General features: G+C 71.5%; 55 protein-coding genes and 2 pseudogenes (1 of these 57 cut by a window edge). 32 read left to right on the top strand and 25 right to left on the bottom strand.

The window, feature by feature from the left end; all coding sequences use genetic code 11:
- Positions 1-679, bottom strand: partial view of a questin oxidase family protein gene (locus ACLZOT_RS15630; RefSeq protein WP_416969492.1) — the 5' portion only. 332 nt of this gene lie to the left of the window's left edge; 679 of the gene's 1,011 nt are visible here — the first part of the coding sequence; it begins with the start codon at positions 677-679; its stop codon lies beyond the left edge, outside the window.
- A gap of 162 nt (positions 680-841) precedes the next feature.
- Here ACLZOT_RS15630 and rraA point away from each other — a divergent pair, with 162 nt between their 5' ends.
- Positions 842-1,327: a ribonuclease E activity regulator RraA gene (gene rraA, locus ACLZOT_RS15625; RefSeq protein ID WP_416969491.1), complete on the top strand. Its 486-nt coding sequence runs from the start codon at positions 842-844 to the stop codon at positions 1,325-1,327.
- Between the two features lie 8 nt (positions 1,328-1,335).
- Here the strand turns inward: rraA and ACLZOT_RS15620 are convergent, their stop codons facing one another.
- A complete protein-coding gene (locus tag ACLZOT_RS15620) occupies positions 1,336-1,728 on the bottom strand; it encodes a hypothetical protein (protein ID WP_416969490.1) in 393 nt (130 codons plus the stop codon).
- A 173-nt stretch (positions 1,729-1,901) separates the two neighbouring features.
- On the opposite strand from ACLZOT_RS15620, the gene ACLZOT_RS15615 reads away from it, so the two are divergent.
- The gene (locus ACLZOT_RS15615) at positions 1,902-2,702 is read left to right on the top strand and encodes a transglutaminase domain-containing protein (RefSeq protein WP_416969489.1); all 801 of its coding nucleotides are present in this window, start codon (positions 1,902-1,904) and stop codon (positions 2,700-2,702) included.
- Positions 2,703-2,744: 42 nt separating this feature from the next.
- Here ACLZOT_RS15615 and ACLZOT_RS15610 read toward each other — a convergent pair whose 3' ends face one another.
- The 3 genes from ACLZOT_RS15610 to ACLZOT_RS15600 form a co-directional block, all read right to left on the bottom strand.
- Positions 2,745-3,938, bottom strand: a complete 1,194-nt coding sequence (locus ACLZOT_RS15610; RefSeq protein WP_416969488.1) for a family 1 glycosylhydrolase — start codon at positions 3,936-3,938, stop codon at positions 2,745-2,747.
- Between the two features lie 118 nt (positions 3,939-4,056).
- The gene (locus ACLZOT_RS15605; protein WP_416969487.1) at positions 4,057-4,731 is read right to left on the bottom strand and encodes a PaaI family thioesterase; all 675 of its coding nucleotides are present in this window, start codon (positions 4,729-4,731) and stop codon (positions 4,057-4,059) included.
- 44 nt (positions 4,732-4,775) lie between these two features.
- Positions 4,776-5,813: a zinc-dependent alcohol dehydrogenase gene (locus tag ACLZOT_RS15600; RefSeq protein ID WP_416969486.1), complete on the bottom strand. Its 1,038-nt coding sequence runs from the start codon at positions 5,811-5,813 to the stop codon at positions 4,776-4,778.
- A 188-nt stretch (positions 5,814-6,001) separates the two neighbouring features.
- On the opposite strand from ACLZOT_RS15600, the gene ACLZOT_RS15595 reads away from it, so the two are divergent.
- Positions 6,002-6,592, top strand: a complete 591-nt coding sequence (locus tag ACLZOT_RS15595) for a TetR/AcrR family transcriptional regulator (protein ID WP_416969485.1) — start codon at positions 6,002-6,004, stop codon at positions 6,590-6,592.
- 267 nt (positions 6,593-6,859) lie between these two features.
- Here ACLZOT_RS15595 and ACLZOT_RS15590 read toward each other — a convergent pair whose 3' ends face one another.
- Positions 6,860-7,486: a TetR/AcrR family transcriptional regulator gene (locus tag ACLZOT_RS15590; protein WP_416969484.1), complete on the bottom strand. Its 627-nt coding sequence runs from the start codon at positions 7,484-7,486 to the stop codon at positions 6,860-6,862.
- 154 nt (positions 7,487-7,640) lie between these two features.
- Between ACLZOT_RS15590 and ACLZOT_RS15585 the strand changes: the two genes are divergently transcribed.
- The 4 genes from ACLZOT_RS15585 to ACLZOT_RS15570 all read left to right on the top strand — a co-directional run bounded on the left by ACLZOT_RS15585 (position 7,641) and on the right by ACLZOT_RS15570 (position 9,853).
- Entirely contained in the window at positions 7,641-8,372 is a 732-nt protein-coding gene (locus tag ACLZOT_RS15585) for an SDR family NAD(P)-dependent oxidoreductase (RefSeq protein ID WP_416969483.1), read from the top strand.
- Positions 8,369-8,524: a hypothetical protein gene (locus ACLZOT_RS15580; protein ID WP_416969482.1), complete on the top strand. Its 156-nt coding sequence runs from the start codon at positions 8,369-8,371 to the stop codon at positions 8,522-8,524. The genes ACLZOT_RS15585 and ACLZOT_RS15580 overlap by 4 nt, the downstream gene beginning before the upstream one ends.
- Positions 8,525-8,529: 5 nt before the next feature.
- Positions 8,530-9,174 carry a DsbA family oxidoreductase gene (locus ACLZOT_RS15575; RefSeq protein ID WP_416969805.1) on the top strand — a complete coding sequence of 215 codons (645 nt, stop codon included), beginning with the start codon at positions 8,530-8,532 and terminating at the stop codon, positions 9,172-9,174.
- A gap of 217 nt (positions 9,175-9,391) precedes the next feature.
- Positions 9,392-9,853 (top strand): hypothetical protein, encoded by a 462-nt coding sequence (locus ACLZOT_RS15570; RefSeq protein WP_416969481.1) that lies wholly within the window; start codon positions 9,392-9,394, stop codon positions 9,851-9,853.
- Between the two features lie 66 nt (positions 9,854-9,919).
- Here ACLZOT_RS15570 and ACLZOT_RS15565 read toward each other — a convergent pair whose 3' ends face one another.
- Genes ACLZOT_RS15565 through ACLZOT_RS15550 form a run of 4 tightly spaced genes read right to left on the bottom strand, consistent with a single transcriptional unit; the run spans position 9,920 to position 15,187 of the window.
- Positions 9,920-11,554, bottom strand: a complete 1,635-nt coding sequence (locus ACLZOT_RS15565; protein WP_416969480.1) for an ABC transporter substrate-binding protein — start codon at positions 11,552-11,554, stop codon at positions 9,920-9,922.
- A gap of 59 nt (positions 11,555-11,613) precedes the next feature.
- Positions 11,614-13,359, bottom strand: a complete 1,746-nt coding sequence (locus ACLZOT_RS15560; protein WP_416969479.1) for a dipeptide ABC transporter ATP-binding protein — start codon at positions 13,357-13,359, stop codon at positions 11,614-11,616.
- Entirely contained in the window at positions 13,356-14,225 is an 870-nt protein-coding gene (locus tag ACLZOT_RS15555) for an ABC transporter permease (RefSeq protein ID WP_416969478.1), read from the bottom strand. The genes ACLZOT_RS15560 and ACLZOT_RS15555 overlap by 4 nt, the downstream gene beginning before the upstream one ends.
- Positions 14,225-15,187, bottom strand: a complete 963-nt coding sequence (locus tag ACLZOT_RS15550; protein WP_416969477.1) for an ABC transporter permease — start codon at positions 15,185-15,187, stop codon at positions 14,225-14,227. The genes ACLZOT_RS15555 and ACLZOT_RS15550 overlap by 1 nt, the downstream gene beginning before the upstream one ends.
- A gap of 129 nt (positions 15,188-15,316) precedes the next feature.
- On the opposite strand from ACLZOT_RS15550, the gene ACLZOT_RS15545 reads away from it, so the two are divergent.
- Positions 15,317-15,853, top strand: a complete 537-nt coding sequence (locus ACLZOT_RS15545; protein WP_416969476.1) for a GNAT family N-acetyltransferase — start codon at positions 15,317-15,319, stop codon at positions 15,851-15,853.
- Here ACLZOT_RS15545 and ACLZOT_RS15540 read toward each other — a convergent pair.
- Both ACLZOT_RS15540 and ACLZOT_RS15535 read right to left on the bottom strand, forming a co-directional pair.
- Positions 15,844-16,953, bottom strand: coding sequence for an acyl-CoA dehydrogenase family protein (locus tag ACLZOT_RS15540; protein WP_416969475.1), 1,110 nt, complete (start codon positions 16,951-16,953; stop codon positions 15,844-15,846). The genes ACLZOT_RS15545 and ACLZOT_RS15540 overlap by 10 nt on opposite strands.
- Before the next feature lie 47 nt (positions 16,954-17,000).
- Positions 17,001-17,795, bottom strand: a complete 795-nt coding sequence (locus ACLZOT_RS15535) for an IclR family transcriptional regulator (protein WP_416969474.1) — start codon at positions 17,793-17,795, stop codon at positions 17,001-17,003.
- Positions 17,796-18,008: 213 nt separating this feature from the next.
- Here ACLZOT_RS15535 and ACLZOT_RS15530 point away from each other — a divergent pair, with 213 nt between their 5' ends.
- The 9 genes from ACLZOT_RS15530 to ACLZOT_RS15490 all read left to right on the top strand — a co-directional run bounded on the left by ACLZOT_RS15530 (position 18,009) and on the right by ACLZOT_RS15490 (position 24,923).
- Positions 18,009-18,794, top strand: a complete 786-nt coding sequence (locus ACLZOT_RS15530; RefSeq protein ID WP_416969473.1) for a transporter substrate-binding domain-containing protein — start codon at positions 18,009-18,011, stop codon at positions 18,792-18,794.
- Positions 18,795-18,807: 13 nt separating this feature from the next.
- The gene (locus ACLZOT_RS15525) at positions 18,808-19,506 is read left to right on the top strand and encodes an amino acid ABC transporter permease (RefSeq protein ID WP_416969472.1); all 699 of its coding nucleotides are present in this window, start codon (positions 18,808-18,810) and stop codon (positions 19,504-19,506) included.
- Position 19,507: 1 nt separating this feature from the next.
- Positions 19,508-20,158, top strand: coding sequence for an amino acid ABC transporter permease (locus ACLZOT_RS15520; RefSeq protein WP_416969471.1), 651 nt, complete (start codon positions 19,508-19,510; stop codon positions 20,156-20,158).
- A complete protein-coding gene (locus ACLZOT_RS15515; RefSeq protein ID WP_416969470.1) occupies positions 20,155-20,892 on the top strand; it encodes an amino acid ABC transporter ATP-binding protein in 738 nt (245 codons plus the stop codon). The genes ACLZOT_RS15520 and ACLZOT_RS15515 overlap by 4 nt, the downstream gene beginning before the upstream one ends.
- A gap of 11 nt (positions 20,893-20,903) precedes the next feature.
- Entirely contained in the window at positions 20,904-21,863 is a 960-nt protein-coding gene (locus ACLZOT_RS15510) for a sugar kinase (RefSeq protein ID WP_416969469.1), read from the top strand.
- Positions 21,864-21,873: 10 nt separating this feature from the next.
- On the top strand, positions 21,874-22,281 hold the full coding sequence (locus ACLZOT_RS15505) for a RidA family protein (RefSeq protein ID WP_416969468.1): 408 nt from the start codon (positions 21,874-21,876) through the stop codon (positions 22,279-22,281).
- The gene (locus ACLZOT_RS15500; RefSeq protein ID WP_416969467.1) at positions 22,278-23,456 is read left to right on the top strand and encodes an alanine racemase; all 1,179 of its coding nucleotides are present in this window, start codon (positions 22,278-22,280) and stop codon (positions 23,454-23,456) included. Before ACLZOT_RS15505 ends, ACLZOT_RS15500 begins: the two co-directional genes overlap by 4 nt.
- Positions 23,456-24,094 (top strand): bifunctional 4-hydroxy-2-oxoglutarate aldolase/2-dehydro-3-deoxy-phosphogluconate aldolase, encoded by a 639-nt coding sequence (locus ACLZOT_RS15495; RefSeq protein WP_416969466.1) that lies wholly within the window; start codon positions 23,456-23,458, stop codon positions 24,092-24,094. The genes ACLZOT_RS15500 and ACLZOT_RS15495 overlap by 1 nt, the downstream gene beginning before the upstream one ends.
- A gap of 112 nt (positions 24,095-24,206) precedes the next feature.
- Positions 24,207-24,923 (top strand): polysaccharide deacetylase family protein, encoded by a 717-nt coding sequence (locus tag ACLZOT_RS15490; protein WP_416969465.1) that lies wholly within the window; start codon positions 24,207-24,209, stop codon positions 24,921-24,923.
- On the opposite strand, the gene ACLZOT_RS15485 is transcribed toward ACLZOT_RS15490, so the two are convergent.
- The gene (locus ACLZOT_RS15485; RefSeq protein WP_416969464.1) at positions 24,924-25,934 is read right to left on the bottom strand and encodes an ArsR/SmtB family transcription factor; all 1,011 of its coding nucleotides are present in this window, start codon (positions 25,932-25,934) and stop codon (positions 24,924-24,926) included.
- A gap of 185 nt (positions 25,935-26,119) precedes the next feature.
- On the opposite strand from ACLZOT_RS15485, the gene ACLZOT_RS15480 reads away from it, so the two are divergent.
- Together ACLZOT_RS15480 and ACLZOT_RS15475 are read left to right on the top strand one after the other, a co-directional pair.
- Positions 26,120-27,067, top strand: a complete 948-nt coding sequence (locus ACLZOT_RS15480) for a helix-turn-helix domain-containing protein (protein WP_416969463.1) — start codon at positions 26,120-26,122, stop codon at positions 27,065-27,067.
- A gap of 43 nt (positions 27,068-27,110) precedes the next feature.
- Positions 27,111-27,680, top strand: coding sequence for a hypothetical protein (locus ACLZOT_RS15475; protein WP_416969462.1), 570 nt, complete (start codon positions 27,111-27,113; stop codon positions 27,678-27,680).
- A 6-nt stretch (positions 27,681-27,686) separates the two neighbouring features.
- Here the strand turns inward: ACLZOT_RS15475 and ACLZOT_RS15470 are convergent, their stop codons facing one another.
- Positions 27,687-28,178 (bottom strand): MarR family winged helix-turn-helix transcriptional regulator, encoded by a 492-nt coding sequence (locus tag ACLZOT_RS15470; protein ID WP_416969461.1) that lies wholly within the window; start codon positions 28,176-28,178, stop codon positions 27,687-27,689.
- A gap of 83 nt (positions 28,179-28,261) precedes the next feature.
- Between ACLZOT_RS15470 and ACLZOT_RS15465 the strand changes: the two genes are divergently transcribed.
- The 3 genes from ACLZOT_RS15465 (at position 28,262) to ACLZOT_RS15455 (ending at position 30,935) form a co-directional block, all read left to right on the top strand.
- Positions 28,262-29,128, top strand: a complete 867-nt coding sequence (locus ACLZOT_RS15465) for a pirin family protein (RefSeq protein ID WP_416969460.1) — start codon at positions 28,262-28,264, stop codon at positions 29,126-29,128.
- A gap of 59 nt (positions 29,129-29,187) precedes the next feature.
- The gene (locus ACLZOT_RS15460) at positions 29,188-30,153 is read left to right on the top strand and encodes a D-2-hydroxyacid dehydrogenase family protein (protein ID WP_416969459.1); all 966 of its coding nucleotides are present in this window, start codon (positions 29,188-29,190) and stop codon (positions 30,151-30,153) included.
- A gap of 80 nt (positions 30,154-30,233) precedes the next feature.
- Positions 30,234-30,935 (top strand): L,D-transpeptidase, encoded by a 702-nt coding sequence (locus ACLZOT_RS15455; protein WP_416969458.1) that lies wholly within the window; start codon positions 30,234-30,236, stop codon positions 30,933-30,935.
- A gap of 50 nt (positions 30,936-30,985) precedes the next feature.
- Here ACLZOT_RS15455 and ACLZOT_RS15450 read toward each other — a convergent pair whose 3' ends face one another.
- The 5 genes from ACLZOT_RS15450 to ACLZOT_RS15430 form a co-directional block, all read right to left on the bottom strand.
- Positions 30,986-31,615 (bottom strand): class I SAM-dependent methyltransferase, encoded by a 630-nt coding sequence (locus ACLZOT_RS15450; protein ID WP_416969457.1) that lies wholly within the window; start codon positions 31,613-31,615, stop codon positions 30,986-30,988.
- A 155-nt stretch (positions 31,616-31,770) separates the two neighbouring features.
- Entirely contained in the window at positions 31,771-33,618 is a 1,848-nt protein-coding gene (locus tag ACLZOT_RS15445; RefSeq protein WP_416969456.1) for a phospholipase C, read from the bottom strand.
- A gap of 165 nt (positions 33,619-33,783) precedes the next feature.
- The gene (efeB, locus tag ACLZOT_RS15440; protein ID WP_416969455.1) at positions 33,784-34,974 is read right to left on the bottom strand and encodes an iron uptake transporter deferrochelatase/peroxidase subunit; all 1,191 of its coding nucleotides are present in this window, start codon (positions 34,972-34,974) and stop codon (positions 33,784-33,786) included.
- Positions 34,971-36,083: an imelysin family protein gene (locus ACLZOT_RS15435; protein ID WP_416969454.1), complete on the bottom strand. Its 1,113-nt coding sequence runs from the start codon at positions 36,081-36,083 to the stop codon at positions 34,971-34,973. Before ACLZOT_RS15435 ends, efeB begins: the two co-directional genes overlap by 4 nt.
- Positions 36,084-36,648: 565 nt before the next feature.
- Positions 36,649-37,380, bottom strand: coding sequence for a hypothetical protein (locus ACLZOT_RS15430; protein ID WP_416969453.1), 732 nt, complete (start codon positions 37,378-37,380; stop codon positions 36,649-36,651).
- 102 nt (positions 37,381-37,482) lie between these two features.
- Here ACLZOT_RS15430 and ACLZOT_RS15425 point away from each other — a divergent pair, with 102 nt between their 5' ends.
- On the top strand, positions 37,483-38,031 hold the full coding sequence (locus ACLZOT_RS15425) for a CAP family protein (protein WP_416969452.1): 549 nt from the start codon (positions 37,483-37,485) through the stop codon (positions 38,029-38,031).
- Positions 38,032-38,092: 61 nt separating this feature from the next.
- Positions 38,093-38,569 carry an HIT family protein gene (locus tag ACLZOT_RS15420; RefSeq protein WP_416969451.1) on the top strand — a complete coding sequence of 159 codons (477 nt, stop codon included), beginning with the start codon at positions 38,093-38,095 and terminating at the stop codon, positions 38,567-38,569.
- On the opposite strand, the gene ACLZOT_RS15415 is transcribed toward ACLZOT_RS15420, so the two are convergent.
- Positions 38,511-39,245, bottom strand: a complete 735-nt coding sequence (locus tag ACLZOT_RS15415; protein WP_416969450.1) for a TetR/AcrR family transcriptional regulator — start codon at positions 39,243-39,245, stop codon at positions 38,511-38,513. The genes ACLZOT_RS15420 and ACLZOT_RS15415 overlap by 59 nt on opposite strands.
- A gap of 309 nt (positions 39,246-39,554) precedes the next feature.
- Between ACLZOT_RS15415 and ACLZOT_RS15410 the strand changes: the two genes are divergently transcribed.
- Positions 39,555-40,211, top strand: a complete 657-nt coding sequence (locus tag ACLZOT_RS15410; RefSeq protein ID WP_416969449.1) for a Tat pathway signal sequence domain protein — start codon at positions 39,555-39,557, stop codon at positions 40,209-40,211.
- Between the two features lie 20 nt (positions 40,212-40,231).
- The gene (locus ACLZOT_RS15405) at positions 40,232-41,095 is read left to right on the top strand and encodes an alpha/beta hydrolase (RefSeq protein WP_416969448.1); all 864 of its coding nucleotides are present in this window, start codon (positions 40,232-40,234) and stop codon (positions 41,093-41,095) included.
- Positions 41,096-41,401: 306 nt separating this feature from the next.
- Here the strand turns inward: ACLZOT_RS15405 and ACLZOT_RS15400 are convergent.
- Positions 41,402-42,205 (bottom strand): annotated as a pseudogene (locus ACLZOT_RS15400) (FAD-dependent oxidoreductase); the annotation flags it as partial.
- Positions 42,206-42,319: 114 nt separating this feature from the next.
- Here ACLZOT_RS15400 and ACLZOT_RS15395 point away from each other — a divergent pair.
- Positions 42,320-42,991, top strand: a complete 672-nt coding sequence (locus ACLZOT_RS15395) for a TetR/AcrR family transcriptional regulator (protein ID WP_416969447.1) — start codon at positions 42,320-42,322, stop codon at positions 42,989-42,991.
- Between the two features lie 67 nt (positions 42,992-43,058).
- Here the strand turns inward: ACLZOT_RS15395 and ACLZOT_RS15390 are convergent.
- Positions 43,059-43,976 (bottom strand): annotated as a pseudogene (locus tag ACLZOT_RS15390) (non-reducing end alpha-L-arabinofuranosidase family hydrolase); the annotation flags it as partial.
- Positions 43,977-44,471: 495 nt separating this feature from the next.
- Between ACLZOT_RS15390 and ACLZOT_RS15385 the strand changes: the two are divergent.
- From ACLZOT_RS15385 to ACLZOT_RS15375, 3 genes are all read left to right on the top strand, one after another.
- Positions 44,472-45,896, top strand: a complete 1,425-nt coding sequence (locus ACLZOT_RS15385; protein WP_416969446.1) for an endo-1,4-beta-xylanase — start codon at positions 44,472-44,474, stop codon at positions 45,894-45,896.
- A gap of 14 nt (positions 45,897-45,910) precedes the next feature.
- On the top strand, positions 45,911-47,269 hold the full coding sequence (locus tag ACLZOT_RS15380; protein WP_416969445.1) for an RICIN domain-containing protein: 1,359 nt from the start codon (positions 45,911-45,913) through the stop codon (positions 47,267-47,269).
- Between the two features lie 158 nt (positions 47,270-47,427).
- Positions 47,428-49,023 (top strand): M4 family metallopeptidase, encoded by a 1,596-nt coding sequence (locus tag ACLZOT_RS15375; RefSeq protein WP_416969444.1) that lies wholly within the window; start codon positions 47,428-47,430, stop codon positions 49,021-49,023.
- A gap of 25 nt (positions 49,024-49,048) precedes the next feature.
- Here the strand turns inward: ACLZOT_RS15375 and ACLZOT_RS15370 are convergent, their stop codons facing one another.
- From ACLZOT_RS15370 to ACLZOT_RS15360, 3 genes are all read right to left on the bottom strand, one after another.
- On the bottom strand, positions 49,049-49,882 hold the full coding sequence (locus tag ACLZOT_RS15370; RefSeq protein ID WP_416969443.1) for a PIG-L family deacetylase: 834 nt from the start codon (positions 49,880-49,882) through the stop codon (positions 49,049-49,051).
- 106 nt (positions 49,883-49,988) lie between these two features.
- A complete protein-coding gene (locus ACLZOT_RS15365; protein ID WP_416969442.1) occupies positions 49,989-50,876 on the bottom strand; it encodes an SCO6745 family protein in 888 nt (295 codons plus the stop codon).
- Between the two features lie 155 nt (positions 50,877-51,031).
- Positions 51,032-52,378, bottom strand: a complete 1,347-nt coding sequence (locus ACLZOT_RS15360) for an endonuclease domain-containing protein (RefSeq protein WP_416969441.1) — start codon at positions 52,376-52,378, stop codon at positions 51,032-51,034.
- 179 nt (positions 52,379-52,557) lie between these two features.
- On the opposite strand from ACLZOT_RS15360, the gene ACLZOT_RS15355 reads away from it, so the two are divergent.
- Together ACLZOT_RS15355 and ACLZOT_RS15350 are read left to right on the top strand one after the other, a co-directional pair.
- Positions 52,558-52,983, top strand: coding sequence for a peptidase inhibitor family I36 protein (locus ACLZOT_RS15355; RefSeq protein ID WP_416969440.1), 426 nt, complete (start codon positions 52,558-52,560; stop codon positions 52,981-52,983).
- A 276-nt stretch (positions 52,984-53,259) separates the two neighbouring features.
- Positions 53,260-54,420: an ABC transporter substrate-binding protein gene (locus ACLZOT_RS15350; protein WP_416969439.1), complete on the top strand. Its 1,161-nt coding sequence runs from the start codon at positions 53,260-53,262 to the stop codon at positions 54,418-54,420.
- The last annotated feature ends 181 nt before the right edge of the window (positions 54,421-54,601 follow it).

Raw genomic sequence — 54,601 nt, 5'->3', positions numbered from 1 at the left:
TGGCGTACCGGTGGGTGGCCGCACGCACCAGCTCCCCGAGCCGGTGCCGCGCCTCGTCGGGGTCGGTGACGCCCGAGGCCCACACGGGCAGCGCCTCCACCCGGGCCAGCAGCACCGGGAAGCCACCGTCCTGGTCCACGATCGGGCGTACGGCGTCCAGGGCCGCCGCCGCGCTCCCGGCCCCGGTGAGGGGCGTGAGCGAGGGCAGGGTGTGATGCCGGGCCGCCCAGTAGCCGAGCCCGTGCGCCAGCTCCGTCAGCCGGGGCGCCGTCTCCGCGCCGCCCAGCAGGGTGCGTACGGCGTGCCCGACCCGGATCACGGGGTGCGTGGAACCCCCGTACAGACCCGGCAGCAGCCGCGGCCACCACTGCGCGAGGACGTCGCGCCAGGGCCGTAGCGCCAGCTCGCGGTCGAAGTGGCCGATCCAGTCGGCGGCCCGGCGCGGATCGCCCAGCGCCGCACGCCAGTTCTCCGCCGTCACCGGCTCGACGGCGGACGGGAACTCCTCCAGGCGGGGCGCGTACAGGTCGAGCCAGCGGTGCACGTCCTTCGCCCGCCCGCGCGCGGCGAGCGCCTCCACCGCCATCGGCGCGTGGTTGGTGAGCCGCCCCCGCCGCTCCGGCCCCGAGACGTGCAGCCGCTCCAGAGCCTCGTCGAGAATGCCGGTCGTGTCGTCCATGACGACGACGCTAGGCGCACGGCGGGCACGGCGTAACGGACGGAAGGCGTAGGACCGCCCCGGCCGGCCTCGGGCGGGGGACGTAGGCCGGTTGATGTTCTCCCGCGGTCGCGGCATCCTCGTGTCCTGTCCCGCGCGTACCGAAACCCCGAGGTGACCCGCATGCCCCAGCCCCCCGTCCCCACCGCGGACCTGGTGGACGAGTACGGCGCCGAACTGCGCGTCTGCGAGGTCCAGTTCCGCGACTTCGGCGCGGTCGCCTCCTTCACCGGCCCCGTCCGCACGGTCCTGTGCCACGAGGACAACGGGATCCTCCGCGAACTCGTCCGCACCCCCGGCGAGGGTCACGTCCTGGTCGTCGACGGCGGCGCCTCGCTCGGCACGGCCCTCGTGGGCGACCTCCTCGCGGGCGCCGCCCTGGAGAACGGCTGGGCGGGCCTGATCCTCCACGGCGCGATCCGCGACGCCCGCGCCCTGCGCGAACTCCCCCTGGGCATCAAGGCGTTGGGCACGACCCCGCGCAAGAGCAACCGCACGGGCGAAGGCGCCCTGGACACCCCGGTCGCCTTCGGCGGCATCGTCTTCCACCCCGGCGACATCCTCCACGCGGACGAGGACGGCGTCGTCCTGCTGCCGAAGTCCCGCTGAGCGGCCCCTTACGGCCGCTTGTACTCCACGCACTTCAGCGGCGTCGCGCTCCCGCTGTCGAGGCAGACCAGCACCGCCCCCGCGCCCCCGGGCACATCGGCCGGGACCGTCGTGTTGATCTCCCGGACCCCGTTGCACAGCGTGCCCGTACTGCGGGCCGTGAGGAGACGCCCGGAACCGTCGAGCGTGCCGAACCAGGCCCGGCGACAATCGGTCGCCGACACGGACCGGTAGCTCCCGGTGAAACTGACCGACCGGTTGTGGAAGGTGAGTTCACCCCGGACGTACGTCGCGCCGTAGGTGACGTCCACGTGCGTGGGCGCGGCGGCGGCCGGCGAGGTGAGCGCGGCGGTCAGACCGAGCGTGGCCAGAGCGAGCACGGAGTGACGCAACGGAACCATGACAAGACCCCTTGGATCGAAAGGTGCGGACCAACGCCTCCACCCTCCCGTCCGCCCCACCCCCACCGCGACGGTTACGCCAGGTAGCGCCCCCAAATCGGTAGCTCCCGCACACCAGTTCCCGCTGCCGGTCCTCCCGCCGAATGTCAGACCCAACCTCTACTGTCGGATGCATGTTCGAGTATGTGGAACCTGGAGTGCACACCACCCTCCCCCTGCCGGTGGAAGGATTGCCCGACGACCCGGTCGGACTTTGCGTGGCCGCCCAGCGGTTGGTGATCCAGCCCGGTGACGCGACCGCCGCGGGTGTGCCCGAGGAGCGGTTGGCGGAGAAGGACATCCGGCCGGCCGGTGAGCTGGTTGCCGTGCTCCGCGCCCTCGACCCCAGGCCCCTGCACCTGCCCCGCACCCCCGCCACCCGTGTCGTCGGCACGTGCCGGCACTTCGCCACCCTCGCCTGCGCGTTCCTGCGGGCCCGGGCCATCCCTGCCCGGGCGAGGTGCGGCTTCGGGACGTACTTCCTCGCCGGACACGGCTTCGACCACTGGATCGTCGAGTACCACGACGGGCGCCGCTGGATCCGCGTCGACGTGGAACACCTCGACAAGGAGTACGTGGCCTGCCCCGAGGACCTCGCGTCCGGCGAGTTCCTGACCGGCGGCGAAGCATGGGCGTCGTACCGGCGCGGTCGGATCGACGCGGGGAAGTACGGAGTCCCCGGCACCGACTTCGCCTGGGGTCCCGCCGAGATCAGCGGGAACGCCGTACGGGATCTCGCGGCGCTGTGCGGACGGGAGATGCTGCCGTGGGACGAGTGGGGGCGGATGACGGAGGCGTACGAGGGGCGGACGGGGGAGGAGTACGACCGGCTGATGGACGAGGTCGCGCGGGCGTGCGAGCGGGAGGAACCGGCGGTGCTCGCCGAGCTGTTCGCCCGGGAGGAACTGGCCGTGCCCCGGGCGCTCCTCGGGTGAGGGCCCTTCGTGCGAACCTCCCGTCCCGCCGGTGACGTGCTCTCAGGGCCGCCCCCGCCGGGCCACCCCTCCCAGCCACGCCAGGCTCGGCTTCGGTGTCCGTTCGAACGTCTCGCGGTCCACCGCGATCAGGCCGAACGTCGGCTCCCAGTGCCCCCATTCGTAGTTGTCTAGGGCGGTCCAGTGGAGGTACCCCCGGACGTCGATCCCGTCGTCGACGGCGGCGAACAGGTGCCGCAACGCCTCCTGCGTGTACGCGATCCGCCGGGCGTCGTCCCCGGTCGCGATGCCGTTCTCGGTGACGAGGACCGGGATGCCCCCGGTGACGTCCCAGGTGTGGCGGATCGCCATGCCGAGCGCGTCCGGACGGTACGCGGTGCCGACGAGGGTGTTGTCGGGGTGCGGCGGATGGGGCTCGATCCCGTCGGCGCCGACCCACTGGCTGGAGTACGACTGGACGCCCACGAAGTCGTCGCCGCGCGCGGCCTCCAGATACAGGTCCTCCCAGATGTGCTCCAGCTCCCGCAGCCGCTCCCCGGCGCCGGGCCGGGCGGTGAAGGCACGGTTGGCGACGGTCCACCCGACGGCCGCGCCGGTACGGGCCCGCACGACCTCGCGGGCCGCGTGGTGCACCTTGACGAGGGCGGAACCGATCCCGGGGTCGGGCGCGGGCAGCGTGGGGCGGGAGTCGTTGTCGACGGTCGGGCTCTGCCAGGTGTCGGCGGGCCGCTCCTTCATCATGCGCTCGATGGTCAGCATCATCGCGAGCATGTTGGGCTCGTTCATGGTGGCGACGTACGGCACGTCGTCGAGGATTCCGCAGACCGTCTCGACGTACGACGCGAACCGGTCGACGGCGGACGCGCCGAGCCAGCCGCCCTCCTCCGCGAACCAGCGCGGGTTCGTGAAGTGATGCAGGGTGATCACCGGCGTCAGACCGAGCCGCAGCGCCGTGTCGATCATCCGCCGGTAGTGGGCGAGTTCGGCCCGCGAGACATGCCCCGGCACCGGCTCGATCCGCGCCCACTCGACGCCGAAGCGGTACGCGGTGAGCCCGGCGTCCGCGAGGAGGCGCATGTCCTCCTCGTACCGGTGGTAGCTGTCGACGGCGTCGCCGCTGCGCTCCATCCCCGGCATCTGCCCCTCGCGGGCCCACCAGTCGCTGTTGACGTTGTTGCCCTCCACCTGGTGCGGGGCCGTCGAGGCGCCCCAGAGAAAGGCCGGCTTGCTGCGCATGGGCGGTCCTTGAGGTAGTGACGACGAGGTAGCGACGACGTCGAAAGTAACCACGATGGATACTTTTCAAGCGGGATTAAACTCCCGGTCGCCGTCACAGGGCAAGACCTCGTACGGGTCAGGACTCCCTCAGGTGCGGGAACAGGGCCTGCGCCCGCTCGGGGTCGGGCGCGACGAACACCGCCTCGGCCCCCGCCAGGGGCGTCACCGGGTCCTCCGCCGTGCTGACCACGCCGGTCACGAAGACCTTGCGGCCCTCGGCGGCGGTGACCCGGGCGTGGATCCGCAACGGCGTCTCCAGCGGGACCGGCCGGTGATACCGGGTGGTGAGGGAGATGGTCATACCGGGACGGCCCGCCGCGACGCAGGCGTGCCCCATCAACTCGTCCAGGAGCATCGCCGTGAACCCGCCGTGACCGTAACCGGGCGGCCCCTCGTGCGTGAGACCGAGCGTGCAGAGCCCTACGACGCCGTCGCCGTCCCGGGCGATCCGCACCGGCGGCGCGAGGGGACTGCCCTCGCCGATGACGGGGCTGAACATCCGTACGGCACCCGGGAATTCGTCGACCACCGGGATCTGCGCGCGAGTCCGGACGGGGCCGGTGAAGCGGGCGGCGAGGTCACGGACGGCTTCCGCGATGTCGTACAGGGTCTCGGGCGGGGCGGTGGAGCGGACGGCGGCGTCGACGAGGGCGCGGAGCTCCCGGCCCAGGGTGGCTATGGCGGCGCGGTGGTGGGTGAGGGCGGGGTCGGTGCCGGGGTGGGTGGGTGTGGTTCTCGGCAGTGCGCTCATCGTGTTTCTCGCGGTGGGGGGAAGGGGTGGTTCTCGTGGCGGTCTCAGGCGTCGGCCCGGACGAACACCGGTTTCAGGTGCTTCTCCGGCAGCGCGTCGGGCAGTTGCTCCCAGTCCAGGACGTGAGAGACGACCCGGCGCGGGTCGACCTTGCCGGAGCGGGCGAGTTCGAGGGCGTCCGGGATATGGCCCCGGACGTTGTCGCGGGCGATGCGCAGGGTCACGCCCGTGAGGTACATGTCCAGCAGGGGCAGCTCGCCGGGCCGGAAGTGGTTGCCCGCCGACTCGCAGATCCCCTCGGGCACAAGGGACTTGACCGCCAGCGCCAACTGGTCGACCCGCCCCGTCGCCTCCACCGCGATGTCGAAGCCGTGCGGCACCGGTTCGAGCGCCTCGGCCGTCACCGCCCCGAACTCCCGCGCGATTGCCCGGTGCCCGGCATCGGGGTCGACGTACAGCACCTCGGACGCGCCCAGCGCCCGCGCGATGTCGCACACGTACAGCCCGATGCTCCCGCGCGCCACGACCAGCACCCGCGCCCCCGGCCGGTTCCTCAGATGCGGGGCCACCAGGCGCCAGGACAGGGACCAGTTGTCACTGGCCGCCGCCATCGCGACCGGATCGAGATCGCCGGGCAGCGGTACGAGCATGGCGTCCGCCCACGGCACCCGCACCAGCTCGGAGAAGAGCCCGCCCCAACTCCCCCCGATCGGAGCCCCGTACATCGCCATGTGCGGTACGGCCGAGCAGTGAGCGGTCAGACCGGCCGAACAGTGGCCGCACGTACCGCAGTTGATCGACCACGGCACGACGACGAGGTCTCCGGGCCGGACGGAGGTCACCGCGTCGCCGACCTCCACGACACGGGCGACGCACTCGTGCCCCAACGCGAACGGCGGCTCCACGCTGTGTCCGATATGCAGCTCCCGCCGCGTGGCATGTCCGGCCAAAATCGCGGTGTCGACATCGCACGAGGTGGCGGCGACCGGCGCGACGATCGCCGCCAGGTCCGAGCCGAGCCTCGGGTCCGGCACCTCACGCCACTCGGCCGAGTTGCGGGCGACATAGGTGAGTTCACGCACCGGCCTGCCGTCCCTTCGTGAGTGCCGCGAGGGTGCCTGCGGGCGGGGTGGGTCGGAACACGGGCACGGGGGCCTCCTCAAAAACATACGGATGGCGTGCGAACGCGCTATGACAGTCGTTATAAGCGGGCCTCAGGCTAGACTATGACGGCCGTTATAGCCAGAGGGGTCCAGAAAGGGGTACGGCCGTGGCCGCACCGAACACGCCGTCGCGCGACCGCATCGTCGCGGGCGCCGCCGACCTGATCAGCAGACGCGGACTGAACGCGACGAGCATCCGTGAGCTGGCCAAACACGCGAAGGCGCCGCTCGGCTCGACGTACCACTACTTCCCCGACGGCAAGCAGCAGCTCGCCACCGAGGCGGTCCGCTACGCCGGTACGACGGTCTCCCGCATCCTCCGCGAGGAACTGGACGCCGGTCCGGTCGCCGGGGTGCGGGCGTTCCTCGCGCTGTGGCGGGGCATCGTCGTCAAGAGCGACTATCACGCGGGCTGCCCGGTCCTCGCCGTCTCCGTCGAGGAACCCCTCACCGACGAGGTGCCCCCCTCGCTGGTCGCGGCGGACGAGGCGTTCGACGACTGGCAGCGCCTGCTCGCCGGCTCCCTCCGCGCCCACGGCGCCGACGCGGACCGCGCGGAGGGGGTCGCCGCGCTGGTCGTCGCCTCTGTCGAGGGGGCCATCGCGATGTGCCGGGCGAAGCGCAGCATGGTCCCGCTGGAGCTGGTCGCCCAGCAGGTGGAGACGGTGATCGAGGGGGTGGTGGGGGAGTCGGCCTGAGAGGCGTTGGGCGGCTGTGCGGGTGGGTCGACCTGTGAGGCGGCGGCGCCAGGATCGACGTCTCCCCGCTGCCCGACCCCCAGCTCCCCTCCTCGATCACCCGGAAGTCGACCCATCACGCGGGCGATCACCTCCGCACGGACCTCGCGGCGGGCTCGAACTGCCCGACCTCGGGGACGAGCACCGGGTCCGTGAGGCTCTCGGCGGGATAACGGCGGGCTGTACGTCAACGGGGCGCCTGTCATGACCGGAATGCGCCCCAGGCTCCTAGAGCGCCGTCAACCGCCCCAGCACCTCGCGGTGCTGTTCCTCCGACAGTGCCGCGACCGGCAGCGGGTGCGCGGCCTCCGTGCGCAGCCCGTCGAGCGACAGCGCGAGCCCCCGTCGCCAGGCGTCCGGCGCCGTACCCCGGGACGCGCGGGCGAGCAGCGCGCTGGAGCCGAAGAGGAACAGGAGGTCCTCCCGCGTGAAGTCGGGCCGCAGCGAACCCGCCCGCTGCGCACGGGAGATGAGCCGCACCGCCATGTCCTGGGACCGCGCGCAGACGGCCATGAGCCGCGCGGCGCCGGGATGGGTGCCGGTCATCACGTCCCCGACCGCGGGCTCGGTCGCCTGCAACTCGCAGACCTTCTCCAGGTAGAAGACGAAACCGGCCCACGCGTCGTCGTGTGCCAGCGCCTCCTGGGCTACCTCTTCGAGCCGCTCGCCCGCGAGGTCCACGGCGACCTCGTCGATCAGCGCCTCGCGGGTGCCGAACAGGTTGTAGAGCGTGCCGTGGCTCACCCCGGCCCGCCGGGCGATCTCCTTGAGCGGCGCGTGCAGGCCCTGCTCGCGGAAGACCTCCGCCGCCGCGGCCCGGAGCTTCTCCGCGTTGCGTCGTGCGTCGGCGCGCATCCGGTGTTCCTCCTGGTCAGCTCGGTTCGGACTCCATGGTCGCATCTGCCCCGAAAGTTAACTTGACCCAGTGGTCAAGTTGGATGCTACAGTCGCGGACATAAGTTGACCACGGGGTCAATATCTCCGTCGAGGTGCTCAGGAGCAGCAGCCCATGTCCGAAGTGATCGCCGTCTTCGGCGCCGGAACCGGCCTCGGCGTCGCCGTCGCCCGCCGCTTCGGCCGCGAGGGCTTCCGCGTCGCGCTCGTCGCCCGCCGCAAGGACCGCCTCGACGCGCTCGTCGAACAGCTCGCAGCCGAGGGCATCGACGCCGCCGCCTTCCCCGCCGATCTCACGGACACCGCGGGCGTCCCGGCCCTCGTCGCGTCGATCCGCGCCCACTTCGGCCGGATCGACGTCGTCGAGTACGGCCCGATCGGCGGCGACCAGCTCTTCGCCCCGGCGAGGGATCTCGACGCCGCGACCCTGGAACTGCGCTCACGCCTGTTCCTGCTCACCCCCGTCGAGATCGTCCACACCGTGCTGCCCGAACTCGTCGAACGCGGCGACGGCGCGATCCTCCTCAGCCACGGCGCCACCGCCGTCCACCCCGCCCCCGGCATGAGCGGCCTCGGCCCGGTGATGGCCGCCGCCCGCAACTACCTGTACTCCCTCAACGCCGAACTCACCGGCACGGGTGTCTACGCCGGTACCCTCACCGTCGCCGCCGTCATCACGGACAGCGAACTCGCCGAAGCGGGGCGCGAGTTGTCCGCCGAGGCGAGCGCCGACCTCGCGCACCTCCCCGTCGTGGCCCCGGCCGACCTCGCCGAGACCTACTGGGACATGTACACCCGACGCGACCGCGTCGAGGAGATCCAGCCGCCTTACATCCCGGGAGCGTGACCACCATGGAAACCGAGGAACTGCCCGCCGCCGACGCCGGGAACGCTCACGGGAACGTTCCCGTGAACGTGCCCGGGACCGCTCCCGCGCCGCTCAAGACCTTCGGCGCCGACAATGCCCCCACCTGCGAGGACGGAGTGTGCCACCTGTGAGCACGATGCGTATCGACATCTGGTCCGACGTCGTCTGCCCCTGGTGCTTCATCGGCAAGCGCCGCATGGAGACGGCGCTCGGCCGCTTCGAGCATGCCGACGACGTCGAAGTCCACTGGCACAGCTTCCAGCTGGACCCGTCCCACCCCAAGGGCGAGCGCACCCCCACCTTCGAGATCCTGGCCCGCAAGACCGGCGCCCCGCCCGCGCAGCTGCGCGCGATGACCGGCCAGGTCACCGAACTCGCCGCCGCCGAGGGCCTGTCGTACGACCTGGAGCACGCGGTCTCCGTCAACACGATCGACGCGCACCGCGTCGGACACCTCGCCGCCGAGCGGGGACTCGGCGACGCGATGCACGAACGGCTCCTGCGCGCGCACCTCTGCGAGGGCGAACTCGTCGACGACGCCGACACGTTGGCCCGGCTGGGCGCCGAGGTCGGCGTACCCGAGGAGGAGACGCGCAAGGTCCTCGCCGGCGACGCCTACCGGGACGCCGTCCACCAGGACTTCACGGACGCCCGCCGCTACGGCGCCACGGGCGTGCCGTTCTTCGTGATCAACCGGGCGTACGGCGTCTCCGGCGCCCAGTCCGCGGAGACGTTCTTGTCGGCCCTGCGCACGGCTCACGCGGACCGCGCGGGGAAGTGACCCGGCAGGGCCGCCTCGACCCACCGCCCGCGTCCCTCCGAGGTATCACCCCCGCCGGTATCTCCGCAGGTCGGCGCGGGGGACGTCCCAGCGTGCCGTCAATCTCGCGGCGGGCCTGCCGCGAGGCCCCCGCTGTCCCGCACGCTCGATTCGTCAGGGCGGCGCGGCTCAGGAGGCCGTACCCGATCCGCCCGGCCGACCCGAGGGGGACAAGGGAATGAGGAACATCGCCAGGACCGGCGTCTGTGTCGCCGCCGCGCTCGTCGGCCTGGCCGGCACCGGAGCGGCCCACAGCGCCGGCACGGGAGCAGCCACCGACAGCACCCACAGCGTGGCCGCGGCCTGCAAGAAGAAGAAAGAGAAGGTCGTCGCCTTCGACCACACCGGCTACAAGAAGTGCTACACCAAGACCTCCTGGGTGGACTGGAACGCCGACGGCCACACCGACGAGGTCTTCGTCATCGCCCCCGACCGCACGGTCTGGCACACCTGGAAGGCCGCCTCGGGCTGGCAGGAACTCCCGGGCAAGGGCAGGGCCGACGACATGTACGGCCCCGGCCAGGTCGGTGCGGGCATCCGCAGCCGCTGCATCATCGTCCTGGTGGCGAAGGCGTCGTACCCGTACTGGCAGAACTGCTTCTACAACGGCAAGTGGCACAACTGGACACAGCCCGGCTGAGCCGGCCGGGCCCCGGCGGACCGGTCCCGCGCTCGTACCACCGAGCGCGGGACCGGCGCCGTCGGCTCAGCCCGCCGCCTTCACCGAGAAGATCCAGCTCCCGTTGGACAGGTCGAAGGAGGTGAGGCCGGAGCCCGTGAGGGTGAGGTTCCTGCCGACGGCGTAGACCTCGTCCTCGGTGAAGAGGGGGACGTAGGGGACCTGGTCGGCGACCTGGGTGAGGATCGTCTTCGCGGCGTTCCAGCGGACGTCGGCCGGGCCCGCCGTCATGACGGTCTGCTGGGCCTTGTCGACCTCGGGCGTCGACCAGTTGGCGATGTTGATCTTCTGGGCACCGATGTTGGCCTTGCCGACCAGCTTGCCGAGCAGGGCCGCCGGGTCGGGATAGCTCGCGCCGAACCCGAACGGCAGGGTGATACCGGTGAGTTCGTGCTTGAAGAGCTTGGCGTACCACTCGTTCGCGGTGACCGGCTTCGGGGTGATCGTGACCCCGAGGGGCCGCAGGTTCTCCTGGAGGCTGAGGACGGTCAGCTCCTGCCAGGCGTACTCCTTGACGTACTCGACGGTCGCCGAAAAGCCCTTCGGGTGGGCGGACTTGGCGAGTTCCGCCTTGGCCTCGGACGCGTTGTGCGGGTACTGCGGGAGCCCGGCGAGGAAGGTGTCGGCGGCCTGCCGCGAACCGGCGACGCCCGCCAGCTCACCGGCCGGGATCAGCCCCTTCATCGGCTCGGCGTACGACCCGAACCCGGCCTTCATGATGCCGTCGCGCTCGACGGACAGGGCGACGGCCCGGCGGACGTGGACGTCGTCGAAGGGCGCCTTGGTGACGTCCATCGACAGGAAGTTCTGGGAGAGCGACGGCGACGCATGGAGGGCCGCGCCCGGGATGGACTTCCACTGCGCGGCGCTCTTCAGCGAGGTGACCGGCCCGCCGTCGATCGACCCGGACCGCAGGGCGAGTTGACGCGCGGTGTCGTCCGGGATCACGGAGAAGACGACCTTGTCGGCGGCGGCCTTGGCACGCGTGTACCGCGGATTGCGGACCAGCGTGATCTTCTCGGCGGTGTGCGACTCGACCCGGTAGGGGCCGGTGCCGACCGGGGCGGTGCCCGCGTTGCCGAGGTCCTTCGGGTGGGCCTTCGCGAAGCGCGCCTCCTCGACGAGCGTCGCAAGCGCGATCCCGGCCCGGGCGGTGGGCGCGGGCGCCGACAGTTTCACGGTGACCTCCAGCGGCCCCGTCACCGTGACGCTCCCGACCTTCTGCCCGAGGACGGCCGTCTGCGCCTCCTCCGCCGTGAAGTGCTCGATGCTCCAGGCGACGTCCTGCGCGGTCAGCTCCGCCCCGGACGCGAACCTCACCCCCGAGCGCAGCTTGTACACCAGGGTCGTCGAGTCAGGCTGGGTCACCGAGGTCGCCAGGTTCGGGGTGAACTCGCCGGTGCTGGAGACCCGTTCGAGGGGTTCCGTCACGAGGGACATCACCGCGCCGGTCGTGTTGTTGTCGTAGCTCTTCGCGTAGTCGAGGGACGCGGGCGCGTTGGGCAGCGCCCAGTTCACCACCGGGAGCGTCCTGTCGGTCGCCTTCTTCGCGCCGTCGCCCGACGAGTCGTCACCGGAGCAGGCGGTCGCGGTGAGCGCGAGGAGGAGCACGGCGGACGTCGTGCGCCAGGAGATCTGCCGGGGGAGAGGAGTGGGGGGCATCGTCTTTCCGATCTGTGCAAGTGGCCGATCAGTACAAGTGGCGTGCTCTGCTCAGGAGTTCAGCTCTCACCCGGGACCGAGGCGAGAAGCCGCCGCGTGTGGGGGTGCTTCGGCGCGTCCAGCAGGCCGGCGGTCGTCCCGCTCTCGACGACCTCCCCGCCCCGCAGCACGACCGCCCGGTCGGTCATCTGCCGTACGACGGACAGGTCGTGGGTGATGAACAGCAGGCTCGTGCCGTACTCGGCCCGTACCCGCCGCAGGAGTTCGAGGATCTGCGCCTGCACCGACACGTCGAGCGCGGCGACCGGCTCGTCGCAGATCAGCAGCTTGGGCCGGACCGCCAACGCCCGTGCGACAGCGACGCGTTGACGCTCACCGCCGGACAGCGCGGCCGGCCGCCGCAGCGCATAGGACGCGGGGAGCCCCACGTGCTCCAGCAACTCCTCGGCCCGCCCGCCGGGTTCGGCGCCGACGGAGATCGCCTCGCGCAGCGCCGTACCGATCGTGAGGCGGGGGTTGAGGGAGGAGTACGGGTCCTGGAAGACGATCTGGACCAGTTGCCGCACCTCGCGCAGGTCGCGGCGGTTGAGTCTGCGGTAGTCGCTGATGTCGGTCCCGGCGAGCCGGATCGTCCCCGAAGTGGGCCGGGTCAGGCCCAGGACGCAGCGGACGAGGGTCGTCTTGCCGGAGCCGGTCTCGCCGACCACGCCGAGGGATTCGCCCTCGCCCACTTCAAGAGAGGCGTCCTTCAAGGCGGTTGAGCCGCGATACGTCTTGGTGAGGGAGTCGACGACGAGGAGCGGGGCGCCGCCGGAGACCGGGGGAGGGGCGCTCGCCTCGGCGGGGGAGATCCGCAACTCGCCCTGGATGTCGGCGAGTCGCACGCACGCCGACGTCCGCCCCGGCGACACCGCGACCGGCGTGGGCCGGGCCGACGTACAGACGTCCCGCCGCCACGCGCAGCGCGCGGCGAAGGCGCAGGTGCCGGTGACCGTGTCGGCGGGCGGGACCTGGCCGGGGAGCGAGGGGAGCCGGTCGACGTAGTGGGAGACCGGGGGTTCGGCCAGCATGAGGCCCAGGCTGTAGGGGTGGCCGGGGGAGCGGGCGAGGTCGCCCGCGGGCGCGTCCTCCAGGACCGACCCGGCGTACATGACGAGCACCCGGTGGCAGACGGAGAACGCGACGCGCAGATCGTGCGTGACGAGCAGCAGCGCCATGCCCCGCTCCGCCTGCAACCGCCGTAGCAGCGCGAGGACTTCGGCCTGCGTCGTGACGTCCAGGGCTGTCGTCGGCTCGTCGGCGACGAGCAGGTCCGGGTCCTGGGCGAGGGCCGCCGCGACGGCGACGCGCTGCCGCATCCCGCCGGACAGCTGGAAGGGGTACCGGCCCGCCACGGCCTCGGGATCCAGGCCGACTTCACGCAGACGCCGCGCAACCTCCGCAGGAGTGCGGGAGGTTGGGGCCAGCGACTCCCGCAGGTGGGCGCCGACCGTCTGGAGGGGGTTGAGCGCGGTGAACGGGTCCTGGAGGACCATCGCCAGCCGCGTACCCCGCAGCGGACGCAGCTCCCGCTCCCGGCGGCCCAGTAACTCCCCGCCGTCGAAGAGGACGTGGCCCTCGGCGCGGAGCCCCGGGTCGAGCACGCCCATGACGGCCCGCGCGGTGAGCGTCTTGCCGCTGCCCGACTCCCCGACCACGCCCAGGGTTTCACCGGCCGGCAGGTCGAAGTCGACGCCGTCGACGAGGAGCCGGCCGTCGCGGGTGCGTACGCGCAGGCCGCGTACCGAGAGCAGAGCGTCGTTCACCGGGCCGTCCCCCGCTCGTACAGCCAGTCCCCGACCAGCGTGACCCCCACCGCCGAGACGATGATCATCACCCCGGGGGCGAGCGACAGATACGGGTTCACGGTGAGCAAGCTCTGTCCCTGGCGCAGGAGTTCACCCCAGTCCGGCGTGCCCGGCGGGACGCCGAGGCCCAGGTACGACAGCCCGGACAGCCCGATCAGCGCGCCCACGAAGTCGAGGAGGAACGTCGTCACGACCGTGGGCAGGATGTTCGGCAGGATGTGCCGGACCATGATCCGCGCGGCGGGCAGCCCGAGGGTGCGCGCGGCCTCGACGTACGGCAGCCGGGCCTGGACCAGGGTCGTGCCCCGGCACAACCGGATCTGCGCCGGCAGCGAGACGAGGGTGACGACCGCGACGGCGAGCCAGTAGCCGTTGCCGACCGTCCCGACGACCACGACGACGAGCAGCATCACCGGAAGGACGTACACCAGCTCGGCGAAACGGTTTGTCAGGGCGTCGGTCCAGCCGCCGAGATACCCGGCCGCGAGCCCGAGCGGGACGCCGATCAGCAGCGCCCCCACCGCCGCGACCAGCGGTCCGACCACGGCCGACCGCGCCCCGGCGAGCACCTGCGACAGGACGTCACGCCCGAGCGCGTCCGTCCCGAGCCAGTGCCCGCCGCCCGGCCCGGCCGCACCCAGCAGCAGGTCCTGGCGGGCCGGGTCGTACGGCGCGAGCGCCCCGCCCGCCACCACCAGCACCGCGACGACGGCGACACAGGCCGTGGCGAGCAGCACCAGCAGCGGGGGGCGTGACCGGCGTACGGATTCCCCGGCGTGCCGCATCCCCGTCGGACCTTCCCGGCCGTCGCGCCGTGCCCGCATCAGACCTCCCCCGCCGCGTGCAGCCGCACCCGTGGATCCAGCGCGAACCCGAGCAGGTCGACCAGGAGGTTCACCACGACGACGATCGCGCCCAGGTGCAGCGCGACCCCCTGCACGACGGGGACGTCCTCGGCGGCCACCGCCGTCAGCAGCAGCGACCCCGTGCCGGGCAGCGAGAACACCTGCTCGACGAAGACGCCCGCGCTCAGCGGCGCCACCAGCAGCAGTCCGGCGCTGGTGACGACCGGGGGAGCGGCGTTGCGCAGCACGTAACGCACCAGTACCCGGCGGGGGTCGATCCCCCGCAGCCGCGCGAACGTCAGATAGTCCTGCCGCATCACCGCCGCCGTCGCGGCCCGGGTCTGCCGTACGACGGTCGAGGCGAGGAGCGTCGCGAGCGCCACGGCGGGCAGGGTGAGGTGGGTGATCCGGTCGGTGAACGCGTTCTCGCCCGCGCCGTACACCGGGAACCAGCCCAGTTCGACGCCGAACACGTAGAGCAGGACGACGGACAGGGCGTACGCGGGGGCGCCGAAGCCGATCGTGGCCAGCAGCGAGATGGCCCGGTCCGTCGTCCGGCCCTGCCGCAGGCCCGCGAGGACGCCCAGCGGGACGCCGATCAGCAGGACCAACAGGAGGCAGTACAGGGCGAGTTCGGCGCTGAGCGCGATCCGGCCGGCAACCATGTCGGTGACCGGGGTGCCCGCCTGGACGGAGATCGACCGGCCGAGGTCCAGGCGTAGGGCGCCGCCCAGCCAGTGCAGGTACTGGAGGACGAACGGCTCGTCGAGGTGATGGCGTGCGCGTAACTCGGCCACCAGCTCCGGGGATGCGGGGCGGGTGCCGAGGAGGGTCTGGAGGGGAGTGCCCGGACTCGCGGCGAGCAGGGCGAAGACCAGGAAGCTGAGGGCCGGCAGAAGCAGCAGCCCGCCACCCAGCCGTCTGAGGACGAAGGCGGCCACGAGGGGGGACTCTACGATTCCCCCAAGATCACTGCAAGATCTTGAATGTTTGAGAACATTGGTTGTATAAGTGCTCGGGTCGTCCTCAAGGTGAGCGCACAACCTCCACAGAACCGAATCGGGACCCCCATGCTGACTCTTCCCGTCACTGAAGGGGCCGAACTGCGCGCCCTCGAACCCTGGCGGGCGCAGGAGTTCTACGAGTTCGTCGTACGCTCCGGCCGCCATCTCACCCCCTGGATGCCCTGGGCGACGGACATCGACGAACCCGCCAAGGCCGCCCGCTGGCTACAGGGCTACGCCGACGACCAGGCCCGCGACGGGCGCCGCGTCTACGGCATCTGGCTCGACCAACTCCTCGTCGGCGGCGCCGGGTTCGGGGCGTTCGACGCGCGCACCGGCACCTGCTCGATCGGCGCCTGGCTCGCGCCCGAGGCGCGCGGGCGAGGTCTCGCCACCGGCACCGCGCGCCTGCTCACCGACTGGGCGATCGAGGTGCGCGGCATGTCCCGCGTCGAGTGGGCCGCCGCCACCGGGAACACCGCCAGCCTCGCCGTCGCCGAGCGGCTCGGGATGACCCGGGAAGGGGTGCTGCGTTCGGCGCTGGAGCTCGACGGGGTGCGGCACGATGTCGAGGTGTGGTCCCGGATCGTCGGTCAGACGTAACCGGGGAACGGCTCCACCCCGGTCAGGACGGCGCCCGCGCCCTCGTACACCGACTCCTGGAGGAAGGCGTGCTGCGGGACGACCGACGCGTCCCGCAGGCACCGTTCGAGGACGCCGCCCGTCGTGATCGCCGACGTCCCGCCCAACTGGTAGGCGGCGCGGGCCACTTCGAACGCCGTCTGCGCGAGGTGCGCCGACGCCAGCCGCACCGCGCTCGCCTGCGCCCGCGACGCCGGGTCGCCCGCCTCGACCGTGGCCCACACCTCGTGCGTCACCTCGTAGAAGTAGGCCCGCGCCGACCGGAGTCGAGCCTCCGCCCGGGCTGTCGCGATACGGTACGTCGCCCGGTCGGCCGGTTTCGGGGAGCCGGTCCACGCGGGCCGTCCGCCGTCCGCCGCGACATGGTCCAGGGCGGTACGGGCCACCCCGAGCCCCACGACTGCCAGCACCTGCGCGGCATAGGGCACCGTCGGATACCGGTACAACGGCTCGTCCACCGTCGCCGGACCGCCTCGGACGAACGTCCACTCCTCCGGTACGACGACCCCGTCCACCACCAGATCGTGACTGCCGGTCCCGCGCAGCCCGATGACGTCCCAGTTCTCGGCGATCTCGACCTGCCCGGGCCGGAGCACGGCGGTGAGGGGCCGCCCGGCACGGGTCTCACCGGCCTTGATGCCCACGCCGAGGACATCCGCGCTCTGGCAACCGCTCGCGAACTTCCACCGCCCGGCGACCCGGTACCCACCCTCGACACGCGCCGCCGGCTGCACGGGGAACAGCCCTCCCGCGAACGCCACGTCCGGCCCGTCCGCGTACAACTCGGCCTGCGTCTCCAGCGGAAGCCCGGCGAGATAGACCGTGGCCGACCCGAAACTGGCGACCCACCCGGCCGACCCGTCCACCTCCGAGATCCGCTCCACGATCCGCAGGAACTCGGCAGGCGCGAGAGCGTCCCCACCGAACCTCCGGGGAACACCCGCCCGGTACACCCCGGCCCGCTTGAACTCCTCGATCACATCCCGCGGAACGTGCCCCTTCGCCTCGAACTCCGCCCGCCGCCGGGCGATCACGGCCAGCACGTGCTCCAACTCCGCCATCCCGCGCTCTCCTTAGGCTGCCTCGGGGCACGGTACCTCCGGCGGACTCACCGCCCTTCGGGCACCACCCCGCCCAGCCGCTCGGTGAGTGCCCGAGCCGCCCCCATCACCTGCCCCGCGAGTTCCGGCAACCGCTCGTGCGTCACCCGGGACGCCGGGCCCGAGACGCTGATCGCCGTGAGCACCGTGCCGGTGTGGCCGAAGACGGGGGCTGCGACGCAGCGGATGTCGAGTTCGTTCTCGACGTCGTCGACGGCGTAGCCGAGTTCGCGGACGGCGGCGAGTTCGGCGTGCAGGAGGGCCGGGGTCGTGAGGGTGGCGGGGGTGCGGGCGGGGAGGCCCGCTGCCAGGACCTCGTCCAGGACGGCGTCCGTCGCGTGGGCCAGGAACGCCTTGCCGGTCGCCGTGCAGTACGCGGGCTGGCGCCCGCCGACGCGGGAGTGCATCCGTACGGCCTGTGGGCTCTCGACCTTGTCGATGTAGACGATCTCCGGCGGGTCGAAGCTCACCAGGTGGACGGCCTCGCGGGCGTCCTGGGCGAGCTGGTGCAGGAGCGGGGCGGCCGTCCGGCGGATGTCGAGGCGCTCCAGGTAGACCTGGCCGAGCAGCGCGTTCTGCGGGCCGAGCCGGTAGTGGCCGCTCTCGGGGTCCTGGTCGACGAGCCGGGTCTCCCGCAGGGGTGCGACGAGCCGCAGCACCGTGCTCTTGCTCATGCCGAGCCCGGTCGCGAGGTCGGTGAGGGAGACGCCCTGGGGGTGGCCGTGGTCCTCGGCGAGGTGCATGAGGATGCCGAGCGCGCGGCGCAGGGACGAGGACGAGTTGCGGGGGGTCTCGGAGGTCACGCGGCGGACCCTACCGTACTGCACTGCAAAACGGAATGTTACATATTGAAATCCGGCATTGACGTCGATCGGGGACGGGGCTAATTTCTCGGCAACGCCCAGCAGTGCAATGTGAAATCTAATTCTGCACTGCAAAACACCCCCTCCCGGAAGGGAGTCTCCGTGAAGAGATCCCGTCACCGTACCCGCCGTATGCTTCCGATTTGTATCGGTGTGACCGCTCTCGCATCCCTCACCGCCTGCACCTCGGTCAGCGCCGCCACCGGCGGCGACCGCTCCTCCACCCTCCAGGAGGTCGTCCGACGCGGCACCCTGAACGTCGCGAGCTGCCTGACCTTCCCCCCGTTCGGCTCGCTCGACAAGGACAACAAGCCCCAGGGCTACGACGTCGACGTGGCCGGCGCGATGGCGAAGGCCCTCGGCGTCAAGGTCCACATCGTCGACACCACCTCCGCCAACCGCATCCCCAACCTCCAGACCGGCAAGGTCGACGCCGTCGTCTGCAACTTCACGACCACCCCGGAACGCGCCAAGCAGGTCTCCTTCAGCGACCCCTACATCGTCGCGGGCGAAGTCCTCCTGGTGAAGAAGTCCAGCGGCATCGCCACCCTGGGGGACCTCACCGGCAAGACGGTCGCCGTCACCAAGGGCTCCACCAACGGCGACGCCGTCAAGGCCGCCAACCCCAAGGCGAAGATCCAGGAGTACGACAGCTCCTCGGCAGCCGTCCTCGCCGTCGAACAGGGCCAGGCCGACGCCATGGTCGAGGACTCCAACTTCCTCAACTACCAGGCCAAGAAAGACACTTCGCTCACCGTCACCAAGGACTCCGTCGTCCCCCTCGAATACAACGGCATCGGCCTCCCCCTCGGCGACGCCACCTGGACCCAGTGGGTCGACACCTGGCTGAGGGAGTTCAACACCTCCGGCGAGGCCGGCGCCCTCTACAAGAAGTGGTTCGGCGTCGAGCGGGTCTTCCCGCTCAACCCGGCCTACTGACAAGGGGGTTCACATGTTCGTCGACTGGAGCTACGCGCTGCGCGACTGGTCCACCTACCTCGACGCCGCCTGGCTGTCCCTGAAACTCTCCCTGGAGGCGTTCGCGCTGGCCTTCGCCCTCGGCCTGCTCGGCGCCCTCGCCCGCCGCTCCCGCCGGCTCGCCCTGCGCGCCCCCGCCGCCGTGTACGTCGAGGTCATCCGCAACACCCCCGTACTGCTCCAGATGTTCGTCGCCTACTTCGTCCTGCCCTCGGCGGGCCTGCACCTGACTCCCGTACAGGCAGGCGTACTCGCCCTCGGCGTCAACGTCGGCGCCTACCTCACCGAGATCTTCCGCGCCGGCATCGACGCCGTACCGGACGGCCAGCGCGAAGCCGCGAAAGTCCTCGCCATCGGACCTCTACGCACCTTCGCGCACGTCGTCCTCCCGCAGGCCCTGCGCAACGTCTACCCGGCCGTCGTCAACCAGCTCGTCCAGATCATCCTGGGCTCCTCACTGCTCTCGGCGATCTCCGTGCCCGAGCTGACCGGAACGGCGATGGTCGTCAACTCCCGCACCCTGCTGACCGTCCAGGTCTTCGGCATCGCGGCCGTCCTCTACCTGGTGCTGACCAACGCGGTCGCGCTGGCCGCCAATCTGGTGGGCCGCCTCCTGTTCCGGCCTGTCCCGCAGCGTCGTCCCGTACGCCGCCTGCTGCTGAAGGGGGCGTGACATGGACTTCTCGCTCCTGTGGTCCAACCGCGAGCTGTACCTCGACGGCCTGCGCTCCACCGTCCTGCTCTCCCTCGCCGCGATCGGCACCAGCACCCTCCTCGGACTGCTCGTCGCCGCCGTACGCACCAGCCGGATCCCTGTCCTCGCGCAGCTCGGGCGGGTGTACCTGGAGGTGTTCCGGGGTACGCCGCTGCTCATCCAGATGCTGTTCCTGTACTTCGGCATCGCCTACATCGCGCCCATGGGGCTCACCGTCTTCGGCGCCGCCCTCGTCGCCCTCACCCTCTACCAGGGCGCCTACATCGCGGAGATCTTCCGCGCCGGCATCGAGGCCGTGCCGCGCGGGCAGTGGGAGGCCGCGCGGGTGCTCGGGCTGAGCCGGGCGGGGACGTTCGGCAGCGTCGTCCTGCCGCAGACCCGCACCATCGTGCTGCCGCCGCTCGTCGGCCAGTACCTGTCCCTCATCAAGGACACCTCGATCGCCGTCGTCATCGGCTACGTCGAACTCCTGCGCCAGGGACAGGCCGTCGTCGACCGCGTCGGCGACCCCACCACCTCCTACCTCGCCGTCGCCGCCCTCTACTTCGCCGTCTGCTACCCGCTGTCGCTGCTCGTGCGGCGCATGGAACGAAAGGCGCTCCCCGTATGACCACCGCACGAATCTCCCTGTCCGGGGTGCGCAAGCGCTTCGGTGACCTGGACGTCCTCAAAGGCGTCGACATCGACGTCGAACCCGGCGAGGTCGTCGTCCTCATCGGCGCCAGCGGCTCCGGCAAGTCCACGCTGCTGCGCATCATGTGCGACCTGGAGCGCGCGGACGACGGCGAGGTCTGGGTCAACGGCGTGCCCCTGCACGACCGCAAGCGCGCCCCCGAGATCTTCGGGCACGTCGGGATGGTCTTCCAGCAGTTCAACCTGTTCCCCCACAAGACCGCCCTCGGCAACGTCACCCTCGCCCTCCTCAAGGTGCGCGGCCTCGGCAAGGCCGACGCCGAGGAACGCGGCCGCGCCGCCCTCGCCCGCGTCGGCCTCGCCGACAAGGCCGGCAGCTACCCCGCCCAGCTCTCCGGCGGCCAGCAGCAGCGCGTCGCCATCGCCCGCGCCCTCGCCATGGACCCGAGCGTCATGTTCTTCGACGAACCGACCTCCGCGCTCGACCCCGAGCTGGTCGGGGAGGTCACCGGCGTCATGCGGTCCCTCGCCGAGGACGGCATGACCATGGTCGTCGTCACCCACGAGATGCGGTTCGCGAAGGACACCGCCGACCGGGTCGTCTTCATGGACGGCGGTGTCGTCCTCGAACAGGGGCCGCCGCAGGAGGTGTTCGCGAACCCGGCACAGCCGCGCACCCAGCAGTTCCTGCACCGCGTACTGGACACGTGAAGGACCACCCCGTGCACCACCTCCCCCCTGACGTCGTGTGCGTCGGCGAGACGATGGCCGTCCTCAGCCCGCCGACCCCGACCCCCCTCGACCGTCAGACCCACCTCGCCCTCACCGTCGGCGGCGCCGAGTCCAACGTCGCCCGCACCCTGGCCGCGCTCGGACACCGCGCCGCCTGGGTGGGCCGCGTCGGCGCCGACCCCCTCGGCCGGCGCGTCCTGGACGACCTCGCGGCCCACGGCGTCGACATCTCGTCCGCCGAGACCGACCCCCACCGGCCGACCGGCGTCTACTTCAAGGACCCCGGCGAGGAGGGGACGGGCACGTACTACTACCGCCGGGATTCGGCGGCCACGGCGATGGGCCCGGCCCTGACGGCCCTGCCTCTCCTCCGGGAAGCACGCGTTCTCCACCTCACGGGGATCACGGCAGCGCTCTCGGACACGTGCGCGGACCTGGTCGAGGCCGTCATCCTGCACAGAAAGGTCCCCGGCCCCCTCATCTCCTTCGACGTCAACCACCGCCCCGCGCTGTGGCACGCCGACGCGGCCCCCGTACTCCTGAGGCTCGCCCGTGCCGCCGACATCGTCTTCGTGGGCCGTGACGAGGCGGAAACCCTCTGGAACACCTGTACGGCCGAAGAGATCCGGGAACTGATCCCAGGCCCGACCTTGGTGGTGAAGGACGCGAGTCATGGAGCGACGGTGTACGAGGCCCAGAACCCGACCGCCTTCGTCCCCGCCCCCGCCGCCCGCGTCGTCGAACGCGTCGGCGCCGGAGACGCCTTCGCCGCCGGATACCTCGCCGCCCGCCTCGAATCCCGCACCCCCGCCGACGCCCTGCGCCTCGGTCACCTCGTCGCCGCCGCGACCCTCGCGACCCGCGCCGACGTCCCCCCGCCCCTCACCCGCACCACCCTCGACGACCACCTCGCCCTCGACGACGCGGCCTGGTCCGCGCTGACCCTCTAGGAGTACGGCCATGAGCCGCCACGAAGCGATCCGCACCGACGGCGCCCCCGCCCCCGCCTGGGCCTTCTCCCAGGGCGTCCGCAGGGGCCCGATCCTCCAGGTCTCCGGCCAGGGCCCCCAGGACCCCGCCACCGGCGCCTACCTCCACGAGGGCGACGTCCGGGCCCAGACCCGCCGCACCCTGGACAACGTCCGCGCGATCCTCGAAGCGGGCGGCGCGAGCGTCGCCGACGTCGTCATGTTCCGCGTCTACCTCACCACCCGCGCCGACTTCGCCGCGATGAACGAGGTGTACGCCGAGTTCATCGCCGAACACGTCCCCGAGGACGCGCCCAAGCCGTGCCGGACGACCGTGTTCGTCGAACTGCCGCACGAGGTCATGCTCGTGGAGATCGACGCGCAGGCGGTCGTGGAGTGATCCTCGACTGGCGTTTCAAGGCCGTACCCGACCACGCCTGGGGGAGTACGGCCGAGGAGTTCCTCGCGACCCGGCCCACCCTGGACGACCTCGGCACCCCGCTCCTCACCCTCGACGCGTCCGCCCTCGACCACAACCTGCGCACCATGGCCGACTGGTGCGCGGCGGCCGACGTCGACCTCGCACCGCACGGCAAGACCACCATGGCCCCCGCCCTCTGGCGGCGCCAACTCGACGCCGGGGCACGGGGGATCACCCTCGCGACCCTCGCCCAGGTACGGGTCGCCCGCGCCTTCGGCGTCCAGCGGATCCACCTCGCGAACGCCCTCCTCGACCCGGCCGGCCTGCGCTGGACCGGCGCCGAACTCGACCGCGACGCCGGGTTCTCCTTCACCTGCTGGGCCGACTCCGTCCGCACCGTCGACCTGATGCGGGCGGCGTACACCGGGGAGCGCCCGCTCGACGTGTGCGTCGAACTCGGCGCCGAGGGCGGCAGGACCGGGGCGCGCGGCGTGGACACGGCCCTCGCCGTCGCCCGCGCGATCTGCGCCGCGCCCCGGCTGCGGCTCGTCGGGGCCGGCGGATACGAGGGCGCCCTCAAGTCCACCGCCGCGATCGAGAGGTACCTGCGGGACATGGTCGTCCTGCATGAACGGCTGCGCACGGACGGCCTGCTGGAGGTGCCGGACCCGATCGTCACGGCGGGCGGCAGCGCCCACTTCGCCACCGTCGTCCGCGAGTTGGCGCCCGTCCGCGCCGACGGCACCCGGATCCTGCTGCGCTCCGGCGCGTACCTGATCCACGACGACGGCTACTACCGCACCGTCTCCCCGCTGCCCCTGCGCAGCGCGATGCACGGCTGGGCCCGGGTGATCTCCCGTCCCGAGCCGTCCCTCGCCCTCCTCGACGGCGGCAAGCGCGACTTCCCGTACGACGAGGGCCTGCCCGAGCCTCAACTCGTCCGGGGCGGCGGGGTGTTGACCGGCGCCCGGGTCACCGCCCTCAACGACCAGCACACGTTCCTGCGCGACGCGGACGTCCAGGTCGGCGACGTCGTCCGGCTCGGGCTCTCCCACCCCTGCACGGCGCTCGACAAGTGGAACCTCGTCCCGGTGCTGGACGACGCGCACGCCCCTCAACCTCAAGTCGTCGATGTCGTAAGGACGTTCTTCTGATGCCGCCCTTCCTCGAGACCCTCGCCGAGGACCGGGTCATCGCGGTGATCCGCGCCCCCGAGATCCCCGACGCCGCCGCGCTCACCGGCGCGCTGCTCGAAGGGGGCGTCCCCTGGGTCGAGTTCACCTATACGACGCCCGGCCTGACCGCCCACCTCCGCGACGCCGCCTCCGTCCCCGGCTGCCATGTCGGCGCGGGCACGGTCCTGACGGCGGCCCAGGCGGAGGCGGCGATCGAGGCGGGCGCCGGCTACCTGGTGACGCCGGGCTGCCGGGAAGAGGTGGCGGAGGTGGCCGTCGCCGCCCAAATCCCCCTGGTGATGGGCGCGTTGACCCCGACAGAGGTCGCCCGGGCCCTCGACCTGGGCGCCACCGCCGTCAAGATCTTCCCGGCCCACTCCCTGGGACCCCGCTACTTCAAGGACCTCAACGGCCCTTACCCGGGCGCCCCCTTGGTCGCCTCCGGTGGGGTGAACCCCGCCAACGCCGCCCAGTTCCTCACCTCCGGCGCCCTCGCCGTCTGCGCGGGCTCCGACGTGGTCCCGGCGGGCACGGTCGCTGCCGGCGACCGGGCCGGGATCACACGCCGGGCGGCCGCTTTCGTGGCGGCACTCGATTCCCTTTCGCCACTCACGTGACGGGGAATTCCGGATTCCTTCAAGCCGTACGGAAATTCGCAAAGCGAACATGCATCCATGCCCCCTTTCGGCGCGTCTTAGAAGCGAAACCCGCTGATCCTGGAGGAATCCGATGCGCCGACGACTCGTCATTTCCGTGCTCACGGCAGCGCTGTGCGGCACGACCCTGGCCGGTACGGCCTCGTCCGCGGCCGCCGCCCCGAAAGCCGTCGACTGCCGGAAAGTGAAGTGCGTGGCGCTCACGTTCGACGACGGGCCGGTCGCGGACACCAAGCGGTTGCTGAAGACGTTGAGCGACCGGAATGTGAGAGCGACGTTCTATCTGGTGGGCCAGAACGTCCAGCGCAACCCGTCCGTGGCGAAGGCGATAGCGCAGGGCGGCCACCAGATAGGCAACCACAGCTGGGACCACGCGGACCTGACGAAACTGAGCGCCGCGAAGATCAACTCGCAGTTCTCGCGGACGGACACCGCGATCAAGCAGGCGACCGGCCTGCGGCCCAGCACGGTCCGGGCGCCCTACGGGGCGAACAACGCGGCCGTACGCAAAGCCGCCGCCCGTCCGCTCGTCCACTGGAGCATCGACACCCTGGACTGGAAGTACCGCGACACCGCCCGCCTGATCAAGACCGTCACGACGCAGTCCCGGCCGGGTGACATCGTCCTCATGCACGACATCCACAAGACGACGGTCAGCGCGCTCCCCGGCATCATCACCGGCCTCAAGTCCCGCGGCTTCACCATCGTCACGGTGGACCAGCTGTTCGCCCCGGCGAAGCTCCCGGCCGGGAAGGTCACCTACGACAACCGCAAGGCGTACAAGCCCTGATCACCACGGCGAGTCAGGCACCGCCGCCCGCTCGGACAGCAACGCGACCACGGCGTCTCCCCGTTCGGTCCGGCTGATCCACACGTTGCGGCCCTGCCGGTGGCGTTCGAGGAGCCCGGCGGCGCTGAGCTGGGAGCAGTGGTGGGTGGCGTTGGCGGGGCTGGTGTCGAGGAGGGCGGCGAGCCGGCCCATGGTGAGGGGCTGCGCGGCGGCCCGCAGGACACTCGCGCGCAGCTGTCCGACCACGAGGGAGAGGGGATCGTCGGCGGGGGCGGGCGGCGGGGTCTGCCACAGGCGGCCCACCCCCGGCACGGGATAGCCGATCCACACCAGGTCGGGCCGGTCCAGCGCGAACATCGACGCGCCCGGCCCGGACACGATGGGGACGAGCACCAGCCGGCGCCCGGCGAGCGCGTACGTCTCGGCCTGCGGATCGGGCAGCCGCAGACTCTCGCCGACCAGCCGGAACCGCGCGCTCAGATCGTGCAGGACCGCCTCCGAACAGTCCTGGAGCACGGCGGCGCCGACCCGCTCCGTCTCCCGGCGCACATAGCTCTCCGCGCCCCGCCAGACCGGGTCGAACTCCCGCCACACCCGCCGCAGGACGTCCGTGTAGCCCTCGATCCACTGCCGGGGACGGTCCACCACGGGCCGCCACTGCGGCGGCACCACACTCCCGAACTCCGCCTCCAGCTCGTCGAGGAGCGTGTCCGGCGACAGGTCCGCCAACTGCGCGAACTGGGTTGCCGCGTCACCGTCCGGCATGCACGCGGTCGGCGTCACACAGTCCGGGATGATCGAGTACCCGGGCGCGAACAGCGGGCGCAGCACCGCCGCCCCGGCCGGATCCACCGCCCCGCGCACCATCGCCCGCCACCTCGGCGGCACGCCATGGCCACGCGCCCCGAACACGTCGGCCACCAGCGACAGCAGCGTCGCGCCCTGATGCGCCGAGAGGGAGATCCGGACCTCGTCCAGCGGGCCTAGACACAACTCGGTGTGACTGTGCATCGAACCGTTCCCTCGACTCCGCGCCCACGACGCGTCGCCCGCCCTCACCGGACGGGCCGCTCTCGTCGAGGAGCCTAGGAACCCGGCGTCACCCGAGGGCACCAGGACGTGCACGACGACTCCCCACTTCACGCACAACGCCCCACTACAGTGGCCGTGCGGGCGGGGGATCGGAGTGCACCGGCATGACGGACAACCAGGACCGGACGGAGTCGTTCGAGGCGGCTGCCTCGTCCCTGTTCGCCCCGATACGCGTCACGGACCCCGCCCCGGCCTTCCACGCGACGTTCGAGCACGCCGCCATCGGCCCCGCCGCCGTCGCCCGCATCAGGGCCACCGCCGCGACCGTCGTCCGCGACGACCGCACCATCACCTCCGCCGACCGCGAGTGGATGCACCTCACGCTGCTGCACGGCGGCCGGCTCGGCGTGGGCCAGGACGACCGCGCCACCGCCCTCACCCCGGGCGAACTCTTCCTCTGCGACAACACCCGCCCCTACCGCCTCATCGGCGACGGCCCCACCGACATGACCGTCCTGTGCGTCCCCCGCGCGAGCCTCGGCCGGCACGTCGACGCCATCGGCCGCCGCACCGCCCTCGCCGTCTCCGCCCGCACCGGCATCGGCGCCCTCCTCGGCCACGCCCTGTCCGCCGACACCGGCACCCTGCCCGAGCGGGCCGAGTCCCGCGCCCACCTCGCCGACGCCCTCACCGCCCTCCTGCTCGCCGAGTTCGCCGGCACCGCTCCCGAACGCGCCCCCGTCGCCACCGACCTCGTCGACCGCATCCGCGTCTACGCCCTCGCCCACCTCGCCGACCCCCGCCTCACCGCCGAGCGCGTCGCCCGCCGCCACCACCTCTCCGTCCGCTACCTCCACTCCCTCTTCCAGGGCGCCGACCTCACCTTCACCGCCTGGATCCGCCACGAACGCCTCCTGCGCATCCGCCGCGACCTCCTCGACCCCGCCCTCACCGACCGCTCCACCGCGACGATCGCCGCCCGCTGGGGCGTCCTCGACACGAAGCACCTCGGCCGGTCCCTGAAACGCGAGTTCGGCGAGACGGTCGCGGACCTGAGACGGGCACGGACGACGCCCTCGGTGGAACCACGTAACCGCCTACGTAACCCGTGACCGGAGGGCCCGGCACCCGCGCCCGCTCGGCTAGCCTCGCCGCATGTCTCTCACGATCGACCAGTTGACCGGGTACCTGGACGAGGGCCTCGACGCCGACCTGGCACGCTGGTTCCCCGACACGAAGTACGCCTCGGTCCCCGAGGAGACCCGGCCGGTCGAGCCGTTCCTCGCCCGTCTGCCGGCCGCCGCGGCGAGCGCGCTCGCCGCCTTCGACCGCCGGGTCCGCGCGGGCCGGATGCCGGACTTCCTCGACATCCACGACTGGTCGTACGCCTTCGACTTCGCCGAGAACGACTGCCAGATCCTCGACACCGACTACGAGACCGAGCTCACCGACGACGACGTCTGGTCCGTCGGCGCCGACGGCGGCGGCAACTACTACGTCGTCCTCACGAACGGCAAGGTCGCCGTCTGGTTCCACGAGGAGGAGGCCATCGAGGAGGGCACCCAGTTCGACAACCTCGACGTCTACGTGTGGTCGCTCGTCCGGTACCACGCCATACGCCGGGGAGTCATCGAACTCGCGGACGTCGAGGCCGACTTCCGCAGCCTCGGCCAGCCGGGCGCCCTCGCCGAGACCGTCGGCCTCCTCGCGACCCTGTCCTCCTAGCGGGGCTCACGTCTGCGAGGCCCGCACCGCCGCGCGGTGGGAGTCCGCGAGGGGGCAGGTGTCGACGTGCCGGAGCAGGTGCCCGGTCAGCTCGGCGAGCTGGGTCACCTGCTCCGGTGACAGGGCGTTGAAGACCAGCGCCCGGACCGTGTCCACATGGCCCGGCGCGGCCTCCTCGACGGCGGTGCGGCCGGCGGCGGTGAGCCGGAAGGTGACCCCGCGCCGGTCCGTCGCGCAGTCCTCCCGCTCGACCAGCCCCCGGCGCTGCATGCGCGTGAGCTGATGCGAGACCCGGCTCTGCTCCCAGTTCAGCGACGCCCCGAGGTCCCGGGCCCGCAGTCCGCCCGCGTCGTGCAGCCGCCCCAGTACCTCGTAGTCCGCGACGGAGATGCCGTGCGCGTCCTGGAGCTGGCGCCCGAGATCGGTCTGGAGCCGGGAGCTGAGCTGCATCAGTCCGTGCCAGGCGGCGAGTTCCTCGGTGGTCAGCCATTGCGTCATGGGGTCAGCTTAGCGGAATGCATGACGCGTCATGTATGTTTCATGACGTGTCATACAGTCGGCTGTCCTGCCAGGAGCCCCCCATGAACCGGACCCTAGACCGCGTCACCGACAAGCGGCACCTCGGCCCCGACGCCCAGGTCGACGACAAGGCGCTGATCTTCGTCCCCACCGACCCCGCGCTCACCGACCCCTTCCTCGCCCTCGTGGAGGACCGGTTCTCCGCGCCCGGCTTCGAGTGGCACCCCCACCGGGGCCTGGAGACCGTCACCACCGTCGTCGACGGCGTCCTCGAACACGGCGACAACCTCGGCCACGCGGGCGCCCTCGAACCCGGCGAGGTCCAGTGGATGACCGCCGGGCACGGCATCATCCACCGCGAACTCGCCTACCGGAACGAGCACGCGCACGTCCTCCAGATGTGGCTGAACCTCCCCGCCGCGAAGAAACTCACCCCCTCCCGCTACCAGGACCTCACCCGGCAGACGATGCCCCGCGTCCAGGCACCGGGCGTCCGCATCGACGTCCACGCCGGCACCGTCGACGGCGTCACCGGCGCCGCCCGCACCCACCACCCGGTCCAGGGCCTCGTCGCCACCCTCGACCCCGAGACCTCCTACACCCTCCAAGTACCCGCCGAACACCGCCTGTTCGCCCACGTCATGAACGGCCGCCTCCTCGTCGCCGGCCGCGAACTCCACGCCGGCCGCACCGGCTGGTCCGACCCCGTCGCGAGCCCCGGACCCACCACCCTCCACCTCCGGGCCACCGACCCCGACCACCCCGCCCGCGTCATGGTCTACAGCGGCACGCCCCTGCGTGAACCCGTCGCCCTCGGCGGCCCGTTCGTCATGAACACCGAGCAGGAGATCACGAAGGCGTTCACGGACTTCCACGGCGGCGCCTTCGGCGAGGTCCCCCGAACCGCCCGGCTCGCCTACGACCGGTGACGGCACGGTCGGTACGCTGATCGCCCTGGACCGGACCGCAGGACAGACAGGACGCCCGCATGACCCTCCGCTGCGCCGTACTCGACGACTACCAGGGCGTCGCCCTCACGTCCGCCGACTGGAGCGCCCTCGACGGCCGGGTCGAGGTGCGCACCCTCCGCGAGAACGTCACCGACCGGGACCGGCTCGCGAGCGAACTCGCCGACTGCGAGATCGTCGTCGCCATGCGCGAACGCACCCCCTTCGACGCCGACCTCCTCGGCCGCCTCCCCGAACTGCGGCTCCTGGTCACGACGGGCATGCGCAACGCGTCCATCGACCTCACCGCGGCGGCAGCGCAGGGCGTCACCGTCTGCGGTACGGCCAGCAGCGCCACCCCGCCCGCCGAACTCACCTGGGCGCTGCTCCTGGGCCTCGCCCGGCACCTCACCGTCGAGTCCCGGGCCCTGCGCGACAACGGCCCCTGGCAGTCGACCGTCGGCCAGGACCTCGCCGGCCGCACCCTGGGCCTCCTCGGCCTCGGCCGCCTCGGCAGCCAGGTCGCCCGCGTCGCCACGGCGTTCGGCATGGACGTCCTCGCCTGGAGCCAGAACCTCACCGCGCAGCGCGCCGCCGACGCCGGGGCACAACTCGCCTCCTCCAAGGAGGACCTCCTCACCCGCAGCGACTTCGTCTCGATCCACCTCGTCCTGTCCGACCGCACCCGCGGCCTCCTCGGCGCACCGGAACTGCGCGCGATGCGCCCCCACGCGTACCTGGTCAACACCTCCCGCGCCGCCATCGTCGACCGGGACGCCCTGGTCCACGCCCTGCGGGAGGGCTGGATCGCCGGAGCCGGCCTCGACGTCTTCGAGACGGAACCCCTCCCCGCCGACGACCCCCTGCGCACCCTCCCGAACGTCCTCGCCACCCCCCACCTCGGGTACGTCACCGAGCGCAACTACCGGACGTTCTACGGGGAGGCGGTCGAGGACATCACGGCGTTCCTGACGGGGGAGCCGGTACGGGTCCTCACCAAGACCTGACCCCCGGGAGAGGGCAAGCAGCCCGCCGTTCGGCGCAGCACGACCCCCGCCGGACACCCCGCCCCGGGTTTGCTGGGCCCATGAGGACCTATGGGATGTGGCGTGTGGCGACCGCGGTGACCGTGCTGGCCGGGGCGCTCCTGCCCGGAACGGCGGCCGGAGCGGACGAGACCCCGTGCACCGCCGGGACAGGCCCCTACCAGCGCCAGCTGGAACGGCACCTGAGACTCCCCGAGGACGGCCGCCAGTCACCCGCCGACTGCCGGGCCATCAGCGCCTTCCAGGCCCGCAGCGACCTCTTCCCGGCGAACGGCTACGCGAGCTACCCGACGTACCGGATGATGCTCGTCGCCCGCGCCGCCGCGAACCCGAACGCCGGCCGCCGCTGCCCCGTCAACTCCCACCTCGTGGCCTGCGTGGACCTGGCCCGCCAGCTCATGTGGGTGCAGAAGGGCAAGCGGATCCTCTACCGCCCCGTACCGATCCGCTCGGGCCGCGACGGCTACGAGACCCGCACCGGCAGCCACCGCGTCCACCTCCGCCACAAGGACCACTACTCGTCCCTCTACAACCGCTCCCCGATGCCCTACTCCCAGTTCTTCGACGGCGGCCAGGCGTTCCACGGCTCCTACGGCGACCTCTTCAAGGGCGGCTCCCACGGCTGCGTCAACCTGCGCGTGGGCGACGCGCGGCGGCTGTGGGGCGTCCTGAGGAAGGGCGACCGGGTGGTCGTCTGGGGGACCCGGCCGGGTGTCGTACGGGAGGTGGGGCCGGGGGCGTGAGGGTTCGGGCCCGGCGCGCGTACGCGAGGTGGGTACCGGGCGCGTGAGCCTCAGCCGGCCCGGCGGACCACCAGGACATGGTCGACGACCTCGGCCGTCTGCCCGCCGGGCCCGGTCGCGATCCGGCGGGGCGCGTCCGCCCGCTCGACCGTCCACGTCGCCGGATCCAGACCGATCCCGGCCGCGACCTCCTGCGGGCTCGCGTAGTGCTGGTCCGGATCCTGGTTCCACGACCACGGCGCCGCCGACCCGTGATCGACGACCACCAGCCGCCCCCCGACCCGCAGCGCCCGCGCCGCCGTCCGCAGCGCGCCCGCCCGGTCGAACGCGTACGGCGTCTGGAGGAACTGCGCGCTGACGAGGTCGAACTCCCCGCCGGGGAAGGAGACACCGAGGTCGTGGCGTACGGCGCTGACGCGCTCGGCGAGCCCGCGCGCGTGCGCGAGGTCCGTGAGCCGTCCGACCGCGACCTCCGAGATGTCGACGGACGTGACCCGCCAGCCCTGCCCGGCGAGCCACAGCGCGTCGCCGCCGTCACCGCAGCCGAGGTCGAGGGCGTCACCCGGCTCAAGTCCCGTGACGATCTCCGTGAGGCGGGCGTTCGGGCGGGGGTCGTCGGCAGGCGGACGGCCCGCGTAGACGGTGTCCCAGAAGGTGACCGCGTCGGTGGTGGTGTCCATGGGGAACTCCTCGTGTCGGTGGGAGGGGCGGTGGGAGCCCAGTCTCACCAGGCACCCCGCGACCTGGCACGGAAACTTGCGGGAACGGCAAAACCGGCCCCGTCGAGGTGACGGAGCCGGTTCTCACTCAGCGGAGCGAAGTGACGTGACGTGCCTTACGCGGACGCGCCCCGCGCCCGCCGCCGCAGCGCGAACACCGTCGCCACCGCGCCCGCCGCGACCACCCCGCCACCGAGGGCGATCGGCAGCGCGGAGGACGTCGTGGACGTCTCGGCGGCCACGTTCTGCGCCTTGAGGTCCGCGATGTACTGGGGCGAGGCCGCCGTGTGCGGGTAGCGGCCCGGGATCGGCTTCACGGACTTCACCGAGCCGTCCGTGTTCAGCAGCACCTGCTTGCCGTTGGGGTGCCGGAAGTCGAACATCCCCGCCAGGCTGCCCGCACGCTTGTCGAAGGAGCCGTCCCCGATCCGCCCGGTGTGCCAGTTGTCCTCGATGAACCGGGTGATCGACGCCTGCTCGGTCGCGGTGTGGTCGACCGAGTTCACCTTGCTGTACGGGGAGACGACCAGCAGCGGCTGGCGGGTGCCGGGGCCGCAGCGGTCGGCGTAGCCGTGCGTGGCCGCCGGGCCCGACTGGCAGGCAGGGGAGTCGACGGCCTTGCCGTTCGAGCCGAGTGTCGAGTCCTTCGAGCCGTTGAGGACCTTCGAGGTGACGTGGTCGTACCAGCCGTCCGAGTCGTCGTACGCGACGACGACCGCCGTCGACTTCCACTCCGGGGACTGCTGGAGGGCGTTGATCTCCTTGACCAGGAAGTGCTGCTCGTCGACCGGGTCGGAGTAGGCGGCGTGGCCGTCCTGGTACTCGGCGGCCTTGAGGAAGCTCACCGCGGGGAGGTTGCCGGCCTTGACGGTCGCGTCGAAGTCGGTGAGGTCGTAGTTGTGGTTCGCGCGCCCGTTGTGCCCGATCTCGGCGATGTTCTTCGGCGCGAGGTGGTGCGGGTTGGACGTCGACCTGTAGTACTGGAACGGCGAGTGGTGCGGGGAGTAGTCCTCGACGGCCGCGCCGCCGACGTTCGTGTGCGTGGCGCCCGCGCACTTCGCGTGGTCACCGGCCTTGCCGTCCCACGCGGTGCTCGGCCGGAACCCGCCCTGGAACCAACCCCAGCTCACACCCTGGGAGTTGAGCAGGTCGCCGATGTTCTTGCCCTGCATCTGCGCGAGCGCGTCGGTGCTGCTGCGGTCCTTGTCGGAGCAGTCGTCGAACGCCGGGTCGGGGTCGTTGATGACCGTGCCGACCCCCTTCGCGTTCGGCGAGACGACCGTGTACGCGTCGGGCTTCGCCGTCCGCTTGCCGGTCTTCGGGTCGATGGAGACGACACCGTGGGTCTGGCCGGAGACCAGGTTCAGCGCGCCGGGCGTGGAGGGACCGTAGACCGAGCTGAAGGAGTGGTCGCCGAGCGCGTAGTGCTGGGCGTAGTTCCACAGCGCGGTGACGGTGTTGCCGTCGTAGTAGTCCATGACCAGGCCGGGTTCACCGAAGAGGCCGGTGCACTTGTCGACCTCGGTGTTCTCGACGTACTTGTCGGCCCTGCCGCCGTTCGCTGCGTACTGCTCGGGGCCGTAGGAGTGGTTCTGGTCGCAGGTCATGGCCTGCGCGGAGGAGAGCCGCTTCGGCGCGTACAGGTTCGGGTTCTTCTTCAGCAGGCCCGCGTTCGACAGGTTGTCGGCCTTCGGGGTGCGCGGGGCGGCCTTGAAGGCCGTGCCGTCGGTGTTCGCGGCCTGCGGGTAGGTGCCGAAGTAGTGGTCGAACGACACGTTCTCGTCGTAGATCACCACCAGGTGCTTGATCGGCGTGGCCGTGTGCGGGGCGCCGTGGCCGTGGCCGTGCGCGGTGGCCGCCGACGCGGAGGCCGCGCCGCCCACCGCCGTCAGGGCGGCCGCGCCGAGCAGGGCGCTCAGACGTGCCAGGCGCCGCGCACCGGAGGAGGTTGCTGTGCCGATCATGCGGGTGTCGCCTTCCGGGAGAACAGGGGTGTACCGAGTACGGATCCTGGGCAACCGGGGCGGCGGCGCGGGGGAGAGGCGATGACGGGCGGACGAACGGACGGTCAGGACATTCTCATGCGAACTTGAACTTTTCTTGACACCGCCGGTTCAGGGTGGTTCGCCTCAGGTGAGAAGAGTTCGCCCCAGCCAGTCCGCCCCGTCCCGCACCCCCGGCAGCGCGAAGAAGTACCCGCCCCCGAACGGGCTGACGTAGTCCACCAGCGGCTCCCCGGCCAGCCGCTTCTGCACCGCCTCGAACTGCCGCGCCAGATCCTGCTGGTAGCACGTGAACAGCAGCCCCATGTCGAGGTTCCCGTTGCTGTCCGTGCCCCGGTCGTAGTTGTAGCCCCGCCGCAGGATCCGCTGCCCGTCCGTCGCAGCTGTCCGGGGGTTCGCGAGCCGTATGTGACTGTCCAGCGGGATCACCGAACCCTTGGGATCCTGCGGGTAGTTGGGTACGTCCGTCTCGCGCCGCCCGTCCAGCGGGGCGCCCGTGTCGCGGGCCCGGCCGAACATCCGCTCCTGCTCGGTGATCGACACCCGGTCCCAGAACTCGACGAGCATCCGGATCAGCCGGACGACCTGATAGCTCCCGCCGACCGCCCACGCCGGTTCCCCGTCGCCCGCGCCGACCCACACCAGCCGGTCCATCTCCCGCGCGCTGCCGGTGTCCGGGTTGGCGATGCCGTCCTTGAAACCCAGGTGGTTGCGGGGCGTCCCCGAGGGCCGGGGCGGGCTGATGAACCCGTCCATCCGCCACCGCACCTGCATCCCGCCGCGCGTGTGCCGGGCGACGTCCCGCAGGGCGTGCAGGACGGTGTCCGTGCTGTCGGCCGTGAACTGGACGCTGAGGTCGCCGTGGCACCAGTCCGCGTTCAGGTCGTCGTCGGGGAAGGCGGGCATCGCGGTCAGCCGGCGCGGCTTGCGGGCGGCGAGCCCGTACCGCTCGTCGAACAGCGACGCGCCCACGCCCACGGTGACCGTCAGGCCGTCCGCCGCGACGACGGGACCGAGGGTCCCCGAGTCGACCGGCGGCGCGGTGATCCCCGCCTCGTCCGGGCTGCCGCCCGCCGTCAGGAACCGGGCCCGGTCGGTCAACGTCCGCAGCAGGTCGGTGAGTTCGGCGCGGTTCCCGGCGGTCGCGTCGAACGACACGAACGCCGTCGCCTTCTGCGCCGGCTCGACGATCCCCGCCTGGTGCACGCCGTGGAAGGGCGCGGCCAGCGCTGTGCCCCGATCGGCGGCCACCAAACCCGTCCCGGCGATGGCCGCCGCCCCGGCCAGGAACCCCCGGCGTCCGACTTCGCCGCTCACGCTGTCCTCCGTACGTCCGTCAGGGCGGCCACGTCCGCCAGCCGCTCGACCAGCCCGCCGAGATCCGCGTCGACCTTCTCCCGCTGCGCGCGCGTCAGCTGGTCCAGCGGTTTCGTGCCGACGCCGTCCAGCGTGTGCTGGGCGCGGTCCATCCAGGCGTCCAGCTCCGCGAGCCCGGCGTCCCGCTTCACGAGCAGGGGCCGCAGGAAGCCGAGCAGCGCCCGCGTCCCGTCGAGGTTCGCGCGCACCGTCGCCAGATTGGTCCGGCTCCCGGCATCGGTCCGCCCCGTCAGCTCGAACTGCACGGCGTTCTCCAGGATCTCGTGCGCCCGCAGCCCCACGTCCGCCGGATCCATCCGCTCACCCGGCCAGTCCCGCCGGAGCGCGTGCACGGCGTCGGCGAGCGCGTCCGCCGGTCCGCGCAAGGTGCTCGCGGACTCGCCGTGCCACAGCCCCCGCTCGACGCGGTGGAAGCCCTCGGTCCGCCCGTTGATCGCCTCGTCCGCGTCGCCGAACGTGCCGTAGGCGGCGCCCATCCGCTCGTACACGAGATGCGCGGGAAGCCACGCGGCCCGCGCGGCGGCGAGGTCGCCCCGGTCGACGGCCGCCTTGAGCACGTCCGTCTTCTGCGCGAGTTCGGCCGTCCGCGCCCCGATCCACTTCTGGTACGCCAGCGTCGGCGGGATCAGCTCCTGCTGCGTCACCGGCAGCGCGGCGGGCCCGCTCTTCACCCGGCTCCCCGTGATCCGTACGGTCGGGCCGGTCACCGCGTCCGCGTCGTCCGGCAGGCACCTGAAGGCGTACGTCCCGTCGCCGAGCGTCACGCGCAGCGGGCGCCGGGTGCCCGGGCCGAGGCCCTCGACCTCGCCGTACACCGCGCCGGTACGGGCGTCCGTCAGGTACACCTCGGCGGCGACGCCGGAGGTGTTGTCCAGGTCGAAGACCTGCCGCCCGCCCTCGGGCCGGTCCCAGCCGCGCCCGCAGTCGCCGGAGGCGACCCGGACGGTGGTGTGCCGCAGGCCGTCGGCGCTCCCCGGCTGCCGGGCATGGGCTCCGCAGCCCGCGACGGCGACGAGCGCACCGCCCACGAGCAGGGTCTTTCTGAGCACGCCGGGACTCCAGAGGTTGTTCGGACGAGGCGGCGCGGACGATCGTAAGCAGCCCGCCGGAGCCGATCCGGCCCTCTGACCTGCTCCTGACCGAACCCTGGGACAGAATTCGCCCGGGGTTCACCCCGGGCGTGGCGGAGCCCGGGAGTCGTATCCAGCTCCCGGGCCCCTGGTGATGCCACCCAATTGCGCACGCCGATGGCGTTTAAGAGAAGGGATCAGTCGTCAGGCCGACGTGTTCTTCCTTTGAACTACCGCGCCATGAGACAGAGGCGCAGGCGAGATTCGAACTCGCATCCGACGGCGTTCGTCCCTTCTCGTTCGATCCGGCGATCGGTGGCGATGCTGAAGCTGGAGCGAGAGTCTGAGCTTGATCGCGGTTGCCTCTGCCATTTGGGCTACCCCGGCGCGTGGTGCCGGGGGAAGGACTCGAACCTTCACTGTCGCCGCGTTCTTCAGGCTGAACGTTTCAGTTTCAGCTTGCGCTCCTGCGAGGGCCGAGCGTTGTGCCGGCCGCGCCCGTAGCGCACCCCCGCGCTCGCACGCGGGGGAGATCTGGGGTGTGTCAGCTGAACAGGTAGCCGAACACCGCGTCCCCGACCCGCCGGTCGGTGACCTCCGCGCCGTTGGCCTCCTCGCGGGCGAACTTCACGGCCTGCTGGAGCTTCTCGACCCGATCGAGCAGCTCGTTGACCCGCCGGGCGGGCAGCGCGCCGGAGAACTTCACGGTCGTCCAGTAGCCGATCGGTACGTCCTCGTAGTACACCTCGACCTGCGCCGGGTGCTTCTCGGTCGCCTCGGCCTTGACGTGGTTGCGCGGCGTCTTCTTCGTGCGGATCGTGCGCACCGGGTCCGTCTTCCACCAGTCCGTGGACGGGTCCAGGGACCACGACTCGGCGGCGTCCAGCACGGGCAGCTTCTTCACGAACGTGTGCAGGTCGGTGAGCTGCTTCTCCAGGAAGAGCAGGTAGCTCACGGGTACGTCCGCGACGACCGTCCGCCCCTCCACCACGACGTCCGCGCGGGCCGCGCAGTTCGCCCAGTCCTTCGTCGCCGTCACGTCGAACAGCCGCGTCAGCGAACCGGCCATCTCCCGCAGGATGTCCTCCGCCTTGATCTGGACGCGCGTGGACTCGGGCGGCAGCTGCTCGCCCTCCTCGTCCTTCGGCTGGTACGTCCGCGAGATCCCCGCCAGCAGCGCCGGCTTCTGCACCTGGTGGTGCGCGGTCGTGATGTCCTGGAACGACTTGCTCTTGACGCCCTTTTCGACAGCGATGATCTGATTGAGCTTCGCCATGTGGCCCCCCTTCGAACAAGGAAGAACGTAGCGGACCCACGGCGGTCGGGTCTCCTGATTATCCGCCGGTGACCCGCACACCACGATGATCGTTACGGCGGCATGAGAACCCTGACCCGCCGCGCCCTCACCACCGTCCTCACCGGCGTCGCCGCCTTCGCCATCGCCGCCCCCGCCGCGCCCCGCGCCTCCGCCGACCCGGCCTTCGACCAGCGGATCCTGGAGCGCACGAACCACCACCGGGCCAGGCACGGCGTCCCCGCGCTCACCCTCGACCCCGAGATCACCCGCTGGGCCCAGGAGTGGGCCGACCACCTGGCGGGCATCGAGCGCCTGGAGCACCGCTCGCCCAACAAGTACGGCGAGAACCTCCACTACACATGGCGCTCGGACGGCGCCTCACCGGCCCCGGGCGACGTCGTCGACGGCTGGTACAACCAGGTCCACGCCTACACCGCGTACGGCCGCGAACCCGACATGACCGCCTTCAAGAACTGGGGCCTGTTCACCCAGCTCGTCTGGAAGTCCGCCACCCGCATCGGCGTCGGCACGGCGAAGACCACCAACGGCAAGACGTACGTCGTCGTGAACTTCGCCCCCCAGGGCAACGTCGCCGGCCGGTTCACGGCGAACGTACTGCCGCCCAAGTGACCTGCGGGTGGCGGTGACTTCCGTACGTCACCGCCACCCGTCCCGATGACACACTGACCCCATGTCCACACTCTTCACCCGCATCCTGCCCGGCGAACTCCCCGGCCGTTTCGTCTGGCAGGACGACGAAGCCGCCGCGTTCCTGAGCATCGCCCCCCTCACCCCCGGCCACACCCTCGTCGTCCCCCGCCAGGAGGTGGACCGCTGGACCGACACGGACGGCGAACTCCTCACCCACTGCGTCTCGGTGGCCCAGAAGATCGGCCAGGCCGCCCAACACGCCTGGAACGCCCCCCGAGCCGCCCTGATCATCGCCGGCTTCGAGGTCCCCCACCTACACATCCACGTCGCCCCGGTGTGGGAGATGGGCGACTTCGACTTCTCCAAGGCGGAAGTGGAGAAGGACGAGACGAAGTTGGACGAGGCGGCGGAGCGACTGCGGGGGGCCCTGCGGGAGTTGGGGCACGTTCAGGTCGACCTCAGCCGTCCGGAGACACGCACGCCGGGAGGGGGCCCGGCGGGGGAGGCGGGTCGGTGAGGGCGGCGGTGGCCTTTTCCGGGCCCAGGAAAGGGGCCAGGACGGAGAAGGTCAGGGCCGGGAGCAGGGCGGGCAGTTCGGCCGTCCGCCCGGCCGCGATGCGGCGGTGGATCGCGGAGTGGACCCCGCCGACCACGATGTCGATCAACTCCTCGACGGGGACGGGGAGTTCGACCTCGGGGAGGTCGGTGAAGAAGTCCCGGAAGCGGGTCAGCAGGGCCTCGCGCGCCGCCCACCCGGCGGGGCCGACCGCGTCGATCTCCACGATCGCCATGGCCGCGAACGCGGGTGCCCCGGCGAGGATGTCCAGCAGGGTGCCGAGCCCGGCGCGCACCCGGCCCGGCCAGTCGGGGGCCTGGGCGTGCGCGTCCTCCATGGCGGCGATGACCATGTCCGTGCCGTACCGGTGGGCGGCGAGGAAGGCGTCCTCCTTGCCCTTGAAGAGTTCGTAGAAGACGGGCCGGGTGACGCCCGCCGCCTGGCAGATGTCGCTGACCCGGGTGCCCGCGTACCCGGCCTGGGCGACCGTGCGGACGACACCGTCGAGGAGGCGGTCGCGCTGGTTGGCGGCGACCTCCTCCGCCGGGGCGCGGCGAGGCCCCCGCCGCAGCGAGCGCTGCGGGTCGCGTCCCGCGCGCGTGCCGGGCAGCACCAGCGCCGAAGGGCTCGTCGCCATTGCGGATCCTTCCCCCGGGAACTCACGCGCAGCCGGTCGCGCGAAGCGTCTTGACTTGAATACCCGTCAGGTTTACAACTCCCACAGGTTTTCTTCTTGTGTGGCCTCGCGGCCGGCCGACGCCGACAGCGTCACGCACCCGCAGGGCCACCGCCAAGTCTTCCCGTGTCTTCGACGTCACGTCAAAGACGTGTACCGGTCCAGGCGTTCCGGCACCTCCGGGAACGCCCTGCGCGGGTCGCCCCTGCACCTCCGCACCCAGGGACAGCGACCCGTCCTCGCACTCGTACGCACACCAGAGGACCCAGCATGCGCAGAAACACCGCCTTCGCCGCTCTCACCGCCCTCACGGCCCTGGCCCTCCTCCCGGCCACCTCCGCCTCGGGGGCCGGTGCCGTCCTCACCCACGGCAGCGCCGGCGGCGACGCCGTCTCGGTCGGGGACGTCCTCACCTCCTCCTTGGCGAGCGGAACCAAGGCCACCCTCGCCACCACCAGCAACGGCACCTCCGGCATCACCTGCACCGGATCGACGCTCTCGGCCACGGTGACGTCGAACCCCGCCGCCCCGGGCAGCGCCACCGAGTCCGCGACCGCCCAGACCTTCAGCGGCTGCACCAGCAACGTCTTCGGCGTCACGGCGGTGCAGAGCATCACCGTCGACGGCCTGCCGTACACCACCACGGCCTCCTCCGACGGCACCGTCAAGGTGACCCCGGCGGCGGGCGGCGCCATCCAGACGACCGTGGTGCTCTCCACCCTGCTGGGCGCGGTCACCTGCGTCTACCGGGCGCCCGGCCTCGCCGCGGTGAGCTCCAACACCGGCAACAGCCTGACCTTCACCAACCAGGCGTTCACCAAGTTCTCCGGCTCCTTCCTGTGCGCGGGCAGCGGCTACTTCAGCGCCGTCTACGCCCCCGTGGTCGACAGCAGCGTCGGCGGCGCCCCCGCCGTCTACACCAACTGACCGCCTCCGAGAGGACTCCCGTGAAACTGCTCCGACTCCGGGCGCTCATGGCGATCCTCGCGATCGTCTCCGCGATCGCCTTCGCCGGCTCCGCCCGGGCCGTCGTCGCCAACCCCTACGAGCGCGGCCCGGCCCCCACCGAGGCGAGCATCACCGCCGAGACCGGCCCGTTCGCCGTCGACTCGGCCGTCGTACCGCCGGGCAGCGGCCCGGGCTTCAACCAGGGCACCGTCTACTACCCCCGCGACACCAGCCAGGGCACCTTCGGCGCGGTCGTCATCATGCCGGGCTTCGTCTCCTCGCAGACGGAGATCGCCTGGTACGGACCCCGGCTCGCCTCCCAGGGCTTCGTGGTGATGACCGTCGACACCGTCCTCCTCTGGGACTTCCCGGCCGACCGCAGCAGACAGCAGCTCGCCGCGCTCACGTACCTGACGACCGCCAGCGCGGTGAAGAACCGGATCGACCCCCGCCGTACGGCCGTGATGGGCTGGTCGATGGGCGGCGGCGGCTCGCTGGAGAGCGCCGCGAGCACCCCGGCGCTCAAGGCGGCCATCCCCCTGGCGCCCTGGGACGTCGTGAACGTCTCCGACCGGATCACGGTCCCCACCCTGATCTTCGGCGCCGACGGTGACACCGTCGCCCCGGTCTCCTCGTTCGCCCTGCCCTTCTACAACGGGCTGACGAACACCCCCGAGAAGGCGTTCGTCGAGCTGAGAGGCGCCGACCACTTCACCTTCGCCCGCCCGCACACGACGATCGCCAAATACGGCATCGCCTGGCTCAAACGCTTCGTCGACGAGGACACCCGCTACACCCAGTTCCTCTGCCCCACCCCGAACGACCCCGCCACGGTCGCCTTCCTGACCACCTGCCCGATGTAGTCCCCTGCGGGCCGGGGTCAGACAGTCCCGAACAGTTCGCCGAACCGCCCCAGCAAACAGGTCGGCACCCTTGTAACGGGACGTCTCCCCGGCCCCCAGGACGACCGGCCCCCCGGGCCCCGGCACCTGCGAGGCGCCCCCGGTCGAACCCAGCGGCACCAGAACCGCGTCCGGCCCCGGCCGGTAACTCCGCGCCGGCGCTTCCCCCGAGGCCAGCGCCCTGATGTTCGCGGCGACCACGACCGCGTGCTCGGAGGCCGCCTTGGACCGCTTCGGCTCCGGTACGGCGGTGACGTCGCCGACGGCGAAGACGTTCGACGCGCCCGCCACCCGCAGGTGCCCGTCCACCTCCACACGCCCGTCGGAGCGCCGGGCGCCGGCGAGGGCGCCGCGCAGCATGCCGCTCAGCGGCGTCATGCCGTAGCAGCGGAACCACAGATCCGCGTCGATCCGCACCCCCGCCCCGGTGGCCACCGAGAACGGCTCGCGCACCCCCGGCGCCACCGACGGCAGACCCGTCAACGCGCTGCCCAGCTCCAGCCGTACCCCACGCTCGGCGAGCTGCTCGCGCAGCGCGGCGCGCAGCTGAGGCAGGTAGCGCCCGCCGAGCACGTCCCCGGCGGGGTCGACCACCACGACCTCGGTACGCGGCCACCGCTCGCCGATCTCCCCGGCCAGCTCCAGCCCCACGGGACCGGCCCCGAGCAGCAACACCCGGGACGCGGCGGCGAGTTCGGCCCGCGTGTCCGCGTGCCGCAGCAACGAGGCGGCACTGTCCTCGGTGTCGGGCTTCGCCGGGTACGGGTACGAGGAGCCGGTCGCCAGGACCACGTAGTCCGCGTCGATCCGCGTGCCGCCGGCCGTCGTGACGCCGCCCGTGTCCACCGCCACGGCACGGTCGCGCAGGTGCCGGCCCTTGGTGAACAGGCCGTCGTAGCCGAAGTAGATCCGGTGCGCCCAGTCCGCGTCGACGAGGGCGCGCAGCGCCGCCACCGCGTGGACGAAGGCGTCCTTCGGGTCGATCAGGACGACGTCGAAGTCCGGGTCCAGGTCGCGGGCGAGCGCCGCCCCGCCGTATCCGCCGCCGATGATCGCGACCGTGTTGCCCATGTGCAGCGCTCCTCGTGGTCACTTCGGCGGCAGGGGGCCGCCGACGTCCGGGAGCCTGGACACGCACCTAAGTAAAATGCAGTCTGTATGGCAATTAAGGGCCAGGAAAGTAAAGTGCACCGTGCGTCGCAGACCGGCCGAGCCACGGAGGACGCCCTGACCACCACCCCCACGGCCCGCCCCGGCGCCAGAGCCGCGAAACGCCGGGCCATCACCCAGGGCGCCCGCACCGTCTTCGGCCGGGAGGGCTACAGCCGCACCAGCATCGAGGCCATCGCCGCCGAGGCCGGGGTCTCCACCCGCACCATCTACAACCACTTCCAGGGCAAGGACCAGCTCTTCTCCGAGGTCCTGCACGACAGCGCGAGCCAGGTCGCCGACGCCTTCATCGCGACCGTGGACGAACAGCTCACCGGCACCGACGCCCGCGCCGACCTCCTCGCCCTCGGCCACGCCCTGGTCGGTCAACGCACCCGGTTCCCCGACCACTTCGCGATGATCCGCCAGATCAGAGCCGAGGCCCACCACTTCCCCCCGGCGGTCATCGACACCTGGCAGCAGGCGGGCCCCCACCGGGTCCACCAGGAAGTCACCCGCCGCCTCACCGCCCTCACCCGCACCGACGCCCCGGCCCACGCGACCGCCCACTTCATCGCCCTCGTCGACTCGGAGATCAGCCCGCCCCAGACCCCGGCCCAGATCGACGCGTGCGTCACCAGGGCCGTCGACGCGTTCCTGCACGGCTACCGGGGGACCGAGGGGAGCGCGGAATCCGGCGCGTCATGACCCGTACGCATGCTCGTGGGCGGGCCCGGCTGAGGTGCCGGGTCCGCCCTGGTGGCTCCTCGTGTCGTCAGCGTCGGGTCAGCAGGCCCGGACGGTAGGGGAGGAGGCCGTAGTCGACGCCGTCCGAGCTGGGGCTGCGGCCCTGGTAGAGGAGCTGCAGGTTGCAGGGGTCGACGGTCATGGTCTGGTCGGGGTTGGTGCGGAGCAGTTCGCCGTGGCTGATGTCGTTGGTCCAGGTGGCACCGCTGTTGGCCTTGCCGGCGAAGGGGTTGCTCTCGGTCGCGGCCTGGGGTGTCCAGGTGCCGCTCAGGCTGGTGGCCGTGAAGGAGCGGAAGTAGCGCCGCTCACTGGCGCCCCGGGCCTCGACGATCATGAGGTAGCGGTTCTGGCCCTGGAGTTTGTAGACCTGCGGTGCCTCGAACAGGTTCTTCACCGTGTCGCTCATGATCGTCGTGTACGACGAGCCGAAGTTGCCCGGGAAGTTCCCGATCGGCATGCTCGCCCGGTAGATCTTGCCGTTGTCGCCGGCGAAGAACAGGTACATGTTCTGGCTGTCACCGATGAGCGTCTGGTCGATGGGGCCTGTTCCGGAGCCGGAGATGCTTCCGGTGAACAGCGTCTGCTGGGCCGACCAGCCGTTGGGGTTGGTGGGGTTGGTCGACGTCCGGTAGGAGAACGCGGTCCCGCCCCACTGGTAGGTGAGCACCCAGATGTTCTTCGGCGCGAAGTAGAAGAGCGTGGGCGCGACGGTGGAGTTCGACATGGCGTTCTGGCTGGCCGAGCCCATCTCCGACCAGTTGCCGAACAGGCCGAAGTTCATCGAACCCCAGCGTGTCCCGGTGTCGTGGGTCGTCGCGTAGACGAGCTGCCTGCCGTTGTAGGGGGCGACCGTGAAGTCCTTGAGCGAGACCCAGCCCGCCTTGGGCTGGGCGAGTGCTCCTGTCGACGACCAGCTGTAGGTCGACGGAAGGTCACACGCTCTGGGGGCGGCGGTCGCCGTGTCGGCGGCGTTGGCGCCGAGGGCGCCGGCCGCGAGCAGCAGGGGCGCGAGGAAGGTGGACAGACGTCGTAACCGCATCAGGGGGCCTCCTTGGGGATGTGGGGGAGGTGACGCCGGAGAACTGCGGAGCGGTCGTACACGGAACCGGGAAGCCTCGAAACATTCGAAGAGTTTCCCGAACCTTGACGCCACAAGGTAGGAATGCGAAACCTCGTGGTCAAGGTCTCGCGCCGATCTGTCCACAAAGAATTCCCGGATCCGACAGGTCGAACGCTTCGAAAGTTGCGAAGAGGGAACTGAAACTTTCTCTGCCGGGAGTGTTGACGACTCACCGTCAATCCTTCAATCATCCTTCTCTGAGCGGCCGACTCCGGTTCGAGATACCGAACCATGCCGGTCCCCTGAGCACAGAGCCGCACAGCAGATCCGCGCACACAAGCCCCTCCGGTCATCCCGTGACGTCCCCCAGGAGGCACAGCCATGCGCTCGTACACCCCACCCGTATCCGCAGTCCGCCGCGGGATCCGCGGCTCGCTGCTGACGCTGGCCGTCGGCGCCCTCGGCGTGTTACCCGCGCTGGCGGTGGCGCCACCCGCGCACGCCGCCGAGACCACGCTCGGCGCCGCCGCCCAGCAGAGCGGCCGTTACTTCGGCACCGCCATCGCCTCGGGCCGCCTGGGCGACTCGGCGTACACCTCGATCGCGGCCCGCGAGTTCAACTCGGTGACGGCCGAGAACGAGATGAAGATCGACGCCACCGAACCGCAGCGCGGCCAGTTCAACTTCACCGCCGGCGACCGCGTCTACAACTGGGCCGTCCAGAACGGCAAACAGGTCCGCGGCCACACCCTGGCCTGGCACTCCCAGCAGCCCGGCTGGATGCAGAGCCTCAGCGGCAGCACCCTGCGCCAGGCGATGATCAACCACATCAACGGCGTGATGGCCCACTACAAGGGCAAGATCGCCCAGTGGGACGTCGTCAACGAGGCGTACGCCGACGGCAATTCGGGAGGCCGGCGCGACTCCAACCTCCAGCGCACCGGCAACGACTGGATCGAGGTCGCCTTCCGTACCGCGCGCGCCGCCGACCCGGCCGCCAAGCTCTGCTACAACGACTACAACACCGACAACTGGACCTGGGCCAAGACGCAGGGCGTCTACAACATGGTCAAGGACTTCAAGCAGCGCGGCGTGCCGATCGACTGCGTCGGCTTCCAGTCCCACTTCAACAACGAGAGCGCCTACAACAGCAACTTCCGTACCACGCTCCAGAGTTTCGCCGCCCTCGGCGTCGACGTGGCCATCACCGAGCTGGACATCCAGGGCGCCTCGGCCACGACCTACGCCAACGTGACCAACGACTGCCTGGCCGTCCCGCGCTGCCTCGGCATCACGGTCTGGGGCGTCCGCGACACCGACTCGTGGCGAGCCGAGCAGACACCGCTGCTGTTCAACGGCAACGGCAGCAAGAAACCCGCCTACACCTCCGTCCTCAACGCCCTCAACGGCGGCACGACCACACCCCCCACGGGCGGCGGCACCATCAAGGGGACCAGCTCGGGCCGCTGCCTGGACGTACCCGGCGCCAGCACCACCGACGGCACCCAGCTCCAGCTGTGGGACTGCCACACCAACGCCAACCAGCAGTGGACGGCCACCGCCGCCGGTGAACTCACGGTGTACGGCAACAAGTGCCTGGACGCCGCGGGCACCGGCACCGGCACCAAGGTCCAGATCTACGGCTGCTGGGGCGGCGACAACCAGAAGTGGCGCCTCAACTCCGACGGCACCATCACCGGCGTCCAGTCCGGCCTGTGCCTCGACACCGCCGCGGGCGGCACCGCCAACGGCACCCTGATCCAGCTCAACTCCTGCCCCGCCGCCCAGCGCTGGACCCGGACCTGACGGAGGGACGGACGATGACCGCGTACGACACCCTCCCGGCCCGGCGGCGCCGGCGGTCCCGGTTCGCCGCCCTGGCGACGGCGACCCTCGCGGCCGGACTGCTCACCGCCCTGAACCCGGCGCCCGCCGAGGCGGCGACGGTGGACACCAACGCCTGGTACGCCCTGGTCAACCGGGGCAGCGGCAAGGCGCTGGACGTCTCCGGCGCCTCCACCGCCGACGGCGCGCGGATCCAGCAGTGGACGCGCAATGACGCGGCCAACCAGCAGTGGCAGTTCGTGGACTCGGGCGGCGGCTTCTACCGCCTCAAGGCCCGGCACTCGGACAAGGTCCTCGACGTGGCCAGCGCCTCGACCGCGGACGGCGCCGCGATCCAGCAGTGGTCCGACCACGGCGGCACCAACCAGCAGTTCCGGCTGGCCGACTCCGACGGAGGCCACGTCCGGCTGATCGGGCGCGGCAGCGGCAAGGCGGTGGAGGTGCAGGGCGCCTCCACGTCCGACGGCGGCAGTGTCGTCCAGTACGCGGACCAGGGTGGCGCGGGCCAGCAGTGGCAGATGGTCAAGCTGTCGTCCGGCGGCGGGAACGGCGCGTGCGGCAGTGCGCCGACGCTGGCCAGCGGCACGCACACCATCCAGAGCGGCGGCAAGAGCCGCAGCTTCATCCTCCGGGTCCCCGCCAACTACGACAACAACCACCGCTACCGGCTGGTCTTCGCCTTCCACTGGCGGGGCGGCACCGCGAACGACGTCGCCTCGGGCGGCAGCAGCGGGACCACCTGGTCCTACTACGGCCAGCAGGAACAGTCGAACAACTCCGCCATCCTGGTCGCCCCGCAGGGCCTCGGCAACGGCTGGGCCAACTCGGGCGGTGAGGACAGCGTCTTCGTCGACGACATGATCCGGCGCATCGAGGGCGGCCTCTGCGTGAACCCGGCCCAGCGCTTCGCCACCGGATTCAGCTGGGGCGGCGGCATGAGCTACGCGCTCGCGTGCGGCCGGGCGAACGCCTTCCGGGCCGTCGCGGTCATCTCCGGCGCCGAGATCAGCGGCTGCGACGGCGGCTCCCAGCCGGTCGCCTACTTCGGCCTCCACGGCGTCAGCGACTCCGTCCTGGGCATCAGTCAGGGGCGCTCGCTGCGCGACCGGTTCGTCCGCAACAACGGCTGCTCCGCCCAGAACCCGCGCGAGCCCGGGGCTGGCAGCCGTACCCACGTCACCACCGCCTACTCCGGCTGCCGCGCCGGATACCCGGTCCAGTGGGCCGCGTTCGACGGAGGCCACGCACCCGCCCCCGTGGACGGCTCCGGCGGCGACAACGGCGCCACCACGTGGACCAAGGGAGAGATCTGGAGGTTCTTCGCACAGTTCTGACGGCCGCACTGTGCCCTGAGGGGAGCCGGGACCGTACCGGCTCCCCTCAGGCGTGTTCAACGCCCCCTGCCGGAAAGGGACTTGGCTGATTCGGACCGTCATTCAGTGATGGACATGACAGCCTGATGATCCCTTCCCACAGGAGACAGAAGACACCCATGAACCGGACAGGGCCGTACGCCCGACATGCCCGTCTCACCACCGCCGGCATCACCGCCGCGCTGCTGGCCACCGGGCTCTCCCCGGCCGCTGGCGCGGCCGACCGGCCGACCCGCGCCACCGTCCTCGCCGACCACGCCGAAGCGCTGGGACTCACCGCCGCGCAGGCCGCCTCCGTACGCGACGTCATCGTGGACCGGGACGGCTCCCGGCACGTCCGGTACGACCGTACCTACCGCGGACTGCCCGTCCTGGGCGGCGACTTCGTCGTCCACCTCGCCCCCGACGGCACGTACCGCGGCGCGGACCGGGCCACGGACGCGGCGATAGCCCTGCCCGGGACGGCCCCGGAGATACCGGCCTCCGAAGCGGCCGACGCCGCCGCCGGCACCCTGCGCGCGGACACGCTCCAGCAGGTGAAGGCCGAGCCCCGGCTCGTCGTCGACGCCCTGCACGGCGCCCCGCGCCTCGCCTGGCGCACGGACGTCACCGCCCTGGACCCGCGCGGCAACCCCGTCGCCCGCACCGTCCTGACCGACGCCCGCACCGGCGCCCGCCTCGACACCTGGGACACCCTGGAGACCGCCACCGGCGACGGCCGGTCCCTGTACAGCGGCACGGTCACGCTGGAGACGACCCCCGCCGGGGCCGCCCACCAGCTCAAGGACCCCACCCGCGGCGACACCTACACCGGCGACGCCGCCGACAGGACCGACACGTGCACCACCGGCGCCTGCGTCCCGGTGCCCCCGCTCACGGACGACGACAACCACTGGGGCACCGGCACGACCGCCGACCGCTCGACCGCCGCCGTCGACGCCCAGTACGGCAGCGCCATGACCTGGGACTACTACCGGGACGTCCACGGCCGCAACGGCATCGCCGACGACGGCAAGGGCTCACACAACCGCGTCCACTACGGCACCAAGCTCGCCAACGCCTTCTGGAACGACAACTGCTTCTGCATGACCTACGGCGACGGCGACGGCACCAACTTCGGGCCGATGGCCTCCCTGGACGTGGCCGCCCACGAGATGTCGCACGGCGTGACGTCGCGAACGGCCCGGCTCGTCTACACGGGCGAGTCCGGCGCCCTCAACGAGGCGACGTCCGACATCTTCGCCGCGCTCGTCGAGTTCCACGCCGACAACCCGCAGGACCCCGGCGACTACCTCATCGGCGAGAAGGTCGTCCGCCCCGGCCTCAAACGCGACGCCCTGCGCTACATGGACCGGCCGAGCAGGGACGGCGGCTCCGCCGACCAGTGGAGCAGTACGGTCGCCCGCCTCGGCGTCCACTACTCCTCCGGCGTCGCCAACCACTTCGCCTACCTCCTCGCCGAGGGCAGCGGAGCCAGGACGCTCAACGGGGTCGCCTACGACTCCCCGACGGCCGACGGCTCCACGATCACCGGCATCGGCCGCGCCAAGCTCGGCGCGATCTGGTACCGCGCCCTGACCGTCTACATGACGTCCACGACGAACTACGCCGGAGCCCGGACGGCCACCCTGAACGCGGCCCGGGACCTCTACGGCACGGGCAGCACCGAGTACGGCACGGTCGCGGCGGCCTGGAGCGCCGTCAACGTGAACTGACCCGCGTCGCCTCCGGCCGGGCGGATCAGCGCAGACCGGCGAAGAGATCGTCCTCGGGCGTGGCCGTGCCGGTGGTGTCCCGGACCCGTACGAAGGTCTCCAGGCCCATCAGCTCGCCGAACCGCTCCTTGCCCATCCTGAGGAAGAAGATGTTCTCGCCCTGACTGGCATGGGCGGCCAGCGCGTCGAACTTCTGGCCGCTGAACCCGGTCGTGTCCACCCACGTGGTGATCTCGTCGTCGGGGAGGCCGATCTCGGCCAGTGCGGCGGCCTCGGCGGGGTCCGGCTCCGGGACGTCGTCCCCGAACTCGCGCATCACCTCGCCGAACCGTCGCATCATCGAGCGGGGCGCCGTGGTCCAGTACACCTTCGGCGTCAGCTCGGTCAGCTCCAGCGCCGCCATCGTGATGCGGTGGGCCTGGATGTGGTCGGGGTGACCGTAGAAGCCGTTCTCGTCGTAGGTGACGACCACATCGGGCTGGTAGCGCAGCATGAGTTCCGCGAGCCGGGCCGCGCCCTCCTGCACGGGGGTCCGCCAGAAGGAATCGGGGGCGTCGTTGCTCGGCCAGCCCATCATTCCGGAGTCGGCGTAGTCCAGCGTCTCCAGATCGCTGACCTTCAGGACGCCACAGCTGGCCTCCAGTTCCCGGCGGCGCATCGCGGCGACCGCCGCCGGATCGTGCCCGGGCTCGCCGGGCTTGACGCCTCCTGGTCCGTCACCGCAGCTGCCGTCGGTACAGGTCACGAGGACCGTGCGGATGCCTTCCGCCGCGTACCGCGCGAGGACCCCTCCGGTGCTGGTGGCCTCGTCGTCGGGGTGGGCGTGTACTGCCATGAGCGTCAAGGGCCGGTCAGCCATGGGAACAGTCCTCCTGTGGACATGCGTCGTGATCCGAGTGTGCGGAGGAGTGCCCGTGCGGCGCCTCCTCATTGACGCAACCACGCCGACCGGACCACCTGTTCCCTCAAGAACTCTCTTCGCCGAGGCGGGCGGCTGCCCACGGCAGGAGTTCCTTGGCCACCGCGAGGCTGAACGGTCTGACCAGTGAACGGAGTTCGGCACAGGCGGCGGGACCGAGCGTGAGGTAGGGGAGCGCGGCCAGCGTGTCGGTGGTGTGCTCGATCTCCGCCCTGCGCCGCGTACCGTCCTCGGTCAGGGCCAGGCGAGGTCCCTCGTCGAGCCAGCCACGTTCACGCAGGTCCTGTACGGCCTGTTCCCACTGCTCCGGCGTCCAGGCCCGCGAGTCGCGCAGCACCCCTGCGTCGATGTCGCCGGTGGCGGCGTGCGTGACGAGGGCTTCGAGCCCGCTCAGTCCGGCGGTCAGCAGTGCCGCCACGTGGCCGTCGCCACGGAACTCCCGCAGCAGGGTCTGTGCGTGCCAGAGCACGAGGTGGGGTGCGTCCGGCCACGGCAGCGCGGCATGCGCGGCGAAGAGGGGGCGGCCGTGTGGATGACGCACGGTCACTTCGGCTGCCGTACGGGCCAGTTCCGCCGCGCGGGCCAGCTCCGGTGAGGAGACGTCCCCGCCGAGGACGCGGCGGAGCGTGGCGTCGATCCCGGTGAGCCGGGCGGCGGTGAACTGCTGCGGCGTGGCGGCTTCCCACGCCGCGGGTATGGCTCGGCGCACCAGTTGGGGGTTGAAGTTGTAGAAGGTGGCGATGACCAGATCCGCCGGAGCGGCGCCGAGCGCGGCGGAACGGGACGCGAAGTATCCCGTCCTGGCGTCCACGCCCAACTCGGCGTACTGGCCCGCGCATTCGGGCGAGAAGTAGACGGCCCCGTGGTAGGGCTCCAGAGTTCTCCAGGTCTGGCGCGCGAGGGCCAGGCTGTCGCCGTCCGTGTTCTGCGTCATGAGGGATTCGCCGTCCTGTGGCGGATGAAGGGGTGCTGTTCGTCGAACACACGACGGCGCGTGGGGCACACCCGGTCGTACCGCCTGGTCGGTACGTTATCGGAAGGCTGCTCCGGCGGCTACGGCCCTGAAGCGCCAGGTCTCCCGGTGCTCGCTCAGAACAGTTCCAGGTCCTCGCCGTTGGTGTCCGCGACGACCGGCCGGAACTGGGCAGGGAGGCCGTCCAGCCGGTCAGGACCGGCCGCGGCGGCCACGGCAGGGGCCGTCTCGGCCAGCCAGGCACGAAACCGCTCGGCGGCTTCGCGGTAGGGGACTCGCGCCAGGACACGGTGCTCGCCGGACGGGCAGAAGTCGACGGCGACAGTGAGCAGGCAGGAACGGGGCGCGTTCTGACTGCCCGTCCAGGACACGCGCAGGACACCACAGGGCTTGCGCCCGCCGGAGGCTCGGTGGGTCGGGCGCAGCGACCGGCAGGCTATGTGGGCGGTCCACGCAGCGAGGTGCGGCAGGGGCAGTGTGGTGCGTGCCCGGCAGCCGGGGCAGCGGTGCCAGTGGCGGAGCCAGTCGTCGGCGTCGGTGTGGAAGAGGCGTGTGTAGCGGCTCGCCACGCGGATGTCGTTGCTGTACAGGTGGTCGGGGCGTTCCTGCGTGTTGCAGGACTGGCAGACGGGGGCGCGGACGTAGCCGTGTTCGTGGCAGTGGTCGAGGACGGTGGCGGGCGCGGTGCGGCAGACGGCGCACGCCCACCGGGCCACTTTGCGGGAGGTACCGGGCTTTCTGCTGAGCACCGAGTACAGCTGGCCTTCCAGCTCTTTGCCGTACGGCAGCAGTGAGGGGGTGGGGCCCTCGGGGTTCGCCGTCCGCCGGGGGTGGGAGGGCGGCTGGGTGACGGCTGTGCTTGCCTGGCGGGGGTGGGAGGACGGCTGGGTGATGGTTGCGCTTGTCTGGTGGGTCCGCGCGGCTCGCACCCACCGCGTCTCGGCGTGCTCGGTCGCGTCCAGCAGTCTGACCACCGCGCGCGGCAGCCACCACGTGCGCTGAGTCCCGTCGCGGGTCTGCTCCACGAGCAGCTGTCGCCAGTCGATCCCCGCCAGGTGGTTCGGCCGGCCGACGTCATGTCGCGGGCCCGCCTCCCGCAGTTCCCCGGCGATGCGCAGGCGCCAACGCAGCGGCGCTCCCTCGCCGCGCTCCTGCTCCGGCACCCCACGAAACGGACCGATGCGGACCAGGTCCCGCCGATCCATCCCCACCCCGTTCAGCTCCGCGGCAGCCCGGCGCACCTCGGCCTCCCGAACGCTCCACTCACCGGCGCTCGTCCCCACCGTCGCCACCACCTGGCCGCCGAGCAGGACGTAACCCACCCGGGCACAGGCAGGAGAGCGGCTGAACGCCCCAGAAGCCGTCGGCACGGGACCTGCGGCCGTCAACCGGACCCACAGAGTGTCCGCGTCGGCCAGGGGGATCAGGCCGTCCGCGCGACCGGACACGGCACGCTCTGACATACCGCCAGGCTAATGGCCCGCAACGCGGCAACGGATTGACTCCTCCATGCCTGAGCATCCGGTTCGCCACCTTCGCCCGCCCCGCAACATTTCCATGCTCATCGAACTGCTGGAGTCCCGGACGCTCGGCGGGAGACGATCGTGAGGACCGCTTTACAGCGAAACGAGGGGGAACCACCATGCGATTCATCAAAGGCGCCGCACTCGCAGTAGCGTCCCTTGCACTCACCACAGGCACCCTCGCCGGCCCCGCCTGGTCCGCACCGGCGGCCTCCAACGACAACTCGCGGGCGAGTGTGGACGGCGTGGACGGTGTCCCGGCACGGGGCGACGGCGGCGACTGCGCCTTCGGACGCCTCTGCCTCTACACCGAGCCGAACTTCAAGGGCACCCGCTTCGACCTCTACGTCTGCAACGACTACCGGCTGGTCCAGTGGAACGGCGCGGGGTCGGCCTGGAACGCCCAGACGGTAGGTACGGCCGCCTCGTTCAAGAACCGGCAGTTCACCGTCCTGTACACCATCCCCGGCCGCGAGGTGAACGGCACGATCCACGGGCTCTCCAGCTACAACTTCGCGCCGGTCTGGTACGCGTTCAACTGCTGACCCCGGTGCCGGCGGACGGTGTCCTCCCCAGGACAACAGCAGGCCACCGTCCGCCCCTGGCCCAGGGGCGCTTCGAGTACCGCGAACTCCTGGCCACCCCGGAGGACCACAGGATTGATCGGCGCCGCCCGGTCCGGAGAACAAAGCCGCTGAAGTCGCGAAAATCATTCATTGAGTGGATTCTGAGATCCGTATGAGGACGTCCATCGTCACGGTCGTCCTCCGGGTTCTTTTCCCCTTTCCGACTGAGTTCTCGTGACTGATGGGAGTCGTCGAATGCTGGGCAACTCGTTCGCGAACCGCACCTCGCCCTTCGACGCGAAGCGGGGAAGGAGGCGCCCTGCTGCCGCGGCCGCCGTCGTGACTGTGCTCGCCGTCGGTATGGCGATATCGGCGGCGGCTGTCCCCCGTGCCAAGGGCGGGGGAGAGGAGGGCAAGACGCTGGACCAGCTCTACGCCGCGGCGAAGGCCGAGGGCGGGAAGCTCGTCGTCTACGCCGGCGGGGACTGGGCGAACCAGCAGGACGCGACCAAGCAGGCGTTCGAGAAGAAGTTTCCCGACGTCAAGATGACGATGGTCGTCGACTACAGCAAGTACCAGGACGCCCGCGTCGACAACCAGCTCGCCACCGACACCCTCGTCCCCGACGTCGTCCAGCTCCAGACGCTCCAGGACTTCCCGCGCTGGAAGGAGCAGGGCGCGCTGATGGAGTACAAGCCGGCGGGGTTCGGCAAGGTCTACGACGCGTTCAAGGACAAGAACGGGGCGTGGGTCGCCACGGGGGTGCTCGCTTTCGGGGCCGCGTACAACAAGGGCCTGGTCGGGGCGGACGTACCGAAGAGCGTGAAGGACTTCGCGGAGGCGAAGTGGAAGGGGAAGATCGCGTCGGCGTACCCGAACGACGACGACGCGACGCTGTACCTCTACAGCCTGTACGTGAAGAAGTTCGGGTGGGACTGGCTGGCCGGGATGGCGAAGAACACCGAGTTCCTGCGGGGTTCCGACTCGGCCGGGAACCAGATGGCGGCGGGCAAGAAGGCGATCGGCCTCGGTGGCTGGGTCACTCCTGACGCGGGCAAGGACCCCAAGGCCAAGACGGTCGGCATGCTGCCGCGCACCGAGGACCCCTTCGTGGCGTGGGGCCAGCGTGAGGCGATCCTCAAGAAGGCCAGGCACCCTGCCGCCGCGAAGCTCTTCCTCAACTGGCAGTTGTCGAAGGAGGCGCAGGAGGGAGGCTGGTCGGTGAGGACCGACGTCGCCCCGCCGAGCGGACTGAAGCAGGTGTGGGAGTACAAGAACGCGAACGTGGACGGGTTCCCGAAGTTCATGGGGGACCGTGCGGCGGCCGAGCGGCTGCGTCAGCAGATGACGGTGTACATCGGCGAGGTCAAGGGCAATCCCACGCCGGGTTACCTGGGCACGCATCCCGGCAAGTGACGGCGGCGCCCGACAGAACGACCGAGCAGTCGTGCTGCGCCGCCTCCGGGATCAGCGCCGTCGCCCCCACGTACACCCCCCGGGGGGGGGCCCCCCCGCCCGGGGGGGGGGGGGGGGGGGGGGGGGGGGGGGGGGGGGGGCCCGGGCGGGGGGGGCCCCGGGGGGGGGGGGGCGGGGCCGG

Source organism: Streptomyces sp. 4F14, from assembly GCF_048159485.1.
Classification (GTDB): Bacteria; Actinomycetota; Actinomycetes; order Streptomycetales; family Streptomycetaceae; genus Streptomyces.
This window is presented reverse-complemented; position numbering and strand designations above follow the sequence as displayed.

Coding starts and splice junctions, on each gene's coding strand:
- rraA (WP_416969491.1), top strand. CDS start 842: ATGCCCCAGCCCCCCGTCCCCACCGCGGACCTGGTGGACGAGTACGGC.
- ACLZOT_RS15620 (WP_416969490.1), bottom strand. CDS start 1,728: ATGGTTCCGTTGCGTCACTCCGTGCTCGCTCTGGCCACGCTCGGTCTG.
- ACLZOT_RS15615 (WP_416969489.1), top strand. CDS start 1,902: ATGTTCGAGTATGTGGAACCTGGAGTGCACACCACCCTCCCCCTGCCG.
- ACLZOT_RS15610 (WP_416969488.1), bottom strand. CDS start 3,938: ATGCGCAGCAAGCCGGCCTTTCTCTGGGGCGCCTCGACGGCCCCGCAC.
- ACLZOT_RS15605 (WP_416969487.1), bottom strand. CDS start 4,731: ATGAGCGCACTGCCGAGAACCACACCCACCCACCCCGGCACCGACCCC.
- ACLZOT_RS15590 (WP_416969484.1), bottom strand. CDS start 7,486: ATGCGCGCCGACGCACGACGCAACGCGGAGAAGCTCCGGGCCGCGGCG.
- ACLZOT_RS15585 (WP_416969483.1), top strand. CDS start 7,641: ATGTCCGAAGTGATCGCCGTCTTCGGCGCCGGAACCGGCCTCGGCGTC.
- ACLZOT_RS15575 (WP_416969805.1), top strand. CDS start 8,530: ATGCGTATCGACATCTGGTCCGACGTCGTCTGCCCCTGGTGCTTCATC.
- ACLZOT_RS15570 (WP_416969481.1), top strand. CDS start 9,392: ATGAGGAACATCGCCAGGACCGGCGTCTGTGTCGCCGCCGCGCTCGTC.
- ACLZOT_RS15565 (WP_416969480.1), bottom strand. CDS start 11,554: ATGCCCCCCACTCCTCTCCCCCGGCAGATCTCCTGGCGCACGACGTCC.
- ACLZOT_RS15555 (WP_416969478.1), bottom strand. CDS start 14,225: ATGCGGGCACGGCGCGACGGCCGGGAAGGTCCGACGGGGATGCGGCAC.
- ACLZOT_RS15545 (WP_416969476.1), top strand. CDS start 15,317: ATGCTGACTCTTCCCGTCACTGAAGGGGCCGAACTGCGCGCCCTCGAA.
- ACLZOT_RS15540 (WP_416969475.1), bottom strand. CDS start 16,953: ATGGCGGAGTTGGAGCACGTGCTGGCCGTGATCGCCCGGCGGCGGGCG.
- ACLZOT_RS15525 (WP_416969472.1), top strand. CDS start 18,808: ATGTTCGTCGACTGGAGCTACGCGCTGCGCGACTGGTCCACCTACCTC.
- ACLZOT_RS15520 (WP_416969471.1), top strand. CDS start 19,508: ATGGACTTCTCGCTCCTGTGGTCCAACCGCGAGCTGTACCTCGACGGC.
- ACLZOT_RS15515 (WP_416969470.1), top strand. CDS start 20,155: ATGACCACCGCACGAATCTCCCTGTCCGGGGTGCGCAAGCGCTTCGGT.
- ACLZOT_RS15505 (WP_416969468.1), top strand. CDS start 21,874: ATGAGCCGCCACGAAGCGATCCGCACCGACGGCGCCCCCGCCCCCGCC.
- ACLZOT_RS15495 (WP_416969466.1), top strand. CDS start 23,456: ATGCCGCCCTTCCTCGAGACCCTCGCCGAGGACCGGGTCATCGCGGTG.
- ACLZOT_RS15490 (WP_416969465.1), top strand. CDS start 24,207: ATGCGCCGACGACTCGTCATTTCCGTGCTCACGGCAGCGCTGTGCGGC.
- ACLZOT_RS15485 (WP_416969464.1), bottom strand. CDS start 25,934: ATGCACAGTCACACCGAGTTGTGTCTAGGCCCGCTGGACGAGGTCCGG.
- ACLZOT_RS15480 (WP_416969463.1), top strand. CDS start 26,120: ATGACGGACAACCAGGACCGGACGGAGTCGTTCGAGGCGGCTGCCTCG.
- ACLZOT_RS15475 (WP_416969462.1), top strand. CDS start 27,111: ATGTCTCTCACGATCGACCAGTTGACCGGGTACCTGGACGAGGGCCTC.
- ACLZOT_RS15470 (WP_416969461.1), bottom strand. CDS start 28,178: ATGACGCAATGGCTGACCACCGAGGAACTCGCCGCCTGGCACGGACTG.
- ACLZOT_RS15465 (WP_416969460.1), top strand. CDS start 28,262: ATGAACCGGACCCTAGACCGCGTCACCGACAAGCGGCACCTCGGCCCC.
- ACLZOT_RS15460 (WP_416969459.1), top strand. CDS start 29,188: ATGACCCTCCGCTGCGCCGTACTCGACGACTACCAGGGCGTCGCCCTC.
- ACLZOT_RS15455 (WP_416969458.1), top strand. CDS start 30,234: ATGAGGACCTATGGGATGTGGCGTGTGGCGACCGCGGTGACCGTGCTG.
- ACLZOT_RS15450 (WP_416969457.1), bottom strand. CDS start 31,615: ATGGACACCACCACCGACGCGGTCACCTTCTGGGACACCGTCTACGCG.
- ACLZOT_RS15445 (WP_416969456.1), bottom strand. CDS start 33,618: ATGATCGGCACAGCAACCTCCTCCGGTGCGCGGCGCCTGGCACGTCTG.
- ACLZOT_RS15430 (WP_416969453.1), bottom strand. CDS start 37,380: ATGGCGAAGCTCAATCAGATCATCGCTGTCGAAAAGGGCGTCAAGAGC.
- ACLZOT_RS15425 (WP_416969452.1), top strand. CDS start 37,483: ATGAGAACCCTGACCCGCCGCGCCCTCACCACCGTCCTCACCGGCGTC.
- ACLZOT_RS15420 (WP_416969451.1), top strand. CDS start 38,093: ATGTCCACACTCTTCACCCGCATCCTGCCCGGCGAACTCCCCGGCCGT.
- ACLZOT_RS15415 (WP_416969450.1), bottom strand. CDS start 39,245: ATGGCGACGAGCCCTTCGGCGCTGGTGCTGCCCGGCACGCGCGCGGGA.
- ACLZOT_RS15410 (WP_416969449.1), top strand. CDS start 39,555: ATGCGCAGAAACACCGCCTTCGCCGCTCTCACCGCCCTCACGGCCCTG.
- ACLZOT_RS15385 (WP_416969446.1), top strand. CDS start 44,472: ATGCGCTCGTACACCCCACCCGTATCCGCAGTCCGCCGCGGGATCCGC.
- ACLZOT_RS15380 (WP_416969445.1), top strand. CDS start 45,911: ATGACCGCGTACGACACCCTCCCGGCCCGGCGGCGCCGGCGGTCCCGG.
- ACLZOT_RS15375 (WP_416969444.1), top strand. CDS start 47,428: ATGAACCGGACAGGGCCGTACGCCCGACATGCCCGTCTCACCACCGCC.
- ACLZOT_RS15370 (WP_416969443.1), bottom strand. CDS start 49,882: ATGGCTGACCGGCCCTTGACGCTCATGGCAGTACACGCCCACCCCGAC.
- ACLZOT_RS15365 (WP_416969442.1), bottom strand. CDS start 50,876: ATGACGCAGAACACGGACGGCGACAGCCTGGCCCTCGCGCGCCAGACC.
- ACLZOT_RS15360 (WP_416969441.1), bottom strand. CDS start 52,378: ATGTCAGAGCGTGCCGTGTCCGGTCGCGCGGACGGCCTGATCCCCCTG.
- ACLZOT_RS15355 (WP_416969440.1), top strand. CDS start 52,558: ATGCGATTCATCAAAGGCGCCGCACTCGCAGTAGCGTCCCTTGCACTC.
- ACLZOT_RS15350 (WP_416969439.1), top strand. CDS start 53,260: ATGCTGGGCAACTCGTTCGCGAACCGCACCTCGCCCTTCGACGCGAAG.